The 57,671-nt window shown below is 38.1% G+C and carries 47 protein-coding genes and 1 pseudogene; 22 read left to right on the top strand and 26 right to left on the bottom strand.

Annotated elements, in window-relative coordinates; genetic code table 11:
* Positions 1–154 precede the first annotated feature (154 nt).
* Positions 155–592: a hypothetical protein gene (locus I4641_RS10465; RefSeq protein ID WP_229640464.1), complete on the bottom strand. Its 438-nt coding sequence runs from the start codon at positions 590–592 to the stop codon at positions 155–157.
* A 27-nt stretch (positions 593–619) separates the two neighbouring features.
* Complete coding sequence (locus tag I4641_RS10460; protein ID WP_369426765.1) at positions 620–1,762, bottom strand: anhydro-N-acetylmuramic acid kinase; 1,143 nt, start codon at positions 1,760–1,762, stop codon at positions 620–622.
* A gap of 236 nt (positions 1,763–1,998) precedes the next feature.
* Between I4641_RS10460 and I4641_RS10455 the strand changes: the two genes are divergently transcribed.
* Together I4641_RS10455 and I4641_RS10450 are read left to right on the top strand one after the other, a co-directional pair.
* Positions 1,999–4,524 (top strand): 4Fe-4S binding protein, encoded by a 2,526-nt coding sequence (locus tag I4641_RS10455; RefSeq protein WP_229640462.1) that lies wholly within the window; start codon positions 1,999–2,001, stop codon positions 4,522–4,524.
* Between the two features lie 246 nt (positions 4,525–4,770).
* On the top strand, positions 4,771–6,417 hold the full coding sequence (locus I4641_RS10450; RefSeq protein WP_229640461.1) for an FAD-binding oxidoreductase: 1,647 nt from the start codon (positions 4,771–4,773) through the stop codon (positions 6,415–6,417).
* A gap of 67 nt (positions 6,418–6,484) precedes the next feature.
* On the opposite strand, the gene I4641_RS10445 is transcribed toward I4641_RS10450, so the two are convergent.
* The 6 genes from I4641_RS10445 to I4641_RS10420 are packed head-to-tail and all read right to left on the bottom strand — an operon-like array spanning position 6,485 to position 11,635.
* Positions 6,485–8,203, bottom strand: a complete 1,719-nt coding sequence (locus tag I4641_RS10445) for a hypothetical protein (RefSeq protein ID WP_229640460.1) — start codon at positions 8,201–8,203, stop codon at positions 6,485–6,487.
* Between the two features lie 60 nt (positions 8,204–8,263).
* On the bottom strand, positions 8,264–9,211 hold the full coding sequence (locus tag I4641_RS10440; RefSeq protein ID WP_229640459.1) for an ABC transporter ATP-binding protein: 948 nt from the start codon (positions 9,209–9,211) through the stop codon (positions 8,264–8,266).
* A gap of 24 nt (positions 9,212–9,235) precedes the next feature.
* Positions 9,236–9,730: an ureidoglycolate lyase gene (locus tag I4641_RS10435; RefSeq protein WP_229640458.1), complete on the bottom strand. Its 495-nt coding sequence runs from the start codon at positions 9,728–9,730 to the stop codon at positions 9,236–9,238.
* Positions 9,731–9,775: 45 nt separating this feature from the next.
* Positions 9,776–10,369 (bottom strand): CPBP family intramembrane glutamic endopeptidase, encoded by a 594-nt coding sequence (locus I4641_RS10430; RefSeq protein WP_229640457.1) that lies wholly within the window; start codon positions 10,367–10,369, stop codon positions 9,776–9,778.
* A 7-nt stretch (positions 10,370–10,376) separates the two neighbouring features.
* Positions 10,377–11,426 carry a DUF3326 domain-containing protein gene (locus I4641_RS10425; protein WP_229640456.1) on the bottom strand — a complete coding sequence of 350 codons (1,050 nt, stop codon included), beginning with the start codon at positions 11,424–11,426 and terminating at the stop codon, positions 10,377–10,379.
* Positions 11,427–11,458: 32 nt separating this feature from the next.
* The gene (locus I4641_RS10420; protein WP_229640455.1) at positions 11,459–11,635 is read right to left on the bottom strand and encodes a DUF8621 family protein; all 177 of its coding nucleotides are present in this window, start codon (positions 11,633–11,635) and stop codon (positions 11,459–11,461) included.
* 125 nt (positions 11,636–11,760) lie between these two features.
* On the opposite strand from I4641_RS10420, the gene I4641_RS10415 reads away from it, so the two are divergent.
* Positions 11,761–13,437 (top strand): M48 family metallopeptidase, encoded by a 1,677-nt coding sequence (locus I4641_RS10415; RefSeq protein WP_229640454.1) that lies wholly within the window; start codon positions 11,761–11,763, stop codon positions 13,435–13,437.
* 347 nt (positions 13,438–13,784) lie between these two features.
* Here I4641_RS10415 and I4641_RS10410 read toward each other — a convergent pair whose 3' ends face one another.
* The 4 genes from I4641_RS10410 to I4641_RS10395 all read right to left on the bottom strand — a co-directional run bounded on the left by I4641_RS10410 (position 13,785) and on the right by I4641_RS10395 (position 19,194).
* The gene (locus I4641_RS10410) at positions 13,785–15,173 is read right to left on the bottom strand and encodes a TldD/PmbA family protein (protein WP_229640453.1); all 1,389 of its coding nucleotides are present in this window, start codon (positions 15,171–15,173) and stop codon (positions 13,785–13,787) included.
* A gap of 82 nt (positions 15,174–15,255) precedes the next feature.
* Positions 15,256–16,089 (bottom strand): LolA family protein, encoded by an 834-nt coding sequence (locus tag I4641_RS10405; RefSeq protein WP_229640452.1) that lies wholly within the window; start codon positions 16,087–16,089, stop codon positions 15,256–15,258.
* A 56-nt stretch (positions 16,090–16,145) separates the two neighbouring features.
* A complete protein-coding gene (locus I4641_RS10400) occupies positions 16,146–16,922 on the bottom strand; it encodes a hypothetical protein (protein WP_229640451.1) in 777 nt (258 codons plus the stop codon).
* A 160-nt stretch (positions 16,923–17,082) separates the two neighbouring features.
* Positions 17,083–19,194: a CARDB domain-containing protein gene (locus I4641_RS10395; protein ID WP_229640450.1), complete on the bottom strand. Its 2,112-nt coding sequence runs from the start codon at positions 19,192–19,194 to the stop codon at positions 17,083–17,085.
* A gap of 516 nt (positions 19,195–19,710) precedes the next feature.
* On the opposite strand from I4641_RS10395, the gene I4641_RS10390 reads away from it, so the two are divergent.
* A complete protein-coding gene (locus tag I4641_RS10390; RefSeq protein ID WP_229640449.1) occupies positions 19,711–20,580 on the top strand; it encodes a shikimate dehydrogenase in 870 nt (289 codons plus the stop codon).
* Here the strand turns inward: I4641_RS10390 and I4641_RS10385 are convergent.
* The 4 genes from I4641_RS10385 to I4641_RS10370 form a co-directional block, all read right to left on the bottom strand.
* A complete protein-coding gene (locus tag I4641_RS10385; protein ID WP_229640448.1) occupies positions 20,577–21,560 on the bottom strand; it encodes an alpha/beta hydrolase in 984 nt (327 codons plus the stop codon). The genes I4641_RS10390 and I4641_RS10385 overlap by 4 nt on opposite strands.
* On the bottom strand, positions 21,550–21,762 hold the full coding sequence (locus tag I4641_RS10380) for a hypothetical protein (RefSeq protein ID WP_229640447.1): 213 nt from the start codon (positions 21,760–21,762) through the stop codon (positions 21,550–21,552). Before I4641_RS10380 ends, I4641_RS10385 begins: the two co-directional genes overlap by 11 nt.
* Before the next feature lie 107 nt (positions 21,763–21,869).
* Positions 21,870–22,166, bottom strand: a complete 297-nt coding sequence (locus tag I4641_RS10375; RefSeq protein ID WP_229640446.1) for a DUF3288 family protein — start codon at positions 22,164–22,166, stop codon at positions 21,870–21,872.
* 135 nt (positions 22,167–22,301) lie between these two features.
* Positions 22,302–22,589, bottom strand: a complete 288-nt coding sequence (locus I4641_RS10370; protein ID WP_229640445.1) for a hypothetical protein — start codon at positions 22,587–22,589, stop codon at positions 22,302–22,304.
* Positions 22,590–22,743: 154 nt separating this feature from the next.
* Here I4641_RS10370 and I4641_RS10365 point away from each other — a divergent pair, with 154 nt between their 5' ends.
* The 3 genes from I4641_RS10365 to I4641_RS10355 all read left to right on the top strand — a co-directional run bounded on the left by I4641_RS10365 (position 22,744) and on the right by I4641_RS10355 (position 26,611).
* Entirely contained in the window at positions 22,744–24,417 is a 1,674-nt protein-coding gene (locus I4641_RS10365) for a ShlB/FhaC/HecB family hemolysin secretion/activation protein (protein WP_229640444.1), read from the top strand.
* Between the two features lie 106 nt (positions 24,418–24,523).
* On the top strand, positions 24,524–25,807 hold the full coding sequence (hisS, locus tag I4641_RS10360; protein ID WP_229640443.1) for a histidine--tRNA ligase: 1,284 nt from the start codon (positions 24,524–24,526) through the stop codon (positions 25,805–25,807).
* A 36-nt stretch (positions 25,808–25,843) separates the two neighbouring features.
* Positions 25,844–26,611 (top strand): HAD family hydrolase, encoded by a 768-nt coding sequence (locus tag I4641_RS10355; protein WP_229640442.1) that lies wholly within the window; start codon positions 25,844–25,846, stop codon positions 26,609–26,611.
* Here the strand turns inward: I4641_RS10355 and cobD are convergent, their stop codons facing one another.
* The 6 genes from cobD to pilM all read right to left on the bottom strand — a co-directional run bounded on the left by cobD (position 26,612) and on the right by pilM (position 33,563).
* A complete protein-coding gene (cobD, locus tag I4641_RS10350; RefSeq protein ID WP_229640441.1) occupies positions 26,612–27,673 on the bottom strand; it encodes a threonine-phosphate decarboxylase CobD in 1,062 nt (353 codons plus the stop codon).
* A 22-nt stretch (positions 27,674–27,695) separates the two neighbouring features.
* Positions 27,696–27,977, bottom strand: a complete 282-nt coding sequence (gene hbs / locus I4641_RS10345) for a non-specific DNA-binding protein Hbs (RefSeq protein WP_229640440.1) — start codon at positions 27,975–27,977, stop codon at positions 27,696–27,698.
* A 295-nt stretch (positions 27,978–28,272) separates the two neighbouring features.
* Positions 28,273–30,753, bottom strand: a complete 2,481-nt coding sequence (locus I4641_RS10340; RefSeq protein WP_229640439.1) for a secretin GspD/PilQ domain-containing protein — start codon at positions 30,751–30,753, stop codon at positions 28,273–28,275.
* 81 nt (positions 30,754–30,834) lie between these two features.
* Complete coding sequence (locus tag I4641_RS10335) at positions 30,835–31,617, bottom strand: type II and III secretion system protein (RefSeq protein ID WP_229640438.1); 783 nt, start codon at positions 31,615–31,617, stop codon at positions 30,835–30,837.
* Positions 31,614–32,366: a PilN domain-containing protein gene (locus tag I4641_RS10330; protein WP_229640437.1), complete on the bottom strand. Its 753-nt coding sequence runs from the start codon at positions 32,364–32,366 to the stop codon at positions 31,614–31,616. The genes I4641_RS10335 and I4641_RS10330 overlap by 4 nt, the downstream gene beginning before the upstream one ends.
* 93 nt (positions 32,367–32,459) lie before the next feature.
* A complete protein-coding gene (pilM, locus tag I4641_RS10325; RefSeq protein ID WP_229640436.1) occupies positions 32,460–33,563 on the bottom strand; it encodes a type IV pilus assembly protein PilM in 1,104 nt (367 codons plus the stop codon).
* A 501-nt stretch (positions 33,564–34,064) separates the two neighbouring features.
* Between pilM and I4641_RS10320 the strand changes: the two genes are divergently transcribed.
* From I4641_RS10320 to I4641_RS10310, 3 genes are all read left to right on the top strand, one after another.
* Positions 34,065–35,375, top strand: a complete 1,311-nt coding sequence (locus I4641_RS10320; protein ID WP_229640435.1) for an ABC transporter substrate-binding protein — start codon at positions 34,065–34,067, stop codon at positions 35,373–35,375.
* 66 nt (positions 35,376–35,441) lie between these two features.
* Positions 35,442–37,184, top strand: coding sequence for a nidogen-like domain-containing protein (locus I4641_RS10315; protein ID WP_229640434.1), 1,743 nt, complete (start codon positions 35,442–35,444; stop codon positions 37,182–37,184).
* A 238-nt stretch (positions 37,185–37,422) separates the two neighbouring features.
* Positions 37,423–37,947 (top strand): ferric uptake regulation protein, encoded by a 525-nt coding sequence (locus I4641_RS10310; protein WP_229640433.1) that lies wholly within the window; start codon positions 37,423–37,425, stop codon positions 37,945–37,947.
* A 31-nt stretch (positions 37,948–37,978) separates the two neighbouring features.
* Here I4641_RS10310 and I4641_RS10305 read toward each other — a convergent pair whose 3' ends face one another.
* Positions 37,979–38,422, bottom strand: coding sequence for a SufE family protein (locus I4641_RS10305; RefSeq protein WP_229640432.1), 444 nt, complete (start codon positions 38,420–38,422; stop codon positions 37,979–37,981).
* Between the two features lie 188 nt (positions 38,423–38,610).
* Here I4641_RS10305 and I4641_RS10300 point away from each other — a divergent pair, with 188 nt between their 5' ends.
* From I4641_RS10300 to I4641_RS10250, 11 genes are all read left to right on the top strand, one after another.
* Positions 38,611–39,900 carry a glucose-1-phosphate adenylyltransferase gene (locus I4641_RS10300; protein ID WP_229640431.1) on the top strand — a complete coding sequence of 430 codons (1,290 nt, stop codon included), beginning with the start codon at positions 38,611–38,613 and terminating at the stop codon, positions 39,898–39,900.
* Between the two features lie 276 nt (positions 39,901–40,176).
* Positions 40,177–41,196: a DnaJ C-terminal domain-containing protein gene (locus I4641_RS10295; RefSeq protein ID WP_229640430.1), complete on the top strand. Its 1,020-nt coding sequence runs from the start codon at positions 40,177–40,179 to the stop codon at positions 41,194–41,196.
* Between the two features lie 258 nt (positions 41,197–41,454).
* A complete protein-coding gene (gene glpD, locus I4641_RS10290) occupies positions 41,455–43,116 on the top strand; it encodes a glycerol-3-phosphate dehydrogenase (protein ID WP_229640429.1) in 1,662 nt (553 codons plus the stop codon).
* Positions 43,117–43,455: 339 nt separating this feature from the next.
* The gene (locus tag I4641_RS10285) at positions 43,456–44,337 is read left to right on the top strand and encodes a hypothetical protein (RefSeq protein ID WP_229640428.1); all 882 of its coding nucleotides are present in this window, start codon (positions 43,456–43,458) and stop codon (positions 44,335–44,337) included.
* A 279-nt stretch (positions 44,338–44,616) separates the two neighbouring features.
* Entirely contained in the window at positions 44,617–45,249 is a 633-nt protein-coding gene (locus I4641_RS10280; RefSeq protein WP_229640427.1) for a hypothetical protein, read from the top strand.
* Positions 45,250–45,371: 122 nt separating this feature from the next.
* Entirely contained in the window at positions 45,372–48,194 is a 2,823-nt protein-coding gene (locus I4641_RS10275) for a hybrid sensor histidine kinase/response regulator (RefSeq protein ID WP_229640426.1), read from the top strand.
* Positions 48,195–48,257: 63 nt separating this feature from the next.
* Positions 48,258–50,477 (top strand): response regulator, encoded by a 2,220-nt coding sequence (locus tag I4641_RS10270; protein WP_229640425.1) that lies wholly within the window; start codon positions 48,258–48,260, stop codon positions 50,475–50,477.
* Between the two features lie 44 nt (positions 50,478–50,521).
* Positions 50,522–50,890, top strand: a complete 369-nt coding sequence (locus tag I4641_RS10265; RefSeq protein ID WP_229640424.1) for a response regulator — start codon at positions 50,522–50,524, stop codon at positions 50,888–50,890.
* A gap of 64 nt (positions 50,891–50,954) precedes the next feature.
* A complete protein-coding gene (locus I4641_RS10260) occupies positions 50,955–52,730 on the top strand; it encodes a SpoIIE family protein phosphatase (RefSeq protein ID WP_229640423.1) in 1,776 nt (591 codons plus the stop codon).
* A gap of 78 nt (positions 52,731–52,808) precedes the next feature.
* Positions 52,809–53,390, top strand: a complete 582-nt coding sequence (locus I4641_RS10255; protein ID WP_500814682.1) for a slr1658 family protein — start codon at positions 52,809–52,811, stop codon at positions 53,388–53,390.
* A 237-nt stretch (positions 53,391–53,627) separates the two neighbouring features.
* On the top strand, positions 53,628–53,972 hold the full coding sequence (locus I4641_RS10250; protein ID WP_229640421.1) for a slr1659 superfamily regulator: 345 nt from the start codon (positions 53,628–53,630) through the stop codon (positions 53,970–53,972).
* A 74-nt stretch (positions 53,973–54,046) separates the two neighbouring features.
* Here the strand turns inward: I4641_RS10250 and I4641_RS10245 are convergent, their stop codons facing one another.
* Positions 54,047–54,874 (bottom strand): acyl-CoA desaturase, encoded by an 828-nt coding sequence (locus I4641_RS10245; RefSeq protein WP_229640420.1) that lies wholly within the window; start codon positions 54,872–54,874, stop codon positions 54,047–54,049.
* A 220-nt stretch (positions 54,875–55,094) separates the two neighbouring features.
* On the opposite strand from I4641_RS10245, the gene I4641_RS10240 reads away from it, so the two are divergent.
* The gene (locus I4641_RS10240) at positions 55,095–56,318 is read left to right on the top strand and encodes a methionine gamma-lyase family protein (RefSeq protein WP_229640419.1); all 1,224 of its coding nucleotides are present in this window, start codon (positions 55,095–55,097) and stop codon (positions 56,316–56,318) included.
* Between the two features lie 98 nt (positions 56,319–56,416).
* On the opposite strand, the pseudogene I4641_RS10235 reads toward I4641_RS10240, so the two are convergent.
* Together I4641_RS10235 and I4641_RS10230 are read right to left on the bottom strand one after the other, a co-directional pair.
* A pseudogene (locus tag I4641_RS10235) lies at positions 56,417–57,180 on the bottom strand (IS1 family transposase).
* Positions 57,181–57,215: 35 nt separating this feature from the next.
* Complete coding sequence (locus I4641_RS10230) at positions 57,216–57,437, bottom strand: transposase (RefSeq protein ID WP_439655339.1); 222 nt, start codon at positions 57,435–57,437, stop codon at positions 57,216–57,218.
* Positions 57,438–57,671 lie beyond the last annotated feature (234 nt).

Raw genomic sequence — 57,671 nt, 5'->3', positions numbered from 1 at the left:
TCAACTCGCGCGTCAGATGCAGCTCATACTAAAGCTAATGGGTCGCGGTATCCTTTAGAAAAATCATTTCTTTGCCAGAGAGAGTGTTGTCTTAAAGGATGCCCCGAAGGTATTGATTCAAAATCAATCTCGGCTCTTTGGATTCGATCTAAAATTAGCGTTTGAGAACGGCTTCAATTGTATGTTTGACACTGTGACCGTCTAAAATACTGCTAGTTAGATGATAAGTATTGCTATCTACGCAATAATATGTGTCTAATCCCTTTTGTTGAGAAGTAGCTTCAATAAACCAGTAATACTGAATAATAGATTGGAATCCGAGTCTACCCTCTCCCTCAATATTCCCCAAAAGGTTGTGTTGAGAAACATAAGTATAATTTTTTTCTTCGTAATTTAAGTTGCCTCGACATTGATAGATGATTTTGGTAGCATTTTCGTCATCACAAACTAAACTAGTAGTTAATTTGAACCAGGTTTCTCTTTTCCAGGCAATTTGCATTCCTCCCTGAAGGGGGATAGGCGTTGATTTTGGTTTAAGCCAATGACCTGTTATTTTCCAGTAGCCTGGTTCTAATAAGAAACTATGAGCCACAACCTTATCCTCATAATTTTAAATTTGTTATTCTACTAAGTGGATTTCTCCTAACAAAGCTGGTTTGCTAGCTCCTGTAACTTGAGGTAAGTTACCAGTAATAGCCAGAACTCTCCAATAAGCTAAGATAGCAAAGGCGATCGCTTCTTTGAAATTGCCATCAATTCCCACCTCATCTGTCGTATTAATCTGTGCCGATGTTAACTCAGCCTGCAAGCGTTGTCTCAGATATAAATTCCTCGCCCCCCCGCCACAAAGTAGTATTTCATCTGGCATTTGGGGTAAAAATCGTTGATAGCTATCAATAATAGAGGCTACAGTCAATTCTGTCAGGGTGGCAAGGCGATCGCTGTCTTTGAGATTATTTTGCTCCATATCTTGCCAACATCTAGTGAAATAATCTTGACCAAATAATTCTCTTCCCGTTGATTTTGGTGGAGACTGGCGGAAAAAATCTTGCTCCAGCCATTTTGTGATTAATTGACGATCTGGCGTACCCCCCGCAGCCCATTGACCGTCTCGATCGTAAGTTTGAGAGCCATCACTTAGATGGCTTACAGCCAAGTCTATTAGAGCATTTCCAGGTCCCGTATCCCAGCCCCAGACTCGATCTTTCCAGTCAGATAATTGATTTGGAGGTAAAAATGTTACATTTCCAATACCGCCAATATTTTGCACTGCTCTCGATTTAGTGGGATGGGACAGCAAGCAAGCATCTATTTTGGGGACTAATGGCGCGCCTTCTCCGCCTAAAGCAAGGTCGACAGCACGAAAATTGCAGATAGTTTTAATGCCTGTCAAACGGGCAATTAAGTCTCCTCGACCGAGTTGCAAACTGTAGCCCAATCGATCTTGAGATGGGGGTCTATGATATACAGTTTGACCGTGAGAGCCAATTAAATCTGCTTTCGGCTGTTGAGCTTGAATTTTTTGGGCTGCATTGGCAAATTGGAAAGCGATCGCATCATCTAGCATGCCTAATTCCATCATAGAAATGGCTCGACCGCCACATACAGCCAATATTTTATCTCTCAATTCTGGGGGATAAGGATAAGTTTCACCTGCTAATAAATCTACTTGCAGATCTGCTTCTGTACCACTAACTGCGATCGCAGCGGCATCAATACCATCTACCGAAGTACCACTCATCAGACCAACAACTATCATAATTTTATCTTTAGAGTACTGTTCTCTAGAAAAAACCGATCCTAACTTATGTTTTTTGAAGTTGTAATGCAAACGAATATATTGTAGAAATGTTTTTATATTGCTTGATTGCGACAATTATCGCACAATATTTAATTTTTTCTTTCATAGGCAAAAATGAATAAATTCATAGAATAGTACATAGTAGTATTTTAGTCATCTGAATTTATATAAATAATGATTTTGAGGAATAAATTTTAATGCTCAACAAAGTTGCCGAACAGAAAGCTCATACCATTAGGTATGTTTTAGTAGTGGGTTGGATATTATTAATAGTTTCTCTGTTTTTCGATCCCATCTCCGCTCATCTGACCGACCCCAATACAACTTTTTTTAGTCCTTTAAAAGACGATTTGCTGATTCGGGCTGCAAACCCCGAAACTTGCATTAGGCTTCAAGGAGAATGTATTAAAGACGGTGATATACCGTATAAAGCTGGAGCGAGGATTTTCTGGGGTTATATTGTACCTGCAGGGTTTGGGATTGTTTTTGTTTTGGGACATGAATTTTGGCGTAGAATCTGCCCTTTATATTTTTTATCCCAAATTCCTCGCGCTTTGGGTCTAAAACCCAAAAAGAAGATTTCGGAAAATAAATGGTTGACTGAAAATCATTTATATCTTCAGTTTGTTCTCTTCTTCATCGGGCTAAATATGCGGATTTTGTTTATCAACTCAGCCCGTCCAGTGTTTGGAGGATTTTTGGTTTTCACCATTGGCGCTGCCATTATTATGAATCTTTTTTATGGCGGTCGTAGTTGGTGTCATTATGTCTGTCCTTTTGGCATGGTGCAAATGGCTTTGACAGGACCTAGAGGCTTGTTGGGTAGCGAAGCACAAAAAGAGCCTCCCAAAACGATTACTCAGTCAATGTGTCGTACTTTTGATCAAGAAACGGGAAAAGAGAAGGCTACTTGTATTAGCTGTAAGTCTCCTTGTATGGATATTGATTCGGAAAAAGCTTATTGGGAACAATTAACCAAACCAGGTAGGAAACTGGTGCAATATGGCTATTTAGGTCTAGTTTGTGGCTACTTTCTTTATTATTTTTTATATTCTGGTAATTTTGATTACTATTTTTCTGGATCTTGGACTCATGAAAAAGGTCAGGTAGCCAAAATCTTTAATCCTGGCTTTTTTATTGGCGGACAAGCAATTCCGATTCCGAAATTTGTAGCTACGCCCTTAACCTTGGCTGCAATGGCTGGCATTGTGTTTTTAATCGTTACTCAGATCGAAAAAATCTACACTGGTATTGTCAAAAAGCAAAATCCCAATCTCGATCGCAAGATAATCATCCATCGAGTTTTTACCATTGTTACTTTTTTAGCAGTCAATTGTTTCTATGTATATGGAGGTCGTCCCGAACTGCTGCGTCTTCCTTTCGTGGTCAATATGATCTTTAATGGTTTAGTCGTACTAATCAGTACTCTGTGGTTAGTTCGTACTTGGGGACGTACCAACGAACAATATAAGAAAGAAAGTATTGCGGATAAATTACGCCGTCAGTTGAAAAAACTCTCCATCGACTTTACCAGCGTCCTTGGCGGTCGAACTTTAGACGACTTGAAAGCCGACGAACTGGATTTGCTCGCTCAAGTAGTTCCTCAAGTTACTAAGCAAGACCGCATTCAAGTTTATAAAGGCGTATTAGAAGAATCTTTGGCATCGGGTAACGTAGAAGCGACAAATAGTTTGAAATCTTTGGAATCAGTACGCCAACGTCTAGAAGTAACTGAAGAAGAACACTATGCTATGTTGAGCGAGATTGGCATCGACGATCCTACTCTAATCAATGCAGAAGAATATTCTAGAGAAGAACGTTTCAGAATTGAAAGTTATAAAGAATCGATCGCAGGAATACTCCAAGAATTGGTCGATAGTGGAATGCCCGTAGGAGAAGCGGTATCAGCGAGAACAAATCAAATTGCCAACCTTAAAAACGAATATAATATAAACTCAGAAGAACACCTCCAAGTATTGAGTGGGCTGTTTGATTCTTTGCGTCCGAAAGCAGAAAAACTCCTCGCCTTATTACAAACGGAAAATTCTCGTTATCAAGTAATTAGTAATTTTCAACCATATAGCAGCACTCCCGTTTTTATGCTGTTGCGAAAACTATTACTTGCCAAGCAGCAATTAATTGTTCGACCTTTATTAGCAGTACTAGAATTACTCAATGACGAACCAGATGCGGTACACCTAGCTCAAAGAACGGGGGTTGTCGCCACAGATGCGATTTCTCAAGTATTGACCGCAGAACCTCAATGGCAACAGCGTTTGAACCCCAATATTTTAAGAGAAATAATGCCTGGGGGAATCAGTAGTACTCAAGAAACTGTAGTTAAAGCAGGTGGTACAAAAACTATACTCCATAGTGAGTCTCGCTCTGCTCAAGCAGTTGACGATACACTCTTAGAGCTATTACAAGAGCCAAATCCCATTACCGAATCAGCGAGTCTTTATGCCTTGACTCAACTCAATCGAGATAAGGGAATCGCTCAAGCTCAACAAATAATGCAACAACCCCTGCAAAATGATTTGGTTAAAGGTACTGCTGCTAGTATCTTGGGTCAAGCCCCAGGAACTTCGGTAATTGAACAATTGTTGACTATGTCTGGACAATCTCATTTCCAAACTATGACACCAGACCAACTATTATCTTTGGTAACTCAAGCTCAACAAAACAATCGAGATATTACTGAAATTACACCTCCTGGTGGATAAGCAAAAATAAACCAATTCATCTATCTAGATTATAGATCTAGAGATCGAGCATATTTTTAACAGTTAGTTCATAGGAAATAAAATAATATCTAAAATTGTGGATTCGCTTTGATTCGAGAAGTATTTCAAAGGATTAGATAATGTTTTGTATATAGGGAACAATATACTGTGAGCTATTTGTTTGATTGTCAAGCTCGAAAATAACGGAAGTTAGCAAAATTTTTATTGATATAAAGAGGACAACCAATGCCAGAAGTTATCATCATCGATACTAGAAAACCACAAGAAACCAAAACCATTATGCTGGCTCCCGAACAGCAACTCAATAACGAGTGTCTTCTAGGTAGAGACGAACGCTGTTCCATTGTATTGGATGATACTTTAGCTAGTCGTACTCACGGCAAGATTGCCTTTCGCAATGGTGGTTATTATTATTCCGACTTGGGTAGTAGAAATGGTTCAAAAGTAAACAACGTAGATGCCCAACTCAACCAAGAATATCTTCTAAAACCCTCTGATACGATCGCCTTAGGCAATCACTTGCTGTGGATCAAAGCGATCGCAGGTGAGGAAGCTCCCGCGGTCCCCCAGTCGATGAGTCCTGCCCAGTATATGCCGTTGGCTACGATCGACACCACAACCTTAGAAACATGGACTCAAGGAACAAAACAGGTTAGGTGCGTGCAGATCATTGATGAAACTATTGATGTTAAAACTTTTACTTTTGTTTGTGAGCCTCCTGTCAAATTTAACTATCAACCAGGACAGTTTATTACTTTGAGCTTGAATATTGATGGAAAGAATGTTAAACGCTCTTATTCCATCTCTTCTACCCCTTCTCGCCCCCATAGTATAGAAGTTACTGTCAAACGAGTCCCCGCTCCTCGCGATGAGCCTAGCGCACCTCCAGGGCTAGTGAGTAACTGGTTGCATGACAACATGAAAGTTGGCAGTCAAATTGAAATAAATGCCCCCATGGGTAAATTCACTAATTTTGCCAACCCTTCAAGTAGATTATTATTAATCTCCGCAGGAAGTGGAATCACTCCCATGATGTCGATGTCTCGTTGGATTTGCGACACTATATCCAATGTTGATATTGTTTTTCTTCATAGCGCGCGTAGTCCAGAAGATATTATTTTTCGTCAAGAGCTAGAGATGATGACGGCTCGTTATCCTAAATTCAAGCTAGCTATTACTGTGACTCGTCCTGTCCCTGGTCAACCCTGGTATGGCTATACAGGTCGAATCAATGAAACTATTTTACCTGCCATCTCTCCTGACTATAAAGACCGTACTGTATATGTATGTGGCCCTAATCCTTTCATGGAAGCAACCAAAGAATTGCTGGCTAAAATTAACTTCCCCATGGAAAACTACTACGAGGAAAGTTTTGGCGGAGCGAAGAAGAAGAAAAAAGCAGCTCCCGCAGCCTCCGCAGCACCACAAGGCGATCGGACATCAATTATACAGCCTCCGCCAGTACAGCCAATACAACCACCAATACAGCAGCCACCAGTACAACAGCCACCAGCTTATGTTGCCCCTCAAGTACAACCAACATTTGTTACTCCTCCAGCAGCGCAGCCAGTAGCTCCACCTCCACAGCAACCAGCACCACAGCAACCAGCACCAGCAGCTTCATCGGGTCCAATGGTTGTTTTAGCTAAATCTGGTCAAGAAATTTCTTGTGATGGTGAAGAGGCGATTCTAGATGTTGCTGAAGGCGAAGGCGCAGATTTACCCTTTGGTTGTCGTATGGGAGCTTGTGGAGCTTGTAAAGTCAAAAAAGTATCGGGTGACGTTGTTTATGATGATGATGTCGATTGCGAGGATGGCTTTATTTACACTTGCGTGGCTCGTCCAGTAAATAGAGTCGTGATTGAAGCTTAATTTAAGGAATTAGGAACAAGGCGATCGCTTTATATTGAAGGCGATCGCTTTTTAATAACTAATAATTCTAACTACTAATGGCTTGGTTGCGATCGAATAGCATTTTTGTTTCCGATCTTCCTGCTTGTTTTAATTTTCTAGTCATTTGTAAACCAATTAAAGAAGCTGCTACAACCTGACCTAAAATTGCCAACATTACTGTCGATAAAGTGGCATATTCTGTAGCTACAGTGGGTAGAAAACTAAATAACCAAAGTAGAGGTTCTTTTTTGGGAATCACATCAGCAAAACCCAAACATAGAGGCGGAATAATAATCAGATTAATCACACTGATTGCCGACCAAATTGCCCGCTTGCGAGTCTTCAAAGTTAAAACTAATTGAGCGACTAAAGCGTAAAGCAAGATGCTAAATCCACTCAGAACAAACCCCCAAAGTATATAGCGATCCTTTGGTTCTAGAATCAGAAATATGGAGGGGGCGATATAAATAACTGCGATCGCCATATTAATTGCTACCGCGATAACAGAAGGGCTATTTTCGCCAAAAACTAATTCTTTCCAGAGTATATTGCCGTTTTCATGGGTTTGATGGCGATATCGCGCCCAATCGTATAAAGTCTGACGGTGGGGACTCAAAGCAGCAATTAATGCTAATCCCAACATACACAGGCACATTTGTAGAAAGATAAAATTGTCCGTTGCAGAATAAGATTTATTGTTTTGTAGGGTAAAGCCCAGACCAATAACCACAAACCAAGCAGTTATCCAGTAACTTTGGGTTTTGCTAAATAAAGTGCGATCAGGATTATGGAAACGCCGTCTTAAGACAGACCAACACCAATATGTCCAGACGCTAAAGTTAAATAGAATAAACCCAATCCCAAAACTGGCTTTTGTCCACAAGGCTTGTCCGTAAAATAATAATTCTTTTAAGTTTTCTACGGATAAGAAATCTATTTTGTCTAGGGAGAGATAAGTCGCATCAATTAAGTAAGCTAAAACCAGGGTGGGATTGAATAAAAACAACCAGTCCCAAGTACCGTTAGAAATTAAATTGCTGTTATTGAATACCGTTACCGTCAGCAAAAGTAATACCGAACCGACTAAACCGCTAGCTAACCAAGGTTTGAAACCCGATAAGCCTAAATTCATCAAACTCCAAAGTAAAGCCAAGCTATAGCAAAAAGCGCAACTAGCAACTATTACCCCATCAAATCCCATAATTAGAGTCAGAGGAATATGCGCCCCCAAACCAGAAATTGTATGTAGAGGCAATAGGAGTAATATTGCCACATAGAGCAATATTGGTACGCCGAGAATTTTTCCCAGGAAAATACTATCAGCAGATTGAGGTGTGAGACGAATAAAGTTTAACGTACCTCTACTTTCTTCTTTAACTGTATCGGCGATTAACATATATGTGCCGACTATTAGTAAAGTAAAAATACTCACCATACTTAAAGCCATAAATAAATCTAGCCATAGTAATTGCCAGTTTATGACCCATTCTCCTAACATATCTTTAGTGTAGGCTGGGTTATAACCACTACCCATCGCATAACGCCCGTACTGGATGCCTAATAATTGTTTTGGATCACTTTGAGGTAATTCGCCCAAACAACAGATAGTGATCATGAACTGAGTAATGACGGATATAGCAGCGGATATGACTACATTTCTGGTTTTCAGTCTGCCTTGTATTTCTCGAAACAATTGAGGATTTAAGTCTAAAAACTTTTCCCACAAAGAACTTGATCGTTGAAACACTTGAATGTTTTGTTTCATGGTTCTAAATTTATATAATTCACCGAACAATTTTGTTATATTCGCGCCTTATCAATCGGTTTAAGAAGCTTGTTGATGTCCTAATTTTAAAAATATAGTTTCTAAATCTTCTTGGATACAGTGAAATTCTGTAAGGGGAATATCAGCGAGAATAAGCGATCGCAACAGGTCAGCACAGTCTTGTTTTTCTCCTGTAAAGTTAACCTTAAGACGATCTCGTTCGGGCATCATCTCCCAAGTTTCTACAAAAGCATTTTGTCTGAGTGCTTGCTGCAATATCTCCATCTTACCTAAAGTGCCAAGGATAATTTGTTGACGAGATAATCTTTGATATAGTTCGCTCAAGGAAGCACTTTCGACTAAAAACCCTAATTCCATTATCCCTACTGAGGTACAGAGTTCTGCTAAGTCACTCAAAACGTGAGAAGAAATCAAAATTGTCATTCCTGCTTCTTGCAAAATTTTAATTATTTGGCGAAATTGTTGTCTCGCCAGAGGATCTAGCCCCGATACGGGTTCGTCTAAGAGTAGTAATATGGGTTCGTGAATAATAGTTCTCGCCAAACTCAAGCGTTGTTTCATGCCCCGCGAGAGAGTTGAAATAATACTTTTGCGCTTGTTCTCCAGTTGCACTAGTTCTAATACTTCCTGTAGCCGACGACGACGGACAGAAGGGTTTAAATTATATAGGCGAGCAAAATATTCTAAATAATCCCAAACAGTAAGATCGTCATAAAGGGGAAAATCATCGGGGAGATAACCCAGGCGTTTTTTTTGTAAGGGGTTAGAATCATCTCTTAATAAGCGATCGCCGTTGATATATATTTCTCCCTTTGTGGGTTCTTCTGCTGCTGCTAGCATTCGGATGAGAGTGGTTTTTCCCGCACCATTAGGGCCAATTAAACCATATACTTCACCGCTTTTAATTTTGAGATCGATTTCATTGACGGCAATATGTCCCTCAAATCTTTTGGTCAAACCGTAAGTTGCGATCGCCCAATCGTTCATAATATTTAGATACCAATAGATCAATTAATCTACGATTTCAAATTCTAGATTTTGTTTGGTAGAAAAATTGTGGGTAAAATGGTCGACTACGTTAGTGTCGCTGAGTTCCAAGTTATAAAAATCTATTACTTGACTATCAAAATAGGGTCCTGCGTGCCAAGTCCCGACTTCCATTTTAATAAAACAATCTCCTGGTATGCGAAATGCCTTCAGGCGATCGATTTCTGGTTCGGTTTTAGTTGAAGGGGGACACACCGCCATAAACCATTCTTGCCCGTTTAGCGAACCCAAACATTGGGTACATAAATTGTGGCGAGTAATTTTATTAAATACTCTGCCTCGGTGGTGCAAGCGCATAATATAAAAGCGAGGAGTGCCATGGCGAAGATTCAGCGCTGCATCGGTTTCATCAAATACTTTACCGTCAAGGGAAGCAGTTATTAATTGCCCGTAGGGTTGAAAATTAGCCTCGGTAATTGGAATAGCGGTTATTTGCTGGCGAGTAACTAACTTCGGCATATTCTAGCCATATCTTAATTTTTACTATTTATTTTTATTTTCTATCTATTGCTCGCTAGTTGTCTGACGATTATTTATTTTCCACAACAAACCAGAAACCAAATTAGTAATAATATGAGCCACTACGGGAACTAGTAAATTACCTGTAACTAAAGCACAATATCCCAAGGCAAAACCCACAATAGTCGCCCAAACTACATATGGCCATTGTCCCACACCGCTAAGATGAAGTACGCCAAACAAAATGCTCGAAAGGGCTACCGCAGCTATGTTTAAACCTAATGCGGGTAGCATTACCCCGCGAAATAACAATTCCTCGCTCAATCCTGGTAACAATCCTAACCAAATCAAATCCGTCCACATCAGGGGTTTAATCACCAATTCTAGGTACATATCTGCACTACGACGATATGCTGGCCATACGCGATAAATAATCCCGCTGTTGATGGTAATAGCTACTGCTAATCCCACACTCCACAACAAGGCTTGATAATTAAATTGGATTGATAGTAATTGAACTGCACCTAATTTTTGCCATATTTTGGCGATCGCCAGTAAAAAAATGGCAGTAATACCCATAAATACTAAGATCTGGGTACGGCTGAGGGGTTCGAGTTCGGGATTATTAGGATTTGCCACTGGTTTTTTATAAACTACGAAGAGAAGATAGATCGGGATGGAAAACTTGAGGATCGATACCAGCTTTGCGAGCTACTAAAACCCCTAAGGCTTCTAAATAAGAATTGACTTTAGTTACTTTAATGCCCAAAGGCTCTGGTGGAACATCAATCTGGGTGAAATTGTTAGTTACGGCAATAATTTCCGTTGTAGAATTGGCAAAACTCATCATGGCACTACCACCACAAGCAGTATAGGGAACGATCGCAACATTGACCTCATTGCCTCTAATAATGTTAGGAGTGAATAATTCAGTGTGGGTAACGAATTGAGGGGCGCGACTCAATCCCACTAACACGCAGGGAAGAAAGGTATAGCCCAGTTCTTCGGCAGCAGCACGAGGGGATACTTGAGGATCTACGGCTAAAGGCTTGAGGGCAGGAGCATGAGCGGCAGGAATGCGAAAATTGCGGACAATTAAATGAGAAATTACGGCTTCTGCCCCCGCAAGGCAGTCTACCCCCGCTCCTTGTCGGTAGTTCTGGAGTTCTATACTATCTTCATCGTCAGGGAAACGAGCCACAACTGCGATCGCTTCAGCCCCACCCTGATAAATTAATTTCTCCGCTGCTCTTAATAGGCTACCAGGATTACCAATTGTTCCCCAACTCGTTCCAGATTCGGCAACCCGCAACTCTACTTCTAAAGGTGCGTCGGTAACTACGTAATCGGTTAAACTTAACCCCAAAGTAGCTCTGGTTGCATCTGCTACTTGAATATGCCGCAGTCGCAATTCGGGTTCGATCGCTTGATCGAGTAACAGCCCAATTTTGTTTTGTCGTACTGGATTCAAGCCCCACTTTCCTGCTGCAAAACGATCTAAGCCATAGCCTTCGACATAATAGGTATTATCCAAAGACCAATATAGCTGCGCCCCGTTGAGAACATTAGGATGGGTAATCAAGCGATCGCTAATGGTTGCCACAGACCTAGCTATAGGTAGAGCGTCTCCCGCATAACCACCGATCGCTGCACCGACTCCTGTGGGAACAATAAGAACAACCGTAAAATTCGACATAAAAAAATTAGATACAGTCTCAAGCCAAATAACTAGTTTTTCTGGGTAACAATGGCTTCTACTGTTGCTGTTTGTTTGTCTTTATCGACGCTAGTAACAGCCCAACGTAGGGGTTCGCCTTCTTTTTCTAATTGGGATTCAATTTCTTGTTGAAGTTTGATGGGTGTTTCTTGAAGATTTATTTCGGCGGTAATAAAGTGAGTAGTCATTTATTTGTACCTCAGCTACTAGTAAACATTTTCTACTGTAAGATGTACCGATCGTAAAATCAAAGGTAATAGTTAATATTTTTTGACTATTTATTTTGATTATTTATAATTATCAGGATTTATATATGAAATTAATAAGTTTATTGTTGGTTGGTTTAAATGCTTTGATGTTTCCTGCGATCGCTTTGGCAGAGTTTGATCGTCTGGAAAATATTTCTCCTAGCTCGATCGCTCAACTAGAAGCGGAGGAAGATGAAGAGGACAAATCTAAATCTAAAGAAGAAGAGGAGGATGAAGAATCAGAAAAAGCCAACGAACCCACTCCCGAAGAAATTGCTCGCTTAAAAAAACTAGCGACAGCCGACAGTTTATATTTATCTGGCTATAAAACGGATGCAGTCAAACTATATCGTCAAGCAAAAGATATTTGGGAAATCGAACAACCAGGAACTAAAGGGGATAAAGAACCTGTAGAAATTTTTGACGATCCAGAACAACTAAGTCCAGCAGGTAAAGTATTTTGGCGCAATTACCAAAAAGGAAAAGAGCAAGAATTAGAAAGCAAAATCTTCAGTGCTTTAAAATTATTAACTACTAGAGAACCAGAATTTATCTCTGGTCATCTCCATTATGCCGAGATGCTGCAAAAATACGAACGAGAAACAGAATCCCGCCAGGCATTAGATCGGGCTGTCAGTCGCTATCCTAACGAACCAAAATTAGTAAAAGCCAGAATCGAAGCTCATACTGCTGCGGAAGAATGGTTAGAGGCTTCTATATTAGCCCGCCAGTTTTCTTTATTTAATCCCGATCTTCCAGAAGCAAAAGAACTGGAGGTATTAACAGAGGAATATCTAGCAGAATATCAAAGCGATCTTCGCTCCAAAATAGCTTTGAGTGCCATCGGCAATGCGATCGCAGGTACAGTAGGTTTTGCTTTAACTGGCAGTTTGTTTGGTCCTTTATCAGCATTAGAAACCACGTCTATGCTGCTTCGGGGAGAATCGGCAATGGGAGAAGTCAGCGTAAAACAAGCTAAAAAACAACTACCTCTAATTGAAGATCCCAAAATTACTGAATACGTCAATGAAATCGGTCAAAAAGTTGCTGCTCAATCGGGTAGAGACGACTTAAAATACGAATTCTTGGTGATTATGGACGATAGCCTGAATGCTTTTGCTCTTCCTGGGGGAAAAATATTTGTTAATGCTGGTGCAATTATGAAAACTGACTCCGAAGCAGAGTTGGCAGGATTATTAGCCCACGAAGTTTCCCACGCAGCCTTATCTCACGGTTTCCAATTAGTTACTCAAGAAAATTTAACAGCCAATATCGTCAGCTATATTCCTTATGTGGGTAATGCTGCCACTAGTCTGATTGTGATGAACTATAGTCGCGGTATGGAGAAGCAAGCAGATATTTATGGAACGAGGATTTTAGTCAATTCTGGTTATGCTGCTGATGGAGTCCGTAATTTGATGCTTAAACTCCACGAATCTCATCAAGAAGATGAAGATAATTCCGAACCTCCAGAATGGTTATCTAGTCACCCGAATAGTAAAGAACGGGTGCGCTATATGGAAGAATTGATTGTTGATCGCAATCTCAATCGTTTTGCTTATGAGGGTATAGCCCGCCATCAAGAAGCTAAGTATTTGGTGACAGAACAATGGAAAAAATACGATAAATGCATTGAAGATGGAAAAATAGTTACGGTTGAAGATGCCAGAAAATGTATCCCCAATAGAAATAAACCAGAGGAAACAGAAGAAGAACCCGACCTAAATCATGAAGATAATTAGATTTGTTTTAGTTATTAATATTCCAAACATATCGTCGTTATAAATAAAGCGATCGCCAATCAAATTGATCATAATTTATTTCTTATCTCGAATGGAAAAAGAAGACTCCCGCTAAAAACGAGGGCGATTTAAGTCTAACATCGTTATACACGCCCAATGTTTTAGCGGAGAGAAATAAGTATTGTCCAAAGTCCAACCTGCTAGTGCAGCAAGTTAAGACTAGATGACTGGGTGACTTGGCGACTTAGCGAACATACCTTTTAAAGTTATTCAGCAAACTCTAGTTTGTGTTAATTAGTACTACTGTTTTTATTTTAACTCTCTAGGTTTGAGTCGCAATAAATCATTTATCTTCCGCCGACAACGACATTTTTAATGCGAATATGAGGCCCGCCAACACTCACAGGTAATGGCATTTGACCGCCTTTGCCACAACCGCCATTGGTATAGAGAGTATCGCTACTGATTGCATCTATATCTTGCAGAGTTTGGAAGACATTTCCCGATAAGGTAACGTCGCTCACGGGTTCGGCAATTTTACCATCGCGAATCATATAACCTTCTGCTGCTGCAAAGGTAAACATCTCTCCATTAGTTTGTCCTCCAAGCATCCTGACGGCGTAAACTCCTTCTTTAATCCCTTCAAACATTTCTTCTAAAGGAGTTTCCCCTGGTTCGATCGCGGTATTGGTCATGCGTACAATAGGGGGATAATTAGCGCGAATTGCTCTAGCATTACCCGTTGGTGCTTCGGTCATTTTTCCTGCGGTTTCGCGGGAGTGCAATCTTTGGGTCAATACGCCATTTTTAATTAGATACTTACGTTGTCCTGGGACTCCTTCATCGTCATATTTCATCGATCCTGGCTGGTTTTCCATCGTGGCATCGTCAACAACGTTCAGTTGCTCGATCCCCATTGGTTTGCCTAAAGTTAGCAATTCCTGCATTTTGGGATTTTCGTAGACAAAATCAGCTTCAGAAAGATGTCCGAATGCTTCGTGAATAAATACCCCAGAAAGATAGGGGTCGAGAATGACAGTGTATTGACCGCCTTTAACGGATTTTGCTTCTAATTGTCTGACTGCTCGCTCTGCTGCACCGCGAACCCGATCTTCAATACCGACTAATACATCAAAATCATTGCGGGAATGGACGGACTCAAACCCCTGACGCACTACTCCATCTTCTCCTTTGGCGATCGCCGCAAAACGCCCGTTAATATCCAATCTTTCTTGGACGATACAACTTCCCGTAGAATTGACAAAAGTCTTCGTCGCAAAGCGATCGCCAATACTTGCCATAGTAGTCTGGATGCGAGGATCGAAGTTTAATAATATTTCGTTGTAAGCTTCTAACAACTTGCGTTTATCTTGCAGAGATACACTACGGGGATCTCGTTTAATTTGTTCGGGGACAAAATCTTCAATGGGTTCGACTTTGGCTAGTTGAGTTTCTTCTTTACCGACTAGTTTGGCTTGAGAAATAGCTTCTTCGATTCTGACATTAAGCTCGTTTAAACCATTAAAAGTAACAAAACTCCAGCCACCATTATGACAGGCGCGTATCCCTCCCCCCAAGGAAAAACTACGATCTACCGAATCTAATTGTTTGCCCCGAAAAGAAAGTCCTGTTGACTCGCTTTGTTCGACGCGAATTTCTAAGTAGTCTACCTTGTCTTGATAAGATGCGATCGCGCTTTTTATTTGTTCTGCTGTAGCTGTAGCTGCTGTAGTCATATTATTTAGTTTATTTTTGGCATAAATCCTGGTTAGATCTATATTTTAGAGAAAAAGACCGGCAATAAGATTTAAAATAGCTCTAGAATGGCGCGATCGGAATCTGTTGTTCTACCTGTTCCGCATCATCAGCAGCAGAGAAAACAAATGTTTGGGGGGGAATTGATTCGGGAATAGTTTGGTTAATTACTTGCTCTTTACTAGTTAGTTGCAAGCCATTTTTTGCTCCCGATAGGTGAACTCGTTCTAAATTACCTTTTTGGGTATCAATATAAGCAGTTGCTTGAAAACCTTGATTTTTAGCGTCAATATCATAGGCTTTATAGGTTTTTCCATTAAGTTTTTCATCCCTAATCGTCAAGTTTTGCAAATCGAGGTTAGTGAATTTTTGGAAATATTTTAACAGTTGCGCTTCAGGAAGCTTGGCGAGAAAATTGCCCATTATTCTCCAACCACCAATATTACTACGGGTGTTGATATAAAAATATGACAGCGTACCAATTAAAAATCCTTCTCTAGTTTGTAGAAATTGCTTGATATCGCTGACTGAATATTGATTAGTCGCCCAATTGTAGATCCAGACTTGGCTGCCATTGCTAACAACTCGGTAAGTTTTACCTTCTAAACCATTGGGACTGACAAAAGTAATTTGGGAATTAAACTTATTCGGTGCTGCTACAATAGTTTTGATTTTGGCATTGGAAGTAAAAGCCGTACCAGGAATATCCCCCGTTGTTTCCATTACCGATTCTAATTCGTAGCTTTCTAGAGAGATAAATGCTTTGGCAGATTGAACTAGGGGCGATGCTTCTGTTTGCGGTGCGGGAGTATCTAATGTACTTTGAGCGATCGCTTTTATCTGAGCTAGATTTCCCAAACTGAAAACGGTAAAACCTAATAATAATAATGATTTCATAGTAATTAATTTTTTTGTCTTCTTATTTTATTGCCCCAAGAAAAAATTGGGTATATTTATTTGACGGGAATTATTTGCTTTAGTGTCAAACGACTACAATCAAAGTCAACATCTAACTCGATTCCACTCAAACTGCGATCGACTACTCGGACAATTCCTTTGCTAGTACATTTTGTATCGGCAGCATCAAACTGAGTTGGGGGTTGATCGAAGCTAGCGACTTCTTTTAAGGGCTTAAATTTGGCCTCTAGGATTTTTTGGCGATACTTTCCCCCATCTTTAATTGTCGGAATAATATTTGATAATGCCAAATAAATACTTTTGTTTTTGTTTTCTGGAGAATCTTCAAGCTTTAATTGAGGAATTGTTCCCAGACAGTTATTCATTTGTTCGATCCTTTCTCGAATATCTTTGGCGCGATCAAATGAGATTAGTATTTCTAACTTCATCGAACTAGAATATTTTTGGGTATCGGAAATAACTGCCTTACTATAATTAATTATTCCAGGGTGTTGATAATCTGTGATTTTTGCCGAACAGCCTTCTATTTTAGCAACACTATTAATTACTTTTTGCGAGTTGATTTCCATTAGTTCTATTACTTCGTCAAAAGAACTAGCTGTTGTGTTAATTTCAGCACCCATAATGGCAATTTCAGGAGCGACTACAAAACGAGCGATCGCAGGATCTTGAGGTGGATTAATATTTTTAGATTCATAACGATAGCTAGAATTAGAAGCTCTAACTGATGAAGATGTAGTTTGATTTTTACTACAAGATAAAAATAGTAACAAAAAACAAGTCAAATAAAATATTTTTGGAAGTCTTGACATATTGTTATAGAGCGATAGTTTTTACATTATAAATTCAGTAGAGCCAAACCAAATAGACCAAAAAAAGGACTCAGATTATTACCCAAGTCCAATTAATTAAAGATGTTTTTTAGCTAGATATGCGATCGCCTTAATGATTTATCATAATTTTGTAGATGTCTTAAACATCCATTGCAGGTACATTAATCATAACTTTTTCATAGTCAATACCTAGACCCACCAGACTGTTATTTGTTTCGTCTAGTTCGGCAATGTCACCATAAACATCAGCAGCGGCACCAATATAGTATTCTCCACTTCCAGTAGCAAAACCAGGCCAATCTTCTGGCATAATTAGTTCTGTCTTGACTATATTAGTCTTAGTCCCAGCATCGAGACTAATTAGGGATTCACTATCATTACCAGGCAAGAAGTATACCTGGGGAGAATCTTCTACAGCTAAAGTGTCATGGTTCATTAAATAGTCTTCATTAAAGATAAAGAATCCTACATCAAAGAACTCAGCACTTTCTGTACCATTATTGACTACTCTATAACTTACTTCAAAAGAATCTCCAGTAGTAATAGATTCTTCTGTGACATCGAATTTTCTGATTCTTAAGTCAGCAATTTCTTCTAGTCCAGTAACATTGGTCGAACTATAATCTAAATTATTTCCTACGTTACTGTTGTTTTCTTCATTGCTTTCGACAACATCATTAGCAGGATCGATAATCATCCCTGCATAATATGTACCGTCGTTTTCACCCCAAAAATCATCAGCAAGTTCGGGAGCAGTATAACGGATACTTTTGAGTCCAGTGTCACTCCTACCTGCTAAACCATCGGGAACTTCATATTTACCAAGATAAAAATCTTCTGTAGTAATATTGCTGTCTTGAGATAAATAAAGGTCAAAAGAAAAAGCATCTACTTCAGCTAAACCTTCATTGGCGACAGTAAAACCTAGATCGAACTCTTGTCCTGGGACAATTTGGTCTTGAACAATTTCAAATTTAGTACCAACTAAGTCTACTGTGTCATCTTTGGGAGCTTCTATCGTGACTTGTTGATAGTCAATTCCTTCTCCTTGCAAGCTGTTGTTGGCATCATTGCTTTCCACAACATCATCAAAAGGATCAGCTTCCAAGCCTAAATAGTAGTTTCCTTCACCAGAATAACCACTCCAAGTTTTGGGAAGGATTATTTCAGTAGTCATGATGCCAGTACTGCTCTCAGGTTCGAGACTAATTAAAGAAGAATCGTCGTCGCCTTGAAGGAAAAATACTTCAGGCACATCTTCAACACTAAGACTGTCATGATTGGCTAAATAGTCTTCGCCAAAAAGATAAAAGCCTGCTGCAAAGAAGTCAGCTGATTTTTCACCTTCATTGACAATTTCATATTCAACTGTGACAGATTCTCCAGCTTTAGCATTCTCTGGTACTTTAAAGTTTTTAACAACCAAATCGGCTGCGCTATCTAGTCCAGTAACATTGAAGCTAGTATAGTCTAGTCCTTCTCCCAGACGACTATTATTTCCTTCTCTAGTTTCTTCTACCTCATCTTTGGAATCAATATCAAAGGCTATATAGTATTTGCCATCTCCCTTTTTCCAAACAGGATCGCCAAAGTCAGGAGTGGGATAGCGGTAACTCTTACTGATTTCACCATTACCACCAATACTTTCTCTGATATCGTAAGTTCCTAACTTAACAGCTCCTTTTACTCCCGTACCTATACCAGGAGAAAGATAAACATCGATGGAGAATGGATTTGCTCTCTGGGGACTATCATTAGCAATAGTAAAGCTAAGATCTACTTTTTGTCCTGGGGTAATTTGTTGATTGGCAACATCAATAAAACTACCTTGTAAATCAGCAATACCAAAATCTAGTACTTGAATTTGGTCGTAATCGACACCTGCTCCCTGATTACTGTTATTGTCTTTATCGGTTTCAAAAAATTGGTTGTGAGGATCGAGTCTGATACCTACTGTATAGGTTTCATTCCCTGCTTTCCAAAATGAATCGTCTTCATCAGGAGTGAAATAACGATAGGTTTTTATTTCAGAATCTGCTCCTGCTTCTAAACCTGTTTTGATTTCGTAAGTACCGAGTCGGAAATCGTCGCTGCTAATTTCGCCATCTCTAGAAATAACAATATCAAAAGAAAATGGGGCAGCATATTCATCTCCATTATTAGAAACAGAGAAGTCTAGATTTAAAGGCTGTCCTCGATCTATTAAGCTTTGAGCAATATTGAAAGATTTACCCGTTAGATCTATAGGCATAAGTTTAGTATTTAAAATACTCCACGCAACTGTATCTATTTCATGGTATTGACTATTTAATAGTATGGAAACTAGTATTTATTCTATTATTTATATATTTTCTAGATAAAGATTATCTCAATAAATAAGTGGTTATGCGGTTTTAAAAGAAGCAATTAGAGATCTATTTTGTTGAAAAATATTAATCAACAGTATTAAAAGCTACGAAAAAACAACTAAGAGCTAAAATCTATCTTTTTTTATCTTGAATATCACTTAATCGTAATTACTGCTAATTAGATTTAATTCAGTATTTTTATTGAACCTAAAACAGACACAACTAATTGCGTAAAATCTACATAGGTTTTGATTAGTTTATTTAAAAAATAAGTAAAAATGACTATAGTATTTCCTTTGAATAAAAAAATGACTGAATTAATATTCCTAATTAAGCTATTTTATTTATCGAACAACAGTCATTGATGATAACTTAGTAATTAGTAAAAGTAGAATAGTTAAGCAAAATAATCAAACTCAATGCAGTTAATCACAGGAAAAACTAAGTTACTGGGAATTATTGGTGATCCAGTGGAACACTCTTTATCTCCAGTAATGCACAATGCAGCAATTGCCAATCTGGGTTTAGATTATGTTTATATCCCTTTTCCTGTTAAGCAAGGAGATTTAGCTAGAGCGATCGCAGGCTTTAGTGCTGTCGATCTGCTCGGTTTTAGCATTACTATCCCTCACAAACAAGACATCATTCCTTTGTTAACCGAAGTTTCCGATGATGCAGTAAAAATTGGCGCAGTGAATACTGTATGGCGTACTGAAACTGGGTGGAAAGGAAAGAATACTGATGTCGCAGGATTTGTTGCACCCCTTAAAACTATCCCGCGAGACTGGAGTGGGGTAAATCCTGTAGTATTGGGTAATGGTGGTGCAGCTAGGGCGGTAATTGTTGGTTTGATTAATCTAGGATGTCCTGAAGTTCATGTTGTCGGGCGCAACCCAGACAAGCTAGCCAGATTTTATCAAAGTTGGCAACACGCTCCTTCTATTGCTGCTCAAATTAAAATCCATAATTGGGATAACCTCTCCAGTTTACTTCCCGCTACAGATTTATTGGTTAACTCAACCCCTGTGGGAATGTCTCCCAAAATTGATGCTTCTCCGATCGATGCTAGTCTGATGGGGAAACTTAAAAAAAATGCGATCGCCTACGATCTGATTTATACTCCCAACCCGACTCAATTTCTGAAGCTTGCTAAGGATCGAGGTGCGATCGCGATCGACGGATTGGAAATGTTGGTTCAACAGGGAGTCGAAGCCTTGGAAATTTGGCTAGATCGTCCTATTCCTGTGGAAATTATGCGCAATTCCCTCAAGGAGTATTTGGGGATTTAATCTTTCATCGAGAGAGAATCAACCGAAGGCTCGACGAAGTTTTGAATTGCTCGTAAATAAGAGTATTTTCCTGGTTTATACAGACGAAAATGCCCCGCATCGGGAATATAAAAGAGAGTTTTGGGTTCGGGCGCGGCAAAATATAATTGTCGGCTCATTTTGTAGTCAACAATAGTATCGTTAGTGCCGTGAAGAAAAAGCACGGGAATAGAAAGCGATCGCACTTTCTCAAGAGAGTCGAAACGCTGATTTAGAATTAAGCTCAAGGGAAAAATTCTCAAACTAGGGCGAAATTGCTTGATTTGTTCGATCATGTTGGTAAAAGAGCTTTGAACGATCAATCCTGCTGCGTTTTTCTGCTTGACTGCTAAATCGATCGCGATCGCGCCTCCCAAAGATTCGCCATAGATAATAATATCCTGGGGGAAAATTTGCTGGCGATCGACTAAATATTGCCAAGCTGCCTGACTGTCTTCGTACAGCCGAGATTCATTAGTTAATCTCCCCTCGCTTAAGCCATAGCCTCGATAATCTATCGCTAAGACAGAAAACCCTAGCTGTTGAAATCCTTTAATTCTGGCTAAACTATTATAGTAAGTTTTACTCCCTCCTCTACCACACAAATAAAGAATAGTTTTAGGCGTGGTTAAAATGTTAACTGGTTCATTAGAGAGAGCAATGATCGGCTGTTCGTTTCTAGGGGCATCAAACCACCAACTATGAATACGTGCCTTAGATTTAGGTACGTCAATCCAGACATTCTGATAATTTAGCTGAAAATTGCGATCGCTCGGATAAGATGCCGAAATATGCTGATTGGCTTTATAGATAATATAATCTTGTCGGAAATAGAGAAATAGACAGGTTAATATGTATGCGATGAGCAGAATAATTCCCAAACGAGCAGCTAATTTGTAGAAATGGCGATAGCTTGTACGCTTGACGAAATATCCATCGTAGTAAAGTTGATTACGATCCAAAAACCTCATTTTCTCTTCCCTTCCACCATTCACCTAGTTTGAGTAAATCTGACTGAATATCTTCTAATTCCCTAAGATATTCCTGAGGAGATATAAGAGCTTTTCGTTCTTGTAGTTTGGCTAGTCGTAACTGCACCAATAACCAAGGCTTCGATATTCCATCCGTCGCTTCGATATACTGAGCCAATTCTTTGCTATTCATTTTTCATCGTATCTTTTAAAGCATTTCTCTATATTCTTTTAAGATACAGTATCTGCTCAATAAAAGCTTATCGGAATTAAATTGAAGGCAGAAAGAGTGAAGCGACGTTAAGTCCAATCTTGTTGTTCTCCTGTAGCAGTACGGCGATAGACTAATCCTTGGGCGTGAATCAAGCGAGTTTTATCATATAACTGTTCTTCATTTAGCTCCCAGCTATCCAAAACCACTTTAAGATCCCTTTGAATATCTCGCGCCCCAGGAAAATCTCGATAGCGAATAATTAAACGGGCTAATTCCGCCAAATCGCGATCGCTGGGATCTAGTTTTACTTTTAATAAACTATCTACTGTGGCTCGATCTTTTCGATTCTGGGGATGCTTTTGATCGACATTTTCGTTGGTCATTCAATTGATTGATTTTACAATAATCGATCGCTTAGGTGATTTCTGGCGAAGAATATACCAGCTAGATTGATTAGCAATTATAGCAAAGTATATTTCTAGATTTATGACTTGGTAAAATCATTCCTGAAAATCACCTTATTTTTGATGCTTGCTACTCATCAATAAAGGCAAAGGTTGGCGAGTAGATCCAGGGGGTAGAAGATATTTAACAGGTTCGGTGGCGATCTCGTTTGTTTTTTTGCTTCCTTGTCGCCAGCGCATAATTATACCCAGCAAAGCTACGATTAAACCAATAGACAACAAACCACCTCGACCCCCAAGTCCGCCAATTAAAGCATCCGTTACTCCTAAAATGAGGATAAAGCCAGAAACTGGTTCTTTGCGGTAAACTGCTCTGAAAAATCTTGCGAATAAAGGATTCACTATTTTACGCTTATATTAATGAAACTAAGATTTACAATCTTATAATTAGATAAGTTATCTCATAAGTTAGCATATTTGTCAGATCGTTATAATCTTTCTTTAGTCGAGTTCTCCATAAAATGATCTAAAAACTAGGGACAAAAATCATGCAAGTATGCAATATAGAGTATTCAATCAGAAACTAGGTAAAGTTTTAGCTACCGTCAACTCCCTCGATACGGTGTTGGTTTGCCTACTGTGTTATTTCTTTTTTACTAGTCGTAAAGCGGTTGCAGATCCCCCACCATTACCGCCCAAATTTATCCCTCAGACAAGTTTGTCTCCTGAAGATATTCCAGACACGATCGCGATCAGTAGGTTTGAAATTATCGGCAATAGGGTTATTCCTCAACCAGAATTAGATCGAGTCCTGAATCCTTATTTATTCCGTCCTATTTCCTTTACCGAATTGCTTGAAGTTCAACAGGCTATCACTCAACTATATGTTGATCGCGGTTATTTTACTTCTGGTGCGTTTATTCCTCCTCAAACAATTAACCATCGCACTATCAGAGTACAAATCATCGAAGGAACAATTGGCGAAATAAAAGTCTTGGGTTTAGAAAAACTACCTCCAGAATATATTCGCAGTCGTATTGCGATCGCTTCCCAAGCCCCCCTAAATCAAAATAAATTACTCGAAGCCTTACAAAAACTGCAACTCAATCCTTTAATTGAACACATTTCCGCCGAACTTTCTCAAGGAATTAAGCCAGGAGAAAGTTTTCTCAAGCTAAAAATAAAAGAAGCAGACAGTTTCGATCTAACCTTCAATACAGATAACGATCTAACCACTAGTATTGGTTCGATTAGAGGTAGAGTATCTATCGATGAAAGAAATTTATTAGGTTTTGGGGATTCATTTAGAGTTGGTTATGCTCGAAGCGAAGGAAGTGAATCTCTAGAAAGAATCGAATATATTGCACCTCTAGGGGCGAGAGGGACTTCGGTTAGACTTTCTCATAGTCGCAGCGATAACAAAATTATCATCGATCCCTTCCCCGTATTAGATTTAGAGAGCAAAAATCGCGGTTACGGAATAACCCTAATTCAAGATGCGATCGATCGACCGACTCAAAACTTACTTTTTGCTTTTGGTTTCACCCATCAAAATAGCAAATTTTCTTTGATGAATCTTGGTTTTCCCGACCTTGCTAGAGGCTTGGACGACCGAGGAAGGAGTATCACTTCTACTCTACACTTAATTCAAGAATATAACTCCCGCAGTAAAGATCGCGTATTTTCCCTTGCATCTCAAATTGCGATCGGAATCGATGCTTTAGATTCGACTATTAACAACGATGACTTACCCGATAGTAAGTATCTAATTTGGCGCGGACAAACAAGATATATCAAAGCATTATCAGCCAAAACTAATCTCAGCTTGGGAGGAACAATTCAATTTGCTGATCGCCCTTTATTCTCTAACGAACAGTTTATTGCAGGTGGAGTCCAAAGCGTTCGAGGCTATAGCCGAGATATTATTAGAGGAGATAATGGGTTTTCTTTTTCTGCGGAGTTAGGCAATACCGTAGTGCAAGTACCAAAATGGGATCTTCGTGTAGAAGTAATTCCTTTTTTTGATTTTGCTCGAATTTGGAATTCTGACGATTTTCCCATACAGACGAATACTTTAGCATCTGTAGGAATTGCTACTCAAATATCCATAGACGACCATTTCAACTTTAGTGTCGGCATAGGAATTCCCCTAATTGATGATAAATTACCAGAAAAAAAATCTTTACAAGATAACGGCATTTATTTTTCCTTGAGTGTAAAACCTTTTTGATTACTGATAAACGATACATTAGTTGTAGGCTATTTTTTGTTTAGTTATCGATACACCGATATCAAGACAAATGATAAATGACAAACGACCCATGACAAATGATTAAATGATTCAAGCATTAAGAGGAACGAGAGATATTCTGCCAGAGGAAATAGGTTACTGGCAGTTAATTGAAGATACCGTTAGAGAAATACTAGGTCGTGCCGTATATCAAGAGATTCGCGCCCCAATTTTCGAGCAAACCGCATTATTTGAGCGTGGTATTGGCGAAGCTACCGATGTGGTGGGTAAAGAAATGTACACTTTTAATAGCAAAGGTGGCAACAAATCAATTACTCTTCGTCCAGAAGGTACAGCAGGAGTAGTTCGGGCTTATATTGAAAACAAACTTCACGCTCAAGGTGGAGTACAGCGTCTTTGGTACACTGGGCCAATGTTTCGCTACGAACGTCCTCAAGCTGGTCGTCAGAGACAGTTTCATCAAGTAGGTTTGGAGTTGCTAGGTTGCGCTGCGCCTCGTGGGGATGCTGAAGTTATTGCTTTGGCAATTGATATCTTGCAAGCTTTGGGATTAAAAGATCTGAAATTAGATATTAATTCTGTTGGTAATCAAGAAGATCGTACTAAATATCGCCAAGTATTGGTCGATTATTTAGAACCTTATAAAAACGATCTGGATGAAGATTCTAAAGATCGTTTGACTCGCAGCCCTTTAAGAATTTTGGACAGTAAAGATACCAAAACTCAAGAAATCGCCCAAAACGCCCCCAAAATTATCGATAGTTTGAGTCCAGAATCCAAAAAACACTTTGATATCGTATTGCAGTTGTTGACCGACCTAAATATTGAATATCAAATCAATCACTGTCTTGTTAGGGGGCTAGATTACTATACCCACACAGCCTTTGAAATCAAATCTAATGACTTGGGCGCGCAAGCAACAGTATGCGGTGGCGGACGCTATGATGGTCTGGTGAAGGAATTAGGTGGTCCTGAAACCCAAGCAGTGGGCTGGGCAATTGGTATGGAAAGACTAGTCATCTTGCTACAAAAATTATCCTCCAACCCGATTAATACTCCCGATCTTTATCTCGTGTCTCGTGGAGAAGCAGCCGAAGCCCAAAGTTTATTACTCGCCCAACAATTACGTCAAACTGGATTGGCTGTAGAACTCGATTTAAGCGGTAGTGCCTTCGGCAAACAGTTCAAAAGAGGGAATCGCAGTGGGGCAGTTGCTTGCTTAGTTTTAGGCGATGCTGAAGCAGAAAATAATACTGTTAATTTAAAATGGCTAGCTTCAGGAGAACAACAAGCGATCGCTCAAAAAGATTTATTAGCAATGACAGAGGAATTGAAAACTAAAATAATCAAATTGAAAGGCTTTGATTAAGTAGCAAGTAGCAAATCTCCAACTTTTTTTTATCCTATGCAACCTAACATTCTGGCTTTGGACTTCGATGGCGTAATCTGCGATGGCTTGATTGAGTATTTCGCTAGTACTAAACGTGCTTACCAACAAATTTGGTCGTCAGAAATCGATGACAGCCTCGCACCTAATTTTTACCCCTTGCGCCCTGTAATTGAGACTGGCTGGGAAATGCCGATTTTGTTACGGGCGTTAGTATTAGGAATTAAAGAAGCTGAAATTTTAGATGACTGGAAAAGTGTTTCTCTAGAGATATTAGAGTCTGAGGGTTTAGAGAAACAAAATGTAGTACAGCAGCTAGATGGCGTTAGAGATAGCTGGATTAGAAATGACTTAGATGAATGGTTAGGTTTACATCGTTTTTATCCTGGCATTATCGAACGTCTGCAACAAATAATTAATTCTGATGTGGAGTTATATATTGTTACCACTAAAGAAGGACGTTTTGTTAAGCAATTACTGGCACAACAAGGGATAAATTTGGCTGTTTCTCAAATAATTGGTAAAGAAAGTAAGCGTCCCAAATATGAAACCTTGAGGATTATTCGCGATCGCCATAAAATAGCTTCAGATCCCAGTATTTTTTTTGTCGAAGATCGCATCAAAGCCCTACAACAAGTAGCCCAACAATCCGATCTAGATTTTATTAATTTATTTCTCGCAGATTGGGGTTATAACCTAGAAAGCGATCGCCATCTTGCCAATCAAGATTCTCGAATAAAACTATTGTCTCTCGATCAATTTTCTCAACAATTTGATAACTGGTAGTTAATCTGAACTAAGTACGGCAGATATTGCTTGTATTAAGCGATCGTTTTCTGCTGGTAATCTTACTGCAATACGAAAATAGCGATCGCCTAATTCGGGAAAACTCATACAGTCTCGAATGACAATTTGATGTTGGGTTAATAATTTTTCCTGTAATTGCGTGGCAGAAGTTTCCGTCTTCACCAGAAGATAATTTGTTGCGCCTTTTAGGGGTTTTAACCCTGGAATAGCCCGTAGTTGATCGTACAGTCGCGATCGCGCCGACTCCAACCAATTCCAAGTTCGTTGTTGAAATTCTTCGTCTTGAATAGCTGCAATGGTTGCTGCTTCGGCTAAAACATTAACCGACCAAGGATCGCGCCAACCATACCATCTTTGCAATCTATCTGGGTGGGCGATCGCATAACCAATGCGCAATCCAGCCATACTATAAAACTTAGTTAAAGAGCGTAAAATCACCAAATTAGGATACTGTTCCACCATCGGAATCAAGCTTTGCTCTTGAGAAGGCGTTAAAAAGTCCATAAAGGCTTCATCAATCACCACTAAGTCAAATTCATCTAAATAGGGTAATATCGCCTCTCTCGTCCATAATTTCCCCGTGGGGTTGTGGGGATTATTCAGGAGTAATCCAGAATTCGGATGGGGAGACTGAGGGACTGGGAGACTGGGAACTATTAAATTTAAGGGACAATCGATTATTTGAGCCTCAAAAGTATTTAATGCCCTGGTATAGTCGCTGAAAGCTGGAGTAATTAAATAGGTAAAATTTTGTTGCGCTAATTCTCTTCCCGCCCAAGTTAACAATTCTGCCGAACCATTGCCAGGCAAAATAAATGCGGGATCGATTTGGTGGTGTCGGGCAAGGTGCGATCGCAATTGAGAATAACTGGGATCGGGATATGCTTGTAAATTGCTAGTATTTTTAATTATGGCAGCGATCGCGCTTTGAGGCATACCCAGAGGGTTGATGCTGGCAGAAAAATCCATTAAAGCAGAAACTGGACAACCAGCAATTGTGGCTGCCCAATTCAAATTTCCACCGTGTTGTGGTCTTTTCAAGCTCTCTTAAATGACTCGAAAACTATTTTTTAGGTGCTACTTTTTCTTTAAATAGTTTACCTGCGGAGAATGCAGGTACTTTAGTAGCGGGAATAGACATTTTTTCTCCAGTTTTAGGATTGCGTCCTTCTCTTTCCTTGCGATCGCGACGTTCAAAAGAACCAAAACCAACCAAAGTTACTTTATCTCCTTCGGATACAGCTTCCATGATGGTTTCGATAGCTGCGGATAATACAGCATCAGCTTGTTTTTTAGTTACAGTCGCTTTTTGAGAAATGCGATCGACTAGTTCACCTTTATTCATTGACATGGTCTCCTTCTTGTATTTTTTTGTGGCTTGTGTGTATTTTGTTTTCGATCAATTAGAACGAAGAATTGAAAAATGATTTAACCAGCCTAATTTATAGCATCTGAGTTCTAAAAACCCACAATATTTTTATAGACTATAGTTTTTCTTCAACAGTCACAATAATTTGTGACTGCCTTATTCTAAGCTCTACATGGCAAATATGGATCGTTGAAAGCGTTAATTTATATAGATTTCAACAATTTTTTCGATTTCGACTGTCAAAATAAAGCCACAAAACAAGATAAATTGACTAGTTGCCAAGTAGACCAACCCCTTCTCTATGAAGGATTTCACGGCTTTCTTTGCTAGGAGAAAAGTTGCTGGCAACTCCCGCATCCTGTTCAACTACTTCAGGAGTTAACAAAACTATTACTTCAGCCCTTTCAGTACCTTTGTCTGTACTTCTGAACAACGAACCCAACAAAGGAAGATCTCCCAAAATAGGAACTTTGGAAGTAATTGTACGTTCTTGATCTTGAATAATTCCCGATAAAATTAGAGTCTGACCATCTCGCAAACGTACTAAACCAGAATTAAGCTCTCTTTCCGTTAATAAACTTATAGGATTAGTAACACCAGTAGAGCTTTCAAAATCTATTACCGTTCCAACTGCTGTAACTCTTGGGCTTACAGACATCGAAACAAATCCATTATCATCAACTCTTTCTACATTGACAGTTAAAACTACACCAGCATCATCAAATACTGGTTCATTAGTTCTAATTCCAGTTTCCTGATCGACGCTAGTTTTGATACTGGCAATGATTCTTTGAGTCAGCTTGACACTGGCTTGTTGTCCTTCTTGCACCATTAAAGTGGGATCGGTGAGAATTTTAGCATTACCATTAGTGACACGAGCTTCTAACTGAGCCAAAAATTTATCAGGGTATTGAAAAAGTCCAGGCAAGCTTGATGTGGCAGTACCATCTGTTCCTGCCGTAAAGGTACTTTCTCCATCTTGTGTTTCAATAACATCAAACGTAGCTCTAGTAAAATCAGTTAAGCCAGCGGAGAATGGATTGCTACTAATACCAGCATTTCGATTGAAAAATCTTCCTGTTCCTTGCCCTTGGATAACAGCACCATTATCAACCAAACCAGGAGTAGTACCAGGAATACCAAAAGTACTATTCAAATCGATGAATGTATTTGCACCAGCAAATGGATTATTAATCACAGGTGGACTAGACACTCTGCCTTCAGGACTATTGAATTCACCTGTTGTAGGGGGAGCAGAATCACCAAATCTCAAAGCAGCCGAACCATTGTCATTGACAAAGAAACTATCATTAATACCGAAGGAAAAACTACTATTAAAGAAATCTTCGTTGATTAAGTTAACATCTAGTACTTTGACATTGACTGCAACCTGACGACGGCGAGCATCCAACTGAGTTAGCATAGCTGTTGCCACTTCCACTTTACGAGGTTCACCTACCAAAGTAATTGCATTTAGTCTAGAATCAGTAGCAACTTGTAATCCTCTCAATAGTAGAGCGTCAGTACCAGTTTCATCATCGCTACCACCATCAAGATCGCTTAATTCTGGGCTGGTTTCGTTTCTTTGAGTAACTTTGCCAGTTTCTGCATCGATAATTTCCTCAACTTCGTTGGTTAGTCTTTTGCCTTTCGCCCCTTGACTGGCTAAATATAACGCTGCATTTTCTGCTGCTACTTGATTCAAACGAACAGTACGGCTAATTAGGTTGCGTGCTTGTGAGGGTAGTTTTTCTCCAACATAGATCAAATTTCCTCTTCGGTTGGCATTTAAACCAGAAACCAGAAGAACGGAATTAAATACCTCTTGTACGGGTTGATTTTCTAAATCTAGAGAAATAGTAGGTCCTGTTTCTTCATTATTTTTACTATCTTTTTGTTCGTCAGTAGCAAATACGATATTTAAGTTAGCAGAACGGGCTAAGAGAGATAATACTTCCCTAACTGGCGCATCTCGCAGAACCAGACGGGGAACTAAAGCTCTGGAGCTTAAATCTACCATATCAGGCATCGTGCTGATGTTGGAAACAGCCATATCTCCTACAGGAGGTGCAACAGCTCGTGGTAGGGTAGCTTCAGAACCAGAATCTTGGGCTTGAAATATTTTTTCCTTGATATCGTCAACTCGATTATCGTTAATGACGATTTCTGGATTAGGAATTAAAACATCAGAATTGCTTGAATTATTTTTACTAGAAACGATCTCCGATTTTTCGTTATCTTTGGTTTTTTTCTGATTTAGGGCGGATTTGTAAGTCTGCTTGATATTGGTCACTGCTCGATCGCTAAGTTCTTTAACTTCTCGTTGAAAAGTTTGAGCTTTAGTAACGCGGTTTAGACTAAGGATTAAGCGATCGCCTTTTTCTTCCAACAAATGCTCTATGGGCGTATCTGATTCGGTAGAAATTAAAATTTGAGTATGTTCTTGGTCAACCTGATTAATTTCTACTGCTTTAATTCCAGGCAGAGGATTTACTTGCTTGAAAGAATCGCCTTCTGGTAATTTTAGATTAGTGTTCAGTAAATTAGCTTCGATCATATTACCTTTGCGGAGAGTAAAGAAAGAAGCTTTCCCATTAGATTTTTTATCTGAGGATAATTTTAACTCTAGTTGATTGTTATTTTTCTCTAGCTCAATATCTGTAATATTTCGTTCTGCTGCTATTGATGGAGCAGCTGTTAACATAACCGTTAGTGCGGTTAAAAATCCAAGGCGATCGCAATAGTTTTTCACTGTTTAATCCTCAACCTATATTGTTAGTAAATATATTCTTAGTAGAACTAATATTAGTTAGTAAAATAAGATTCTTTGTGGCTATTTTTCTCGATTTTTGCGTCTACTTTTACGTTTAGAACTTTCTTCCATTTCAGCTTGTTCGTCAGCTTTTTTGGCTCTTTCTAGTTCGGCTTCACTAGAAGGTAAAATAGCATCTAGCTTGATTTGGGTTTTTAGTTCTGCTTGCTTTTTAGGAAGAATTTCAGTGTTGTTGCTAGCAAAAATAGCAGTTGGTTGTTCGTCTACTGTCGAACTAATACTTTGGATCATTAGCAATGGTTGCAAGCGTTCCAAATCTTGCAATATTTGCTTGGTTTCAGTAAAAGTACCTTCAATTGTCAAAGAAATTCCTTTGCGTTTTAGTTTTCCTTGTACCTCAGAACCCAAAGAAGCATCATCAATAGTACTTGCATTACTATCAGGTTGATATTGAATTAAATTTGCTTGATTGACAGCAATGAAACTATCTACATCTATCAGCAAAGTATCTAAATCTTGTTCGCTGGTAAACATAGATAAAACGCGAGATTTTAAGACCTGTTGGGCAGCTAAATCCGATTGTAATTGAGCCAATTTTAGCTGCAAATCTCCTGTTTTTATTTTATTTAGCTGACCTTGCAGTTCTTCTTTTTTAATTGATGCCTGGGAGTATTTTTCTTGGGCAGGTTTAACATAATTAATAAATCCATATCCCGCCAAAGCAATGCCTGCTACTGCTATGGCAAGACCCAAAATGGTGGGAGTGAATGTAATTCCAAATGCAGAAGGATAATCTCCTTCTAAACTCTGTTCTTCCGTTGCAAAATCATCAGCAAAGGTCATTTTAAAATTGCTCCTTTCTGTTCTAATATTTTGAGTCTAGTTACCAAACCAGTTGAACCTTTTTTGTTAATTTCTTCAATTAGTTTAGAAGTAGGTACATTTTTCAGTTGAGTAGAAATTTTATATTTAATTCCTTGGGGAACTTCAAAAGAAGCATTCTCTGGTAGAATGTCTTCGTTTTCTATTTCTACTTGGAAATCAGCAGTACCAGCAGTATTCAACTGAATTTTTTTGGCATCAAAGAAAGGCGATCTCTGAAGGAACAAAATAAAATCATTAACATCAGAATAAGAACGAGCCGTACCTGATAAATTGATTCCTGTGGCACTTCCCGAACCGCTTTGCTCAATTGAGTCTACCTGGACTCCAGGAGGAGTGCGATCGCTTACTTCTTGCATAATAGCTGCCCAGGGTTTAATTTTTTCAAATACCCCAATTAATGCAGATGTTTCTTGCTCTATTTTTTGAATTTCTTCGTTGGCAGCTTCAATTTTTTTGTTTTGATTGCCTAAGTCGGCAATTTCACTTTCAATTCTTTTTATATCTTCTTCTACACCAGTAGTTTTAGCATTAACTCCTTGTAGATGAACAAAAGTACTTATTGATGCTATCAACGCTACTAGTACACCCACAGCAATGGGTATCTTGTCTACAATACTAGGCTCTTTCTTCTGGACAAAACTATCACTAACTTCGGTTGATTGTGCTAGTCCTCTATCCCTAAGAAAATTAATATCTAAGTTATACATAAAGTCATACCAATTTTAAGAATAATGAGCATTTTTTGGGAGTCTAAATATTGGTTCTATAAAATATCAAATAGACAAATGCTACAACCAAGTTTAAATATCTCGCATTCCTAAGCCCAAAACGATGCCTAATCCAGGACGATATTCAGGAGCAATATCTTGACTAATATCTAAACCAAGAGTTGTAATCGGATCTATTTTCATCGTGGGTAAATTCAGTTTTTGAGTAAAAAATTCATCCACTTGACTAATTCCCGCACCAGGTCCAGCCAAGAGTAATTGAGCTATCTCTAGATCTTCACTTTGATTAATATAAAAGTTAATTGAACGGCTCAATTCTTCTGTTAATTCTTCAAGAATTTTCATTAAAGCTAGTTTGCCCGATTCAATTTGCGATGAATCGATATCTCCCGAATCACTCAACCCATCAATAATATCCATATCGTGGAGTAATTCTGTTTCTCCAGTATTAGGCAAACCCATAGCTTCAGAAAATGCAGAACGCATTTGATATGTACCAATCGGTACAGTCCTCGAAAATTGAGGAACTCCCTCTACCACAATGGCAATTTCTGTACTATCAAATTCGACATCAACTAGCACTACAGCTTCTTTTGAGCCAAACTGTCGTAATTGCTCTCTGATAGTTCTAATTAGAGCAAAACTATTGATTTCCAGAACTTCCATTTGCAGATCGGCTTGCTGAAAGATTTCATTATAAAGATCTGTTACTTCTTTTTTGGTTGCAACTAATAAAACATTGACTTTTTCGATACCATCTTCATCCATGAAGTAGCCTAATTTAGCGTAGTCTAAATCTACTTCTTCTCTAGGATAAGGAAGATACATTCCTGCTTCATGCACTAAAACCATATCTTTTAATTCGTTTTCATCCAATTCCGCAGGAACGGGAATTACACGAATAATTGCTTCTCTCATCGGTACAGCAGTAGATACTTTTTTGGCACTGATTTTATTGGCTTTGAGAGTATCTTTAATCAATTCTGATAAACTCAAAGAGTCAACAATTTGACCATCTTGATACACTCCGCGAGGAATGTCAGCCGAAACATTTTTCAGTAATTTATATTGCTGACCATTTTTAGATATTTGAGCAATATTTATTTTTTGTGAATTAATTTCAATTCCAATATTTTCTCCTTTCTTAGCAAAGATATTAGTTAAGTTGTTTAGCATATCCCTGTCCTAAGTAATATTTCCAAAAAATGCACCTCAACCTTAGATATGACAATACGACATTTTGTTTATTTGGCACGCTTTTTAAACAAATCATTTTGTATGACAATTTTCAAACGTAGATAATATTTGTTCGAGGTACTATCTACTTGCCAAATATTAAATCGTAAGTTAACAAGTAGTCGAATCTAATCGACAATATACTGGTTACATTGGACATTGTAGCTGCTATAAATGAATTTTAAAGTAAGTGCATGTACCGAAAAAAAACAGATCTATATATAAAGCAATAGTTAAAAATACGTATACAATAAATGCTATTAAAATAGTCCATAGATTGATTCTTACTGGCATTTAGTTATCAGTCAGAAAAAAAGAAATGCTGAATTGTAGATCGCTGACAATTAAAAACTCTATGTTTACCTACCTAGAAGTAGTTTGTATTGCCATTTTTCCTTATAAGTAATATGGTTTGTTTTATGCTTTATCTCATACCAAGCAATGAATCAAACTATTTTCAGTAAGCAATTTAGCTTTTATTTCTCGATCGCCATAATTCTAAGCTCTCTTTCAGGCTGTAATCCTCAACAAAAAGATAATACAGATAGTCTGGAATTTTGGACAATGCAACTAAAGCCAAATTTCACTAATTATTTTGCCGATCTCAATACTAATTTTGAAACTCAAAATCAAACTGTAAAATTACGTTGGGTAGATGTTCCTTGGTCGGCAATGGAAAATAAAATTTTGACTTCTATCTCGGCTAAAACTGCACCAGATGTAGTTAATCTCAATCCTAAGTTTGCTTCTCAGTTGGCAGCCCGTAATGCTTGGCTGAACTTAGACGAGGTGGTTAGACCCGAAGTTAAAGCAACCTACTTGCCCAAAATTTGGCAAGCCAGTACGATTGAAGTCTGTCAAGAAAATAAATGTAGCGATCGCACTTTTGGTCTTCCTTGGTATTTGACCACTACCATCACTATATACAACAAAACCTTATTAAATACAGCAGGTATCCAACAACCACCCCAAACCTATCAAGAATTGGCTGCTGCGGCTAAAATCATCAAAGAAAAAACAGGTAAGTATGCCTTTTTTATTAGTTTTGTACCCAATGACTCGGGAGATGTTTTAGAATCTTTGGTGAAGATGGGTGTAAATTTAATCGATGAGTCGGGTCGAGCAGCTTTTGATACGACAGAAGGTAAAGCAGCTTTTCAGTATTGGGTAGATTTGTATCAACAAGAATTAATACCTCCAGAGGTACTAACTCAAGGTCATCGTTATGGGATTGAATTATATCAGATGGGGGAAACTGCTTTATTATCTTCTGGTGCAGAGTTTGTTGATAGCATTAACAATAATGCACCGACAATAGCTGAAGTTTCTCAAGTAGCACCGCAAATAAGTGGAACAACAGGTAAAAAGAGTGTGGCGGTCATGAATCTAGTCATTCCTCGCGATACTGAAAAATCCCAGCAAGCTCTTGATTATGCTTTGTATGTTACCAATACTAAGAATCAGTTGGCTTTTGCTAAAGCATCTAGCGTTCTACCCTCAACGGTTGATGCAGTAGAACAATATATCAAAGATATCGAACAACAACCACAAACTAATTTAAAAGAACAAGCCAAAAAAGTTAGCGCAACACAGCTAAAAGATGCCGAAGTTCTCGTTCCCGTTCGGGAAGATTTGCCAATTTTACAAAAAGCAATTTATGAAAACTTACAAGCTGCGATGCTAAATGAAAAAACCGTGGAAAAAGCTGTTAAAGATGCTGCTAATGAATGGGACAGTCAAATAAAGAATTAAAGACAATGTGTTGGATGGAGAGCTATAAATGCGATCGATTTCATTTTGTTTCTGGGAATGATAAAGATGCAGATCTCAGAACATAATAAAATGCAAGATCGATATAGCTCTTTACCCTTCGACTCTGATGATAGTAATGAAACTCATTCCTTTCAGCTAGGCCTGACTAAAATTCTCGCCCAAAATTCATTACAGCAATTCGCAGTTTCTCCCAGCTTTGATACAGATTTACAACTGGCATTTGGAAATAATATTGCCGTAGATTCGCTACAAACATCCTGGGTCGATGGAGAGTTTGTTTTTCCTGAAATAGAAGTTGTTAACAGTGCTGAGATTAATTACGCTCGTGGTGCTTTTGCCCAAGAAAATAGCACAATTTATTTAGCCCAAGAGTTTTTAGCATCAAACCAAAATAATCCAGATGTTGTTACCAATGTTCTCTTAGAAGAATACGGACACTTTGTTGATAGTCAGTTAAATCTTGACGATTCTTCTGGAGATGAAGGCGCAATTTTTGCTGCATTGGTATTAGAAGAAGACCCAACAAATACCGAACTTCAACAACTACAAAATGAAGACGATACTGCAATAGTAACTATCAACGGTCGAGCAATAGAAATCGAACAATCCTTTACCAATTTAATTAATGGTTTGGGAGGCGAATCTGGATTTGGAGAAGACTTTATCGAACGAAATGATGATGGTTCGTCAAGCTTTATCAATATAACTTCAATATTTGAAGATGGTATTAATTTCTTTGGTGATATATACCAGGGTTTTTATATTAATAATAATGGCAACATCACTTTCGATAGTTCCCTAGCAACTTTTACTCCTACTGACCTAACTTCCTATAAAATCATTGCCCCTTTCTTTGCTGATGTTGATACCAGAGAAGATAATATTGAAACTTCAGAAGGCGGTAATTCTACGGGAACAAATCTAGTTTATTATGACTTCGATACCGAAGCGGATGCTATTACTATTACCTGGGATGATGTAGGTAAATTTTCTAATCAAACTACTCCTAATGCTTTTCAACTTATTTTAAAAGACTTAGGCAACCAGAACTTTAAAATTGAATTTCGCTATGAAGAAATTCAGTGGACTGTTGGTGGTGCATCTGAAGATGTTTATGCTCGCGTCGGTCTTTCTGCTGGTAATGGTAGCGATTTCTTGGAACTGCCATTTTCTAATAATTTGGAAATGCTATTAAATTTAGAAGCGGGTACTAATATCAATTCCCCAGGAAGATTTGTTTTTTCTGTAATTGATGGAGAGCCAGATGTAGGTACTTTTAGCTTAATGCCGACAGACAGTTTGCATCGCTTTTATCAATATGAGAAAGGATATCATTTGTATACTTCTGACGAATCAGAAATCCAAGTGATTAACGGAAGAGGTGCTGCTGCTAGAGAAGGTTATGAGTATCAATATGAATACGAGAAATTTACAGTCTTAACAGATGATAAAGATCTTTTGACGGGAGAAACTATAGAGGGAGTCAAACCTATTTATCGCTTCTTCAATACTGATACAGGAGAGCATTTGTATACCATCGATGAAGAGGAAAAAAATAATATCATCGATAATTTGAATAATTATACTTTTGAAGGAGCAAAATTCTATGCTTTTGACTCGCCATTGGAAAACTTTGAGACTTTACCTGTATATCGCATGTTAAATGGTCAATCAGGTAGTCATCTATATACTTCCGATCTCAATGAAATAAATTATATTGATAATAATTTGTCTCATTTTTCAATGGAAAATGATGGAGAAGCAGTGTTTTATGTATTTGAATTGTAATAACTTTTCTTGTATGACGATCGCAAAAGTATAGAGTGTAAATATAGTAAATATATTGGTTTTACTTTAAAATGCGATCGCTAATTTCTCAGATTAAAGCGATCGCATTGTTACCATAAAACTTAATAGTCTTAATTAATCATTAATCAATATTTATTCTGTAACTAAACTTTATTGCAAAGGTTGCTCAAAAAACTTATTATTGTCAATAAGCAAAAATAATTGATAAAAGATTGGTATGGCTAACTATACGGCATCTTCCCTAAAAGCCGAACTCAACTCTAGAGGTTGGCGTATGACTCCTCAAAGAGAAAAAATTCTGCATGTATTTCAGAACTTGCCTAAAGGTAATCACCTCAGTGCCGAAGAACTACACGCTGTTGTGGAAAAACGAGGAGAATCAATTAGTTTGTCTACAATTTATCGTAGCGTCAAACTGATGGCGCGGATGGGTATTTTGCGGGAGCTAGAATTGGCAGAAGGACACAAGCATTATGAGTTAAATCAGCCCTATCCCCACCATCATCATCACGTAGTTTGTATTCAATGCAACAATACCATCGAATTTAGGGATGATACTATTTTAAAACACAGTTTGAAGCAATGTAAAAAGGAAGGATTTCAACTAATTGATTGTCAATTAACGGTAATGACCATTTGCCCTGAAGCTCTTCGTATGGGATGGCCGTCTGCTTTACCCACTGATTGGTGTTGTACCCGAGTTATTTCTCAAAAAGAAACAGAACAAGACTCACAAGAATAAGTGAAAATGCCAACAAATTACGGCACAACATTTATTTTTCTAAAGCTTCTAAATGAAATTTTAAAGCTTTCTGCTTCATCATCTGGAAAATATTAAAAAAGCCATTAGCACGAGAAGGAGTAAGGCTGACTTTTAAACCTGTATCTTCAATAAAATCGGGTTCTACTCGAACAATTTCTTCTGGGGGGAGGGCGTTCAGACCTTCGATCAAAAATCCCACTAATCCTTTTACCAATTGAGCATCAGAATCACCTTGATATAAAACTTTGCCGTTTTCTAACTCGGCTGTTATGTGTACTTGAGAAACGCATCCTTTAACTTTATTCTCTTCGGTTTTCGCTGATGCTGGCATCTCTGGTAAATTCTTAGCATACCAAAGCAACTGCTCGTATTTTTGCTTGGGATTAGAACGACGTTGAAAGCGAGCGACGATCTTAGCAAGTTTTGGTGGTAAAGAAGTTTCTGGCGATGACATATCAAATACAAGTATTTTTAAAATTTATAGTAAGAGGAAATTCTACAGAAAACAAAGCGATCGCTCGCATTGCATACTTTTAATACTTTAGCAAACCTCGGTCTTTTCCTATCGATTTTGCTGAATCTGTCCCTCATTCAGATAAACTTTATTTTGAGAGGCACAGCCACATTTCGAGGTTTTAAGAAGTGAAAAGAGTATTAGGTATCATTCTCGGAGGCGGAGCAGGTACTCGTTTGTATCCCCTTACCAAATTAAGGGCAAAGCCAGCAGTACCTCTAGCCAGTAAATATCGTTTAATAGACATTCCTGTCAGTAATTGCATAAATTCAGAGATTCTCAAAATTTATGTCCTGACTCAATTTAATTCGGCTTCTCTTAATCGACATCTAAATCGCAGTTATAATTTTTCTGGATTTAGAGAAGGGTTTGTAGAAGTATTATCAGCACAACAAACTAAAGACAATTCAGGTTGGTTTCAAGGTACTGCTGACGCCGTACGTCAGTATATTGACTCCATCAAAGCGTGGGATGTCGATGAAATTATTATTCTTTCTGGCGACCATCTTTATCGCATGGACTACAGTAAGTTTATTCACCATCATCGGGAAACCAAAGCGGATATTACTTTGTCTGTAGTGCCAATCGACGATAAGAGAGCATCTAGCTTTGGCTTAATGAAAATTGATAGTCAAGGTCGAATTATTGACTTTGCTGAAAAACCTAAAGGGGAAGACCTCAAAAAAATGCAGGTTGATACCACCGTATTGGGTCTGACACCAGAAAAAGCCACCCAAAGTCCTTACATAGCCTCTATGGGGATTTATGTCTTTAAGAAGGATGTTTTAATCAACTTACTAGAAAAGAATGCAGATCAAACTGACTTTGGCAATGAGGTCATTCCTGGAGCAGCCAAAGATCACAATCTTCAAGCATACCTGTTTAAAGGTTATTGGGAAGATATTGGAACGATTGAATCCTTCTATGAAGCAAATTTGGCTCTTACCAAGCAGCCCCATCCCGATTTTAGCTTCTATGATGAAAAATCTCCGATTTATACCCGTTCTAGATATTTACCTCCTACCAAGCTTCTTGATTGTCAGGTAAGCGAGTCTATGATTGGTGAGGGATGCATTCTCAAACAATGCAAGGTAAATCATTCTGTAATTGGAGTTCGAACTCGTATAGAAGCTAACTGCACCATTGAAGATAGTTTGCTGATGGGAGCAGATTTTTACGAACCTTTTGCCGAAAGACAATCAGGTTCGCAACAGGGTGGAATTCCTGTCGGAATAGGAGAAGGGACGACAGTGCGTCATGCCATTGTCGACAAAAATGCTCGTATTGGTCGTAATGTCCAGATTATCAACAAAGATCGAGTCGAAGAATCTCAAAGAGAAGATGAAGGCTTCTATATTCGTAGTGGTATTGTGGTTGTTTTGAAAAATGCAAGTATTGCTGACAACACAATTATCTAAAATTTTTTAGATAGATTGTCGTCAACTTTTTATCAAGTTAATTTTGAAAAAAATAAATAAGTACCAATAAAGCAAAACTATCGTTGCAATATTTTACTGGGGGTGTCGCAGTCGATCGATTGTGATACCCCTTCTTAGATCGATCATGGTTAACTAACTTCAACTATAAATATTTTGTAAATATAAGGTTAAACTTTAAATAAGATTATTAAAATTATTATTTTTTTAGTACCAAGGGTATCTAAGCTGAAAAACTTGTTTAGGAGATAGTCCTCAATGGCTTCTACAGAATTTAAAGATTACTACGCTATTTTAGGAGTTTCTAAAACAGCAAGTGCAGATGAAATTAAAAAGCAATTTCGCAAACAAGCATTAAAATATCATCCCGATCGCAATCAGGGAAACAAAGCAGCCGAAGCAAAATTCAAAGAACTTAGCGAAGCTTATGAAGTTCTAGGAGATAGTGATAAGCGATCGCAATACGATAACTTTGGACAGTATTGGCAACAAAGTCCTTCTAGTGGGTATTCTAATAGCAATACCTATACAAGCAATACTTACACGAGTAATAATACTAAGGTTGATTTTAGCAGTACTGACTTTAGTCAATACGGTAATTTTGAGGAATTTATTAACGAGCTTTTAGGACGGTTTTCTACTCCCGAAACTAGCAATGACAATTCGCAAAATTATTCGTATCAAACTTCTAAAAAAAGCAATTTTAGCAGTAATTTCCAAGACGTTAACACTACAACTCAACAAGCAGCCAACAGCGAAGCTAGTATTAGTCTTAGTTTTTTAGAAGCATTTAAAGGTACGACGAAAAGAATTAATTTGGGTTCAGAGGTAGTGGAAGTTCGTATTCCCGCAGGAGCAAAACCAGGTACTAAAATTCGACTAGCAGGAAAAGGACAAGCAGGATACGGTCAATCTAGGGGTGATTTGTATCTCAATGTCAACTTAACACCCCATTCTTTCTTTTATTTTGAGGGAGATAACTTAGTTTGTGAAGTACCCATTGCTCCTGATGAAGCTGTCTTGGGTACATCTATTAGTGTTCCTACTCCTGATGGTTCGGTGAGCATGAAAGTTCCCCCAGGAATTGCCTCTGGTCAAGTATTACGTCTACGAGGAAAAGGTTGGTCTTCTCCTAAAGGAAACAGGACAGATCAACTAGTAAAAATTATGATTGCTATTCCCAAACAACTTACTGGGGAGGAAAAAGAATACTATGAAAAAATTCGCGATATCCGCAGCGAAAACCCTCGCGATAGTATCAAAAATATCGGTCTTTGATCATTTTAGTTTTCGTTCCTATTCCTATTTGATTATTAATTCCTCTGCAGGGGGTGTATTTCCCTCAAAAACAAAGATCTAGACGAACTACATAGCGTCATTTAAACAGGAATAACCGTTAAAACTGTTCCTTAATTATCGATCGCGAAATCTAGCAAAATTTTAGATTCTAATACACATTCTCGGGATCAAATCGTCAATATTCAGCTAAGTTATAGATAAATTAACAAAAATATCCAAATAATAACTATCTACTTTATGCGAGACTTAGCTCAAATTCAACAAACAAACTACGATGTAATCGTTATCGGTGGCGGAATTAATGGTGCGGGTGTCGCGAGAGATGCAGCCTTACGAGGTTTAAAAACTATCCTAATCGAAAAAAGTGATTTTGCTAGCGGAAGTTCTAGTTGGTCTAGTCGTCTCATTCATGGCGGTTTGCGTTATTTAGAATACTTTGAATTCCCCTTAGTCAGAGAATCTCTCAAAGAAAGAGAAGTATTATTACATACCGCACCACACTTAGTTAACCCTTTACAGCTTACTATTCCTGTATATCGCGATCGCTCTCGTCCCTATTGGAAAATTTGGGCGGGAATGATTCTTTACGACGTCTTTAGCTTTGATAAAACTCTTCCTTCCCATCGGATGCTACCCCAAGAGAAATTCAAACAAATATTTCGTTCAATAGATAAAGACAAACTAGCTGGTGGGGCCCAGTATTATGACGGACAAGTAACTTTTGCCGAACGTCTTTGTTTAGAAAATGTCCTCTCCGCGCAAAATGCTGGGGCATCAGTATTAAACTATGTGGAGGTAATGGAACTTAAAATTGAAGAACAACGTATCAGCGATCTTGTCTGCAAAGATAAACTAACGGGAGAAAGTTTAACAATTTCCGCCAGTAAAGATGCAGTGATAATTAATACTGCTGGACCTTGGATCGATAATGTGTGCCAAAGAGGAAATAAAGCAGGAGAAGATGTTACTATCGGCGACGGGAAAAAGAATGGCGGGACGAAAGGAAGCCATATAGTAGTCGAACCTTTCCCTGGCGCGCCCAAATCAAACCTATATGTAGAAGCAAAATCTGATGGTCGTCCTTTCTTTATTTTGACTTGGTTGGACAAATATTTAATCGGTACGACAGACTTACCCTACAAAGAAAATATCGAAAATATCAAAGCCAACAACGATGAAATAGATTATTTATTACAAGAAACTAACAATATTATTCCCACAGCCAATTTAAAACGGGATGATGTTGTCTTTACCTATTCTGGAGTCCGCCCTTTACCCAACTCCGAAGGTAAAAAGCCAGGAAGTATTACCCGCAAACATATAATTTTTGACCATAAAACAGAAGGAGTAAACAATCTGCTTACTCTCATTGGCGGAAAACTAACCACCTATCGCAATGTGGGTGAAGAAATGGTAAATGAGATTTTCAAGCGAATGAAAAGATCTCCTCAACCCTGTCGTACCGACTCTTTACCCCTCCCAGGCTGCATTTTACCCAGCGACGAACGAATTCAACAAGCCATTACTGAATATAGCCCCATTCTTTCTGTCAACACAATCGATCATCTATTCTTTAGCTATGGTGCAAATGCAATGGAAGTTCTTTCCCTAACCAAAGAGAACCCCGAACTCAGAAAGCAAATTAGCCCAAATCTGCCCGATATCAAAGCTCAGGTAGTTTATGCAGTAGAATACGAATTAGCCCACACCCTGGTCGATATTCTACGTCGTCGTACAACTCTGGCAATGAATGGTCACTATGGCATGGATCTATTACCCGCAATCACCGAAACCTTACAAAAACACTGCGGTTGGACTGACGAACAATGCGATCGCGCTAAAAATGAATATCGCTTTTATATGGAACACAATTGCATTCCAGACTATCAGATAGTTTAAAACTGAGCTATTTAATATTTAATATCTATTTCTAAGTGCGATCGCGATTACACCACAGGTAGTATTGAGATCGCACTTAACCTTTGAGTTTACGCCAATAATATATTCGAGTCTGACTATTTTATCTCTTATTCATATGTTACTATCAAATTACTAATTAGAAGATCTATACAGTAAAAAAGTCAGAGGAGATCGCTATTTTAGTGTGACTAGAATCACTTTATTCTTGTGCGTAAGATCGTGTGACAACTCAAACAAATGCCCGAATATATATGTACAAAGATAAAAAAGTAAATGTAACTTAGTCTTTTTACCACGAAAAATATTTTATAAATAAACATGGCACAATTTACTGAAAGCTATTTTGAAGAATTATATGATTTCGCAGAATTAGATAATACCGTTTCCTCTACCATTCGTTTAGCCGCTAAAGATCCTCAAGCCTTATATCAGTTCTTTCACAGATATATGTACTTTAACGGTTATGCCTCTTCTGTAATTGCTCGTTTAGCTAGCTCGATCGCAATGTCTCGCTATCTGTTTAACGATCCTACGGTTGCAGTAAAAGAAGAAGCCGATCGCGGATTTCAAATCTCAGCCGAAATAATGATTGCAGCCTCTGATGAAGGTTCTCATGAAATTACTCATCGCGAACTAGCTCAATTGCTAGACAAAACATTAGGTGACTACGCCCAACTTTCTACTAAGGAGCGTAATGCAGTAGCCCAAGTACCTAAATGGTTAGATGAAATCTGCCAAGAAACTATGGCTAAATACCAGGGTACACCTGGCGATGCAGAGTCTTTGGTTAAAGCAATTGGTTTCCATGCTGCTTCTGAATTAATGGGCGATCGCGAATATGCTTTGCTTGATATGATTATTCGTTATGAAAATGAAGGAATTGGATTTGATCGCTACCTAGAACAAGAAACAAAAGCGACTAAAATTGGCAAACACCGCTATCTTCCTTGGGGTTACATCCTAATTCACGGTAAATATGAAGGTACTGGTGCAGAAGCTAAACATTTCGTTCACGTTTTAAATGCACTTAACATGGTACTAAAATATCGTCCCGAATCAGAAGAACAGCTTACTGAATGGGCAGTAGAAGGATTCAAATCTTTTGTTGAATTACAACAGAGTTTATTCAGAAAAATATTCAAAGAGTGTTTAGAAATGAATCAAGTATCTGAAACTTCTCAAATTCTTACCATTGCTTAGTAGATGAAAAATAATTGATAGTTATAAAGAGTTGAGTTAATTCAACTCTTTTTTATTGCTTTTAAAATTAATTTTTACGAAAGAATTTAAAAATATTCTAATAATAAGTGTGATCAAAATCGTCTATCTATTCTTGCTATTAGTTACAATTTATTATAGGGAAGCTTATAGAACAGAATGTTTTTATTATCTAAATTTACATATATTGTCATCGCTATTTTTACTTAGCCATATGTCTGAATTTTATACGTATAAATTTAATCTCACAAAATAAAAGATATGTCTTTAACATTAATTGGTATTATTGCAGGTTTCGTTGGTTTATTGGGCTACCTCCCCTATATAATTACAACCTTGCAAGGAAAAACTAAACCAAATAGAGCTACTTGGTGGGTTTGGGGATTATTAGGAATAATACAAATTATCAGCTACTATTATTCCGAATCAAATTTTGATAGTGCAATTTGGCTACTAGCTTGTTATACATTATGTCAAATCATAATGGCAGTTTTATCTATCAAATTTGGTGAAGGTGGATGGGATAAATTAGATAAATTTTGCTTTTTTGGAGTGATTCTTAGCGTCATATTATGGCAACTATTTAACTCAGCTTCAATTGCTTTATTATTTACTATAATAATTGACATGTTTGGGGCAGTTCCAACTGTAGTCAAATCTTATTATGAACCAGAAAAAGAAAGTAGCTTCTCATGGACAATTTTCTTAATTGCTAATTCCCTTAATTTAGTAGCTATCGGTTCTTGGTCTTTAAGATCTATTTATCCCTTCTATTTATTTTGTCTGAGTTTAACTTTGACTATTTTATTGCATCGTTCCAAAATTTTCAATAAAACCACTCACAAAAAATTAAAAAGAAACCACAACAAAGTTCGTCAACAAAAACATTCATAGCACATATTATTTGTTTTTTTGTATGGGATGAGAATTTAAGGTTTGATTTGGGAACTATACATAATAACTAGCTTATTGCTGTGTCTTTGTGAATCGGCAAAAATATTTTAAATTTTATACACATGTCAGCCAAAGAAATTTCTAATCAAACTTCAAAACCAGATCGTTCTCAAAAACTTCCATTAAGGCAAATTTTGATTTTGCCATTTGTATTACAAATTTTCGCTGCGGTGGGACTTACAGGATATTTTTCTTTAAGAAATGGACAAAAAGCAGTAAACGATCTTGCAAGCAGACTGCGCACTGAAGTTAGTCAGCGTATAGATCAACGTCTCGATAGCTATATGAAAAGCCCTCCTAGAGTCGTAGAAAATAATCTAAATGCAATCAATTTGGGTTTACTGGATCTAAATAACACAGATGACATAACTCGTTTTTTCTGGAAACAAGTCCACACTTTTGATGTTGGATATATTCTTTTGGGTTATGACTCTGGAGTTCATATAGCTTCGGGGCATTTTTTTGGGGATGAAAGAGTAACTATTGATGAAGTTAACAAAGAGAAATTGGGAGACACTCATCTTCATGTTTATCAACCTGGCGAAAATGGAAAGCGTGTCAAAAAGATTTTAGATGTAGGAGAGACAGTTGTTGATGGTAAGTTTTCTCTTCAAGACGAAGGCTGGTATAAAGCTGCTGTAAAGAAAGGAAAAGCTGTTTGGAGTCCTGTTTATAATTGGCAAGTAGAACCCTATATTCTTTCAGTAGCAAGTAGTACGCCCATATATGATCGAGATAAAAAATTAATTGGTGTTCTTGCAGTAGAGCAACAATTAACCCAAATAAGCGATTTTTTGCGTCAATTAAAAGTCAGTCCATCGGCGAAAACTTTTATTGTCGAACGTAATGGTTTGCTGATTGGTGATTCGGCGGACGAAGCACCATTCAAAATAATAGGTGATAAACCTCAAAGAATCAAAGCGGGAAATAGCACCGATCCTTTAATTAGAAATACTGTTGAATATTTACAAGAAAAATTCGGCGATTTGGAAAAAATCAAAACTGCCCAACAACTAAGCTTTAAACTTGATGGAGAGCGTCAGTTTGTTCAGGTAACACCCTGGCAGGATGAGTTAGGTTTAGACTGGTTGATGGTAGTGGCTGTGCCTGAGTCTGATTTTATGGCTCAAATTAATGCTAACACCCGTTCTACTATTATGTTGTGTTTGTTAGCGTTAGGTGTAGCGATCGCATCAGGATTTTATACTTCTCGCTGGATTACCAAGCCTATTCTGCAACTCAATGAAGCTTCAGAAGCGATCGCAAGTGGAAAATTAGAACAAAAAGTAGACGAAGAATTCAAGGTCAACGAGTTAAGTGTTTTGGCTCAGTCTTTTAACCGTATGGCAGAGCAGTTGCGCTCCTCATTTACTGCTTTAGCCCAAACTAACATCGAACTAGAAAATAGAGTCCAAGAAAGAACCATAGAGCTTCAAGAAGCCAAAGAAGACGCTGATTCTGCCAACCAAGCCAAAAGCGAATTTTTAGCCAACATGAGTCACGAACTAAGAACTCCCCTCAACGGTATCTTGGGTTATGCTCAAATCTTACAGCAATCGCGCTCTATTGAAGGCAAAGAAAAAAAAGGAATCGATATTATCAATCAATGTGGTACTCATTTGTTGACTTTGATTAACGATATTCTGGATCTTTCTAAAATCGAAGCCCGAAAAATGGAACTGCATCCAGTAGAGCTACACTTTCCCTCTTTTGTTCAGGGTGTGGTCGAAATTTGCCAAATCAAAGCAGAGCAAAAAGGAGTTGAATTTATTTACGAATCAGATCCTAACTTGCCCGTGGGAATTGAAGCTGACGAAAAAATGCTGCGTCAGGTAATTATGAACTTGCTGAGTAATGCAATCAAGTTTACCGAACAAGGTAGCGTCGAATTAATGGTTACTAACGAATCAGCCAGCCCAGATGCATCTAATAAACATACTATTCGTTTTGAAGTAAAAGATAGTGGCATTGGCATGAACCCCGAAGATATCAAAAAGATATTTTTGCCCTTTGAGCAGGTAGGAAGCGTCAAAAAGCAAGCGGAGGGTACGGGACTGGGTTTGGCTATCAGTCAAAATATTGTCAATATGATGGGTGGAGAGTTGCAGGCTACCAGCAAACTAAATCAAGGCACTACATTTTGGTTTGAAATTGACCTCAAAGAGACTAGCAATTGGCAAGAAGTTGCTCGAAATGCTGCTCTTAAAGGAAAAATTATTGGTTTCCAAAGAGAAAAATGCAAAATTTTAGTAGTAGACGATCGCTGGGAAAATACCTCGGTAATGGTCAATTTACTAGAACCTATTGGTTTCTCCATGATGGAAGCTGAAAATGGTCAAGATGGCTTGACTAAGGCATTAAAATGGCAACCTGATTTAATTATTACCGACTTAGCAATGCCCGTAATGGATGGTCATGAAATGCTGGCTAAACTACGTCAATCTGATGAAATTTCTGAGGATTTAAAGGTAATTGTTTCTTCTGCTAGCGTATTTGAAAGCGATCGCCAGAAAAGCCTTCAGGCTGGAGCGAATGATTTCTTACCAAAACCAATTCAAAAAGACGTTTTATTGCAGTCATTAGAAAAACATCTCAATTTGAAGTGGGTTTACGAAGGAGAAGGAGAATTTAATTTCGAAGACGAAACAATTATTGAAAAATCTACCTATATTCAAGAATCTTTGCCCATTATTCCTCCTTCTCCTGAAGATGTAGCAATACTACACGATTTAAGTCGCAAAGGCCTAATTAATGACTTGTTAGGGGAAATAGAGCGGATCGAGGAATTGGACTCGAAATTTTTACCATTTGCTAAAACTGTACGAGAATATGCCAAAAACTTCAGACTAAAACAAATTAAAACTTTTATTGAAGAATATTTATAAAACTATGGTGAGAGCGAATGATTAGCGACTACAAACGTATTTAAGAGCAAGGAAGTATAAACAATGACTGAAAGTGCGAATTCTCATAGCATTTTAATTGTGGATGACAACCACAATAATTTGGAAGTATTATCAGAAACTCTCACCAGAGCTGGGTTTCAAGTAGCAGTCGCGATCGATGGCGAGACGGCTTTAGAACAGATTCAGTATTATAAGCCAGAGCTAATTTTACTTGACGTAATGATGCCAGGAATTGATGGCTATCAAACCTGTAAACAGATTAAATCTAATCCCGATACTTTTGATATCCCGATAATATTTATGACTGCTTTGTCTGATACCGAGCATAAAGTTAGGGGTTTTGCTCTTGGTGCAGTCGATTATATTACTAAGCCTTTTCAACGTGAAGAAGTACTGGCAAGAGTCCGAGTACAGTTGCAACTACGCAATTTAGCTCGAACTTTGGAAGGGCAAAATAGAATGCTCAAAAAAGAAATTCTCCAACGGGAGAGAGTAGAAGGATCTTTAACAAAACTCAACCAAGAGCTAGAAAAAAGAGTTGAAGAAAGGACTAATAAACTTTCTCGTACCCTAAAAACTTTGCGTCAAGCACAAGTAGAATTAGTACAACAAAAAAAAGATTTAGAAATTCGCGTCAGGGAGCGTACCGCAGAGTTGGCTAAAAGTATGGCTGATGCCGAAAAAGCCAATCAAGCAAAAAGCCAATTTTTAGCTAATATGAGTCATGAATTGCGGACTCCTATGAATGCGATCATTGGCTATAGCGAAATGCTGATGGAGGAAGCAGAAGATATTGGACAAGATGATTTTGTTCCCGACTTGCAAAAAATTCATGGTGCAGGGAAACATCTTCTAAATCTAATTAACGATATTCTCGATCTTTCCAAGATCGAGGCTGGTCGTATGGAGTTGTATTTAGAAAACTTTAAGATCAAAAGTTTGATTGACGAAACAGTCTCCACTATTCGTCCTCTGATAGAAAAAAACCAAAATACTTTAGAAACTAATCTGGCAGAAAGTTTGGATGTGATGCACGCGGATTTAACTAAGGTGCGTCAAAGCTTGTTTAACCTGTTAAGTAATGCCAGCAAGTTTACTAAAAAAGGCAAAATTAGCCTAGATGTGAGTTTGCGAATCATTAAAACACAGCAGTTTATCGTTTTTAAAGTCAAAGATACTGGCATTGGCATGAACCAAGCCCAAATGAATAAACTATTTCAAGCTTTTACACAAGCTGATGCTTCTACTACCCGTAAATATGGCGGGACTGGATTGGGTTTAGCAATTACTAAAAAATTCTGTCAAATGATGGGAGGAGATATTAAAGTGGAAAGCGAAATAGGAATAGGCTCGACTTTCATTATTTATCTTCCAGTCAGAGTAGTTGACTCAAGCAAATCAAAACCCAACAATTCCTCTGATACTTTAACCTCAAAGATGGGAGAAGAAGAGCAATTGAACAAAAAAAATACCATCTTAGTCATTGATGACGATCCGACAATTCACGACTTGCTCAAACGCTTCTTGAGCAAAAAAGGATTTAATGTAAAAACAGCTAAGAGTGGCACGGAAGGAATTGAGTTAGCCAAAAAACTAAAACCCGAAGCAATTACCCTAGACGTAATGATGCCAGGAATGGATGGATGGTCAGTATTGACATCTCTCAAAGCCCATCATCAAACGGCAGATATTCCCGTAATTATGATGACCATGGTTGATGATCAAAATCTTGGTTATGCCTTAGGTGCTACGGAATATTTACTCAAGCCGATTGATAGTAAAAAATTAGAAACTATTCTGGATAAATTTAAGCCAGCTTTTAATACTAATTCAATTATGGTTGTAGAAGACGATCCAGGAATTCGAGAAATGTTATGTCGTCAATTAAGAGCGGAAAACTGGAAAGTTGTTGAAGCAGAAAACGGCAAGGAAGCATTACTCAAGCTAAAAGAATGTATTCAGACCCCAGGATTAATTCTCTCGGACTTGATGATGCCTGAGATGGATGGTTTTGAACTAGTTCACCGCCTCAAACAAGATCAACAGTTTAGTTCTATTCCTGTCATTATTTTAACTGCCAAAACAATTACCAATCAAGACCGCCAAAAATTAAACGGTGATGTGAATAAGATTTTTGAAAAGGGGTCCTATCAACGCTCAAGATTATTCGACGAAGTAAGTCATTTATTAGATGAAGCGATCGCTCGCTCACGAAATGAAGCCCCAAGTAAATCAATTTCTACTAAAGTCTCCGCCAGCTAAAAATTAAATTTATTAAATTTCAATAATTACAGTTTTTCAAAATTATGCCGAAAATACTATTGGTTGAAGACAACGAAATGAATCGAGATATGTTGTCTCGAAGGTTAGAACGCAGGGGTTATGAGGTTAATATCGCCGTAAATGGCTTAGAAGGAGTAGAAATGGCGAATTCTATCATGCCAGATTTGATCTTGATGGATATGAGTTTGCCTGTCATGGATGGCTGGGAAGCTACCAAAAATATCAAAGCCGATTCTGTCACTCAATCTATACCAGTCATTGCTTTGACTGCTCACGCAATGTCTGGCGATCGTGAAAAAGCTATTCAAGCTGGCTGTGATGACTATGATACTAAACCGATCGAATTATCTCGCTTGTTAACTAAAATTAAAGCTTTTTTGCCAGATAGCTAAGTTGATTGATTGTTAACTGATATACCTAATTGAACATGATTCTTCTAATTAGACCATACTTCAAATGACTACAGATAGCCAGTCCCAGTTATCCTTATCTCATCTGCGCCACGAATTACGTACGCCGATTAATGCCATTATTGGCTATAGTGAGATGATTGTTGAAGAGTTTGAAGATCTAGGTTCAGATCCTCCTTATCTTCAAGAGCTAGAGGAGATTCGCGACTGTGGTGCTGAATTACTAGTCTCAATTAATAATTTTCTCAATCCTGCAATACCACCCACAAGCGAACTCGAATGGGAACAAATTGTTACCAATCCTGAGCTAAAAATTCAACTGCAAAAATTAACAAATTTAGTTATTAACAATTGCCAGCAGTTGATTCCTACAATTGAAACAGAGTTAGTCCCTGATGTAGAAAAAATTAATCTTGCCGCGAATAAATTATTAGAAGAAATTAATAATTTACTCAAAACTTCTCCTGGAAAAAATAGTTTGACCATTTCTCCAAAAATCCCACCCCAAGTCGTCGAGGAAGATTATTTTTTCGAACCAGAAACAATATCAGAGATAGATATTATCATTGATTCGGGTGTCCTGCTGGCACAAGAAGACGAACAACCTTTAGATCCTAGTAAATACACGATTTTGATTGTGGATGATAATGCCACCAATCGCGATTTGCTTTCTCGCCAGGTCAAGACACAAGGATATAAAGCTGCTGTGGCAAGGGATGGAAGACAAGCTATTCAGAAAATTAAAACAGGGGCTTACGATTTAATTTTGCTTGATATTATTATGCCAGAAATCAATGGCTATCAAGTCCTTAAGTGGATTCGTGCAGGAGCTTGGCGACATATCCCCACTATCATGATTTCCGCATTGGATGAGATTGATAGCGTTGTTAAATGTATTGAAATGGGTGCGGCGGATTATTTAGCCAAACCTTTCAATCCAACTCTATTAAAAGCGAGACTAGGAGCTTGTCTGGAGCAAAAAAGACTCCGCGATCAAGAATCATCTTATTTGGATAAGCTAGCTTTAGCTAATGAAGAAATAAAAACTCTCAATGGATGTCTAAAAGCTGAAAATATGCGTCTTAGTACTGAATTGGAAGTGACTCAGCGTCTACAAATGATGCTGTTACCTAAAGAACAAGAACTAAGCCAAATTGAAGGTTTAGAAATTGCTGGATTCATGGAACCTGCTGATGAAGTTGGTGGAGATTACTATGATGTTCTCCAGCATCATGGAAGAATCACTATTGGGATTGGAGACGTTACGGGACACGGTTTGGAAAGTGGTGTTCTAATGTTGATGGTACAAACTGCCGTTCGTACTTTAATGGAAAACAACGAAACCGATCCCAAAAAGTTTTTTGAAGTCCTTAATCGCACAATTTACAAAAACGTGCAGCGTATGGACTCTGATAAAAATCTTTCATTATGTTTGGTTAATTATCACGAAGGTGTTTTAAATTTAAGCGGTCAACATGAAGAGATGTTAGTAATTCGTGCTGGAGGGACAGTTGAAAGAGTAGACACGATTGACTTAGGATTTCCAATCGGTTTGGAAGAAACTATTGAAGATTTTGTCTTCCAAGCACAAATAAATTTACATCAAGGTGATGTAGTAATACTTTATACCGATGGGATCACAGAGGCGGAAAATAATTTGGGGATACACTATGGACTAGAAAACCTATGTGCAATTGTTCAGCAAAATTGGCAAGAGTCGGCGCAAGATATTAGACAAGCGGTAATTGAAAACTTGCGATCGCATATTGGAGTAGAAAAGGTATACGACGACATAACTCTGGTTGTCCTCAAACAAAAATAGATATTATTCGCAACTGTCAATAATATTGAATTCTTAACTATCTAAAATTATATGAATACTAATACTAGCAATACCGCTATTCAAAAAATATTGGGCGATTTTATTCAAAATTTACCCCCCAGTCAAGAATATTTAATTCTTAGTTTCTCTCCTGGTTCAATTCCTCTGCGTCAAAGATGGCGTAACAATTGTTTGTCAGCAGATTTTTTGGCAGACTATCTCAGCACTTTTTTCTTAAGTAACGAACATCAACAAGTAGAATGGGACAAACAAGCAGAAGTTAAAGGTGCTGTTAGCTATATTGCTAACGAACTATTGGAAAATGCAATGAAATATGGTGTAGAAATGTCTCCTTTTCCTATTAGTATTCAAATTCATCTCAATCCAGATTTAATTATTTTTCAACTTACTAACAGTGTTCAAGTAGAACAGACTCTTCAATTTCAAGAGTGTATTGAAACCTTATTGAGTGGCGATCCTGAAGAATTATATATCGCGCAATTGGAAAAAAATGCTTTGGAAGAATACAGTGAAGAATCTGGTTTGGGACTATTAACTATGCTCAATGATTATGGAGCAAGATTAGGCTGGAAGTTTGAATCTTTAGCACAAAAATCGACTGAAATGGCAGTCACTACAATGGTACAGCTAAGAATATAGTTTTACGGCTTTTATTTAATTTTTTGGCAGCAAAATCTTTTCAATTCGAGCATTACATACGGCGAACTATGCGCCTTTGTTTGCGCCTTACGGCGTCCTAAAGGATACCGCTTCGCATAACGCGGTGTCTCGAAAAGGCTAAGATAGCTGTACGATAACTGTTTATTTCAATCTAGGTGATTTAAAGTTCCAAACAATTGAGCTAATTTATTCAATATCAATTTTTTAGAGATGACAATGGAAATTAAAACTGAAAATTACAAAGTCGTATACGATGAGGTATCTAATAATATTGTATTCGATGGCTCTTTACGTCTTAATGGTACTGCTGAATACGCTTCGATTACTGAATTACTCAACAATGTTGCACAACAAGAACCTGAAAAAATTGTTTTAGATCTAAAAGAACTCAATTTTCTTAATAGTTCGGGAATTAGTATTTTATCTAAATTTGTGATTAATATTCGCCGACGCAAAAATATTCAAATGGTAGTAATTGGAGCAAAAAAAAATCCTTGGCAAGGCAAATCATTGAAAAATCTACAACGCCTGATGCCTTCTTTAAAACTGGAAATGGAATAATTTTTAGAAAGCAAAGGATATCTAATTATTGCTAACAGCTAATAGCCAATAGCTAATAGCTGCAAATCTTTTCATTACAATATTTTCGCTTTACTTGGAGGTAGCTTGATATTCTTTGCTAAACCAAAGAAAGAGAGCGTTTGAACCATCATCCAGGTTAGATCTATTTCCCACCATTCTAAACCATGACGTGCAGAGTATTGAAAGGCGTGATGGTTGTTGTGCCAACCTTCCCCAAAGGTTAATAATGCTACCCACCAACAGTTGAGAGATGTATCTTTAGAATCATAACTCTTGTAGCCAAACTTGTGGGTTGCACTATTAACAAACCAAGTGCAGTGAAATACTACTACTAAACGAACAAAAATGCCCCAAATTACAAATGGCAAGCCGCCAAAATAGTAAAGAATAGCGGCTAAAACTATTTGAATGGGAATCATGCCGTATTGGCAAAATTGATAAAAGCGATCGCCTGATATATCTTTGGTATAGCGAGGGATATATTCATTGGCAGGATTTTGACATAACATCCAACCCAAATGACTCCAGTAAAAACCCTTCAAAGAGTTGTGAGGGTCTAATTTTTTATCAGAATATTGATGATGAATGCGATGCAGTCCAATCCAATCTAAAGGTCCTCCTTGACCCGCTAATGTGCCACAAAAAACTAAAAAATATTCTAATAATTTTGGGACTGTGAAACTGCGATGGGAAACAAGGCGATGAAAGCCTAAAGTGATTCCTACTCCTGCGGTAATTACATATAGAACAAAAGCAACTCCCAAAGCATTCCAATTAAAATTGCTAGGAATTAGGGCAAATAAAGCTATAAAGTGAATTATACCCATGTATACAACCGTCCCCCAAGCAGGAGGGATTCTTTCTGATGTAGCAACTGTCATTTAATAACCTAAGTCTCAACTCTATGTAACTTTTGTGTATTTTGCAAAAAACACTTTAAAAATAGAAGACAGAAAGCAAAAATATTAATTTTTTTACTTGCTGACCCCAAAAAATGTTATTCAATGGAACTGTCTGAAATCTGAAATTGGTCATAACAGTAATATAAATAAATTTTGGTGCAAGACCCAAAACAAAACTAATAATTCCACTGAAATAAATATGAATACTCAATATCTGCTTGAAGAAGCAGAAAAAGCACTAATACCGATTTTTTCTGGTATTGACACTCAGGTCAAGCAAAATCTGAAAAAAGTTTTGTCAGCATTTCGCAATAATCGAGTCGGAGTACATCATTTTGCAAGCGTTAGCGGATACGGACACGACGATCTCGGACGGGATACTCTAGACAAGGTTTTTGCTCAAATTATGGGTGCAGAGGCAGCAGTGGTTCGAGTTCAGTTTGTTTCTGGAACTCATGCGATCGCGTGTGCTTTATATGGGGTATTACGACCAGGAGATGAAATGTTGGCAGTAGCTGGCGCGCCTTACGATACTCTAGAAGAAGCAATTGGCTTGCGGGGAAGCAATCAGGGTTCCCTAAAAGATTTTCAAATTGATTATCGTCAATTGGATCTTACTGAGACGGGCAAAATTGACTGGGAGGGTTTGAAAACAGCAGTTAGAACCCAAACTCGCTTGGTATTAATTCAAAGATCTTGTGGTTATACTTGGCGAAAAAGTTTATCAATCGAAGATATTCGCCAAATTATTGAAATCGTTAAGCAACAAAATCCTAATACAGTTTGTTTTGTTGATAATTGTTATGGAGAATTTATTGATACTCTAGAACCTACTGCGGTGGGTGCAGATTTGATGGCAGGTTCATTAATTAAAAATCCTGGGGGAACTATTGTAACTGCGGGGGGCTATATTGTAGGGAAGAAGGAGTTGGTGGAAATGGCAGCCTGTCGTTTAACCGCACCAGGAATCGGTAGTAGTGGAGGGGCGACTTTAGATCAAAATCGTCTGATGTATCAAGGTTTGTTTTTGGCTTCAGGCATGGTGGGAGAGGCAATTAAAGGAAGTCATTTAATCGCTTATGTGTTTGAACAACTAGGATATCCCGTCAATCCTTTACCCTTTGAACCCCGTCGAGATATTATTCAAGCGATTCAGCTAGATTCTCCTGAAAAACTGGTAGCATTTTGTAAAGCAATTCAGCAGAATTCTCCTGTAGATTCTTATTTAGAACCCGTTCCTGCCTCAATGCCTGGATATGAAAGCAAATTAGTAATGGCTGGCGGGACATTTGTAGATGGGAGTACCTCCGAGTTTTCGGCAGATGGTCCTTTGAGAGAACCATATATTGCCTTCTGTCAGGGAGGTACGCACTGGACGCATATTGCGATCGCTCTTGAAGCAGCAGTAGATGCTATCCGTTAAATGGTGATAAAATCATCGCTAGTAATATCTGCTACAGTTACACCTACGATATTTGCGGCGTTGGTGAATCAAGGTATGATTTCACTATCAAGCGATCGCTAAGAAGAAATGTGTTTTGTGACATAAGGCACTGGAACATCTGAGAACTTTAAATAGTGAAGAAGCAATCTAATTGAATGCTCAAGCATATTTAATGATTTTGAATAACAAAGAGTTTTACGATGTAATCGAGCTAAATAGTGCCTTAACCTTGTGTTTTCTCCCTCCACCCTGGTCATATAAGTTTTGCTAACAATTTGGTCGCCATCGGGAATAAATTGGGGATATACTTTCCAGCCGTCAGTGACATAGAAATAACATTGCCATTTTTCGACTATTTCCCATAATGGCTCAAAAGTTTCAGCACTATGATTTCCGAGAACCCATCCCAAAATACCAAGTTGAAAATGATCTACAGCAGTCCACAGCCAGATTTTGTTTTGTCTTGGTGCGCGTTCCCATAGCGAGGAAACCTCTCTGGGGTCGCACCGCTTTTTAAACCCACAAATGTCTCTAATTCGTCCAGTTCTCCTACTTGGGGTGTATTTTCTGGGTGATAAGCATTAGGCAATAGTTATCCTACTTGCTTTACCCAGTTAATAACTGTGACATGGTCTATTCCTTTGACTCTTGCAATTGCCCGAAAACCCATTCCGTTAACATACATGGTCAAACATTCACGTTTGAACTCGTCACAATAACCTCTTTGAATCTGATAACAGTCTAAAAACTGTCTTTGACAATTGACACAAATATAATTCTGTTTTCCCCGCTTTCTACCGTTTTTATTGATGTGGGTTGATTTGCATTCAGGACATTTCATAAAAACTATTTTATTGGCGATCGCATTTTTTAAAATCATATTTCTTTCTGCATATTATTAAGAATATTGCAACGCTTTGCTAGAATATTTTCAATCTCATCAATATTTTCAAAACTTTGATTAACTAATGGTTCATCTAATAATGACCATAATCTTTCAGCAGGCTGTAATTCAGGAGAATAAGGAGGAAGAAACTCTACTCTAAGTCCTTCGATTTCTTTGATCTTCTTACTTCGATGCCACCCTGCATTATCCAGGGTAATCGCATCAAACGAGTAAGGGGAAAAATGGGAAAATAAGATATTTTATTCCCATGACCAGAGAATCCCTGAAAAAGTCAATAGAAGAGCATTTTGGCAAGATACCAGACCAGAGGGTTGTGACCAGAAGCTCTCACAAGCTAGTAGATATAATAGCGATCGCTATCTTAGCAATACTAAGTACCTAAGCAAAATTAATTACATAGCGATCGCCAAAATGCCGCAAAATAT

The sequence above is a fragment of the Waterburya agarophytonicola KI4 genome (assembly GCF_020640915.1).
Lineage (GTDB): Bacteria > Cyanobacteriota > Cyanobacteriia > Cyanobacteriales > Xenococcaceae > Waterburya > Waterburya agarophytonicola.
This window is presented reverse-complemented; position numbering and strand designations above follow the sequence as displayed.

Excerpts from the sequence above, each read along its gene's own strand:
- glpD (WP_229640429.1), top strand. The coding sequence starts at position 41,455 with ATGCGAGACTTAGCTCAAATTCAACAAACAAACTACGATGTAATCGTT.
- hisS (WP_229640443.1), top strand. The coding sequence starts at position 24,524 with ATGATTCAAGCATTAAGAGGAACGAGAGATATTCTGCCAGAGGAAATA.
- I4641_RS10250 (WP_229640421.1), top strand. The coding sequence starts at position 53,628 with ATGGAAATTAAAACTGAAAATTACAAAGTCGTATACGATGAGGTATCT.
- I4641_RS10280 (WP_229640427.1), top strand. The coding sequence starts at position 44,617 with ATGTCTTTAACATTAATTGGTATTATTGCAGGTTTCGTTGGTTTATTG.
- I4641_RS10380 (WP_229640447.1), bottom strand. The coding sequence starts at position 21,762 with ATGAATAGCAAAGAATTGGCTCAGTATATCGAAGCGACGGATGGAATA.
- I4641_RS10365 (WP_229640444.1), top strand. The coding sequence starts at position 22,744 with ATGCAATATAGAGTATTCAATCAGAAACTAGGTAAAGTTTTAGCTACC.
- I4641_RS10390 (WP_229640449.1), top strand. The coding sequence starts at position 19,711 with ATGCAGTTAATCACAGGAAAAACTAAGTTACTGGGAATTATTGGTGAT.
- I4641_RS10245 (WP_229640420.1), bottom strand. The coding sequence starts at position 54,874 with ATGACAGTTGCTACATCAGAAAGAATCCCTCCTGCTTGGGGGACGGTT.
- I4641_RS10395 (WP_229640450.1), bottom strand. The coding sequence starts at position 19,194 with ATGCCTATAGATCTAACGGGTAAATCTTTCAATATTGCTCAAAGCTTA.
- I4641_RS10320 (WP_229640435.1), top strand. The coding sequence starts at position 34,065 with ATGAATCAAACTATTTTCAGTAAGCAATTTAGCTTTTATTTCTCGATC.
- I4641_RS10435 (WP_229640458.1), bottom strand. The coding sequence starts at position 9,730 with ATGCCGAAGTTAGTTACTCGCCAGCAAATAACCGCTATTCCAATTACC.
- I4641_RS10425 (WP_229640456.1), bottom strand. The coding sequence starts at position 11,426 with ATGTCGAATTTTACGGTTGTTCTTATTGTTCCCACAGGAGTCGGTGCA.
- I4641_RS10415 (WP_229640454.1), top strand. The coding sequence starts at position 11,761 with ATGAAATTAATAAGTTTATTGTTGGTTGGTTTAAATGCTTTGATGTTT.
- hbs (WP_229640440.1), bottom strand. The coding sequence starts at position 27,977 with ATGAATAAAGGTGAACTAGTCGATCGCATTTCTCAAAAAGCGACTGTA.
- I4641_RS10330 (WP_229640437.1), bottom strand. The coding sequence starts at position 32,366 with ATGTATAACTTAGATATTAATTTTCTTAGGGATAGAGGACTAGCACAA.
- I4641_RS10270 (WP_229640425.1), top strand. The coding sequence starts at position 48,258 with ATGACTGAAAGTGCGAATTCTCATAGCATTTTAATTGTGGATGACAAC.
- I4641_RS10450 (WP_229640461.1), top strand. The coding sequence starts at position 4,771 with ATGCCAGAAGTTATCATCATCGATACTAGAAAACCACAAGAAACCAAA.
- I4641_RS10375 (WP_229640446.1), bottom strand. The coding sequence starts at position 22,166 with ATGACCAACGAAAATGTCGATCAAAAGCATCCCCAGAATCGAAAAGAT.
- I4641_RS10265 (WP_229640424.1), top strand. The coding sequence starts at position 50,522 with ATGCCGAAAATACTATTGGTTGAAGACAACGAAATGAATCGAGATATG.
- I4641_RS10355 (WP_229640442.1), top strand. The coding sequence starts at position 25,844 with ATGCAACCTAACATTCTGGCTTTGGACTTCGATGGCGTAATCTGCGAT.
- I4641_RS10240 (WP_229640419.1), top strand. The coding sequence starts at position 55,095 with ATGAATACTCAATATCTGCTTGAAGAAGCAGAAAAAGCACTAATACCG.
- I4641_RS10275 (WP_229640426.1), top strand. The coding sequence starts at position 45,372 with ATGTCAGCCAAAGAAATTTCTAATCAAACTTCAAAACCAGATCGTTCT.
- I4641_RS10445 (WP_229640460.1), bottom strand. The coding sequence starts at position 8,203 with ATGAAACAAAACATTCAAGTGTTTCAACGATCAAGTTCTTTGTGGGAA.
- I4641_RS10405 (WP_229640452.1), bottom strand. The coding sequence starts at position 16,089 with ATGAAATCATTATTATTATTAGGTTTTACCGTTTTCAGTTTGGGAAAT.
- I4641_RS10315 (WP_229640434.1), top strand. The coding sequence starts at position 35,442 with ATGCAGATCTCAGAACATAATAAAATGCAAGATCGATATAGCTCTTTA.
- I4641_RS10410 (WP_229640453.1), bottom strand. The coding sequence starts at position 15,173 with ATGACTACAGCAGCTACAGCTACAGCAGAACAAATAAAAAGCGCGATC.
- I4641_RS10335 (WP_229640438.1), bottom strand. The coding sequence starts at position 31,617 with ATGACCTTTGCTGATGATTTTGCAACGGAAGAACAGAGTTTAGAAGGA.
- I4641_RS10400 (WP_229640451.1), bottom strand. The coding sequence starts at position 16,922 with ATGTCAAGACTTCCAAAAATATTTTATTTGACTTGTTTTTTGTTACTA.
- I4641_RS10310 (WP_229640433.1), top strand. The coding sequence starts at position 37,423 with ATGGCTAACTATACGGCATCTTCCCTAAAAGCCGAACTCAACTCTAGA.
- I4641_RS10440 (WP_229640459.1), bottom strand. The coding sequence starts at position 9,211 with ATGAACGATTGGGCGATCGCAACTTACGGTTTGACCAAAAGATTTGAG.
- I4641_RS10420 (WP_229640455.1), bottom strand. The coding sequence starts at position 11,635 with ATGACTACTCACTTTATTACCGCCGAAATAAATCTTCAAGAAACACCC.
- I4641_RS10305 (WP_229640432.1), bottom strand. The coding sequence starts at position 38,422 with ATGTCATCGCCAGAAACTTCTTTACCACCAAAACTTGCTAAGATCGTC.
- I4641_RS10260 (WP_229640423.1), top strand. The coding sequence starts at position 50,955 with ATGACTACAGATAGCCAGTCCCAGTTATCCTTATCTCATCTGCGCCAC.
- I4641_RS10295 (WP_229640430.1), top strand. The coding sequence starts at position 40,177 with ATGGCTTCTACAGAATTTAAAGATTACTACGCTATTTTAGGAGTTTCT.
- pilM (WP_229640436.1), bottom strand. The coding sequence starts at position 33,563 with ATGCTAAACAACTTAACTAATATCTTTGCTAAGAAAGGAGAAAATATT.
- I4641_RS10455 (WP_229640462.1), top strand. The coding sequence starts at position 1,999 with ATGCTCAACAAAGTTGCCGAACAGAAAGCTCATACCATTAGGTATGTT.
- I4641_RS10285 (WP_229640428.1), top strand. The coding sequence starts at position 43,456 with ATGGCACAATTTACTGAAAGCTATTTTGAAGAATTATATGATTTCGCA.